We start from the raw sequence: 57,671 nt of genomic DNA on the forward strand, positions 1-57,671 counted from the left end.
TCCAATCTTATGAACTAAACGGCTTAGAAGAACCCATCAACTTAACCATCAAATACCGTGACGGCAAAGAAGCCTTAGTGAGAACCAAAGCCGAACAGGAAGAATTAACCAAAAACTTAACCCCCGAAGAAAAAAGCCAATTATCCTTCATTGACCCCTCCGAAGTAGTCTGCTTTTTCAATAATCCCACCCACCGACCCAACCTTGAAGGAGCCGAAGAAATCTACCTTGAAGACCTTTGGGATATTAAAGAGAAAATTAAGTGAGACCGAGATAAGTCTAAAAAGAAAGTCTTTCTCCATGTGGAAAATGACCCTTCCAAAGAAACTCAAGCCCAAGAAATAGATGCTGCTGAAAAGGATTATCTTTTCTATATTGCTGACCCTTCCACCACCAATGAAATCAAGAAAATGGAAATCTACTCCCCTACCAAAGGCACTGAAGAAAGAAAACAACTCCACGAGGATTATTTAAAAGACTTTTCAGAATTAAGGAGAGTATTCGGTATCCGTCATCTCACCTCCAAAAAAGAAGACCGACAAAACAATCCTGAAATAGAACTCAATGAAGCCCAATTCGTAGCTTTGGAGAGGGATAAGTGAAGAGAAAGAATGAAGAGTATTAAAGAAGCCAAAGACAAACAATTCTGTTCCGGAGAACACAAGCTAACTTACGGAGCCTGACAGGAAAGACAAGAAGCTGAAATAGAGCAAGTTAAGGAAATCCAAGAGAACCAAAAAGAACCTGACCCAGCCCAAGAACTAGAACAAAAACTAGCCCAGTTGGAAAAAGAAAAAGGAGGAGGTAAATAATGAATATCGGTTGTTGCCACATTGCCCTAGCTTTGGTGATAGCTCTCGTTTTTGTGGTGGCTATGCTTACTAATCGAACCCTCAAAGCCGAAGCCAGAGTAACCAAACTAGAAAAGAAAAACGGCAGGGAGCAACGGGAAATTAAAGAATTAAAATTAGAGATTGAGAAAATGAAAGGAGGCAAACATGAATAAAACCAAATTACAAGAAGAATTATTAAAGAATGTGAAACCAGGAATTAAACCCTCTGACCTTAAAAAACAGAAAAAGAACAGCCAAACCAACAACCAATTACTAACTCCCCCACCAACACCACCTTTGAAACCAGTAAAAACTAACAATTCACCCTCCCCTATTGTCCAATATCCAACCCCTCCCGACAGCCCCCTCTTAAAACCAACTCAACCTAGCAAACCAGCCAATAATGTGAAAGATTTACAGCAACAGGTTAGTTATTGGAGTAAAACAGCTCAAAATCACCTTTTAAATCTCTCCAAAACCTCTGCTGAGTTATTCAATGCTGAAGAAAGAATAAAAGAACTAGAATCAAAACCAAAGTCCCAAACCCTCAGCCAAGAAGCCGAAAAAGCTTTGGTGGAAGCAAATCAAAGAATAAGAGAATTAGAGGAGAAGTTAAGTAAAACCACAGCCAGCCAAGAAAAGCCAGTAAAACCCGTCCAAAAACCAGAACAAACCATCTTCACCTGCTCCGACTGTAATCAAACCAAATCTCACCAAGAATTAAGCCGACAATTTGCCAATCATTCTTTCTGTCGTTCCTGCTCTGTAAAAGCCAGAAAAGCAGCCGAAAAACAAATCCAAGAACAACCCATCCAATTCACCTGCCACACCTGCCAAAAAAACCACCACCAAGTCCCTACTAAAATGAAACTAGACCAAACCCTCCAAGAATACTTAATCTGCTCTACTTGTCGTCCCAATGTCAAAGAATTTAATGAAGCCGACTTAATCACTGACGAACTTTGGCAAAAATACCCATATTCCTCAGCTAGTGAAATCCTGGAAAAAGAATTTGACCTAAAAAGGAGGAGTGAATAATGACTGAACCAAGAACAGTCCCTAAACAATCCCTAGCAAGATTATTCCCCAATGGCTTTCCAGAATTCTGAGCCAAAACCGAAATGAAACCAAGACTAGAATCCGTAGTCTATGATTTAGTGCCTGCCACTCTCACAGCTGAAGAAACCCGAAAAACCCTCATGAGTGGTTATGGCATGAATGCTGTTTTTATTGCCAAGCATTATTTTCTGAAATACCAATATCGAACTTTCGAACCCTACGAGGATGACTTTATGGCCCAATTCACAGCTGAACTTACTTTTGTGATTGCTGAAATCAGAAGGACAGAATGATTATGGCAAGATGTTTTTAGGAACATTAAGCAATGACTAAAACCTTTGAAACTAACCACGGACACTCGAACTTCCCAAAACTACGATAAAACCCAAACCCAAGGGGGAAGAACTACCACCCAAGGAAATGAAAACCAAAATTGAAGTGATCAAAAACAGAGTAATCAAAAGAACACTCCTACTTTTAGTAACGTAGATTTATCCTCAGGAACTTACGGAGGATTTAGCCGACAACAACAACTATCCACTCAAACCCAAGAGCAAGGACAAGGTAATCGAAACTCTAACCGAAAAAACACTACTGATAAAATCAACCATGTCAATAAAGAACACCACCGAAGCAAAAAAGATGAGAATGTCTCCACAGTAAAGCAAGATGTTTACGAACTAAACAGCCTGAGCCGACTATTAAACAATTTTGCCTTAACTATCCTGGATTTTAGCAAGTATTACCCAAGATTTAACCGGCTTTTTATTAAAATGTTCGGGGTCTCCGTAGTTCCCGTAATCGACCCAGTCACAGGCAGGAGAAAATACATCACAGAAGCTCAATATGAAGAAGAAATGACCGAAGAAACCGGAACCACTAAACCTCCCGAAGGAAATGAGTGAGATGAAACTATTCCCTACCTAGAAAGATTAAAAATCCTCCACACCAAAACCGAAAAAGAGTGAAAAAAACTCCCTGACACCTCCAACCGTAAGCCCAGAATTGCTTTAAGGCTAAAAAACCTCGAAGGTTGTCTCAAAGCCTATGAACCCGAATACATAGAACTCCCCACTGTCGAAGTCTTCCGCACCAGAATTAGAGGAGAAGAGGAAGGCTACCAGAAAGTAATCGGCTATCAAAATATCATCCAAATAGTGGAAAAATACCTTCGTAGTTATCACTTTGCCAAAAGAAATAACACCCCACCTCCAGCCCAGTTAATGATTATGCTTTTAGGAGAACCAGGACTAGGAAAAACTTATATCAGCCAAGCCATAGCCCGAGCATTAGGCAGAGGATTACATATAATCGGAATGAACGGCAAATTAAATGCTTCTTTAATTACGGGAACTAACATTGAAAACCCTGGAGCCGAACCCGGAGAAGTATTGAAAGCCATCAGCCGTTATGAAGACCGAGCTTGTGTGATTGTTTTTGACGAGATTGAAAAAGCAGCCCGAGAATGTAAAGAAGCAGCAGGTATTCCCACGGATATTACTGGAAACAAAAACTACCGAGACACTTTTTTAGATTTCCCTACTCCGACTAATGAGTGTATTTTCATTAGCACCGTGAACCGTCCGGAAGATGTTCCTTCTTTTGTAGCTGATAGATTTGCTATCAGAGTGGAAGTCTTGCCTCTTGGTTATTTGGAAAGATTAGAGGTGGTGAGAGTGGTTTTACAGTCTGAATTAAAGAAACTCAACAATGCTTTCCAAAGAATTTACGGCAAGAATTGACAAGAGATTTATCACCTTTTCAACCAAGAAGAACTCTTAAAGAAAACTCTCACTTGAACTTTCTCTATCCGAGGAGCCAAGAATAATATTTTACTGAAACTAATCCCTACTCTGATTAGTGATTTCTTGGAGCCTGAAAGCCCTCTAACCGAGGACCCCATAAACTATGATTGAGACTTTTTACAAAGGGAAGGAAAGGATGAGAATTGTCCTTATGCCAAAGATATTAGGAATAATCACAAAGTTAATTGTATGTGTTTTGTAAAAAACTTAAACTTGGCTCCGGGTTGAGCCGAGAATATGGGAGGAGAATATCATGGTTAGTATCGAGCAATCCAATCAAATTCAAGAGATAGATATTAATACCCGAAAGGAATTATGGGACAGTTTATTCTTATTTGTTGATTTCTCACGAATGAAAGACCAGTATCCTAATATGTGGAATAAAGAATACCGACTACTACCCTTACCCAAACCTTACCAAGAAATCAAAACTAAATTCACCCAGTATTGCCAAGAGTTGAATGGAAAGTTAGAAAACTTAATCAACTCTTTTGCTGGTTATTTTAAGGAGAATATTTATCCCGTGTTAGAAAGCAACGAAGGAGACAAAACTCTTTTATTCCGATGTAAAAGACTACTCAACAACAAAATCATTGGAGAAAGTAGCAGTCTTTTCCTAGATTTACTTATTTTTGAAAGAGAATATCTCGGCAAATCCGAAGCCAAGAAAGTTTGAGAAGGATTTAATAATGTAGAATTCTTTGAGAAGGAAAGATTACAAGAATTAATTGAGGCTGATATTGAAAAACTAAAAGAGGGAAGAACTAACCTTAATATCTCTTGGGTGTTTTACCGAAAATGACTTAACCTCATCGAACAAAAAGGCACCGATACAGCCCGAGGCATCTGATTAGCCTTAAAGAAATTTCTTAAAGATTGAGAAGCCGGAAAGTTAGGAACCAGTGAGTGAAAACAATCATTAAAAAATATGGAACAAGCCCGAGATAAATTATTTGATTTAGGCTCCGAGAGTATTAGTGATGGTTTACCTTTTTTACAGTTGGGATTTATTAAGAAAGATACTCATGAAGGCTTGGAGATTGCTTGCCAGAATAGGAAAGGTTTTAATCTGAATAATCCTTATTTATTTGTGGTTAATTTTCACCAAAAAGTATTTAGGGTTTATGTGGTGGACGGTTTTAATTATTTGAACCCTAGAAACCTTTATGTTAGTGTTTATTTGAGAGAAGATTGAGTTTGGAGGGAGTTGCCCTGGATTGTGAATGCTATGGGGAGTTTAGTTAGTGGGAATCATCCTATTTATTGGGGGAGGAATCTTAGTTAAGAAAAATTATAGATAACTACTAAAACATATTATATAGATAAAATTGAATGAATGATAGCAATGAACTTTAAAGGAGTTTATCATTGTGGTCATAAAAAATTAGATTTGAGTAAAGTTTTTACTTTTTCTTATTCCTTAATAAACTGCGAAAAAGATTACCAGTAAATTCCACTTTGCCTAGACTTTGCATTTTCTTTTTGCCTTTCTTTTGCTTTTGTCAAAGTTTCATTTTTCTTGTTCGGTCACCACCATACAAATTTCCGGTAACATGTTTTCGTAAAGCAGGAAGTGTTTCCCGAGCAATTACTTTTTGACCCAAGCAAGCTTGAATTGGAACAGCAAAATTTTGTGGATTAAGGGTTTCTTTTAAACGAAAACAAAGTTCACGACTTCGTTCCTCAACAAATTGTCTATGAACTAAAAAAGAAAGGTCAGGAATTAATTGTTTATTCAATAAAATATCCACTTTCGTAATTTCCGAGGGACGAAAGCCAATAAATTGATAGTCAAAGGAGGCAAACCCGCGAGACAAAGATTTCAATTGATCCGTGAAGTCAGTAATAAATTCTGCAAAAGGTAGTTCATAAGTTATTTGTCATCAAATGTCAGTTTTTAATTGAGTGTTTTGGTAAATTCCTCTTTTGCTTTGGCATAATTCCATAATATTTCCCAAATATTCGTGAGGAGTAATAATTATCAGGTTGATAAATAATTCTTGAATCTCTTTTACTTTATTTCATTCAGGCATTTTTTGCGGATTAGTGGCTTTTACTGTTTCCCCATTTCTCAAAATTAATTGATAACTAACAGTGGGAGCGGTGAGAATTAATTCTAAATTGTATTCTTTTTTAATTCTTTCTTGAATGATTTCTCGGTGAAGCAAGCCTAAAAAGCCACAACAATAACCAGGACCTAAAATATTTGACTCCACATTTTCCAAAGTTAAGGAACTATCTTGTAACTGTAATTCTAAAAGGGCTTTTTTAAATTCATTAAATTCAGAACTATCATGTGGATAAAGATTAGAATAAATATTAGGTTTTAGTCTTTGGTAACCAGGTAAAGGAACTAGATTTTCAGCATTAATATCAGCAATAGTATCACCAACTTGGGTATCTCTAATATCACGAATGTTGGCAGTAAATCAACCAATTTCTCCTGTGATTAAGCAATTTTTTTCTACTTCTTGGGGAGTTTTTACTCCTACTTTTTCTACTTGGTAGATTTTTTGATTGCTTAATAGTTTAATTTTTTGCCTTGGTCTTAATTCTCCTTCAAAAATGCGAACATAAACAATTACTCCTCGGTATTGATTATAAAGAAGGTCAAAAATTAAGGCTTTTAGTGGTTCCATCCCCTTATTGATGAATGAAGGTTTACTTTCTTTTTGCATTTTTCTTTCAATAATAAAAAATAAAGCCCATTAGGCTTAAAATTAATAAGCAGACCCCACCAATTATAAGAATTGTTTTTGTAGTTTTTGGATGTTCCTTTTCAGGTGCGGGTTTGGTAGTTTTGGTTTCTTGCTCTTTGTTGTCTTGGTTTTCTTTTATTTCCTGTTTTTCGCTATTTTTTTGCAGTCAAAAGGAAAAGTTTTCTTTTTCAGAATCAGAAAGAGAATTAGCAATGGCTTCAAAAGTAGTTTTTCCTTGTTGGGAGTCGCCGGTGAATGATTTGTTTAATTTGTCTTTTCAGTCTTCTCTGCTGCCACGTGCTTCGTAAAAACTAGAATACATTTTTTTCATTTCTTCTTCATATTCAGGAGAATTCGGTTCGTATTTATCTTCGCTATTTTCAATTTCTCAGAAAATTTTTCACCCTCCTTCTTTATCTTTTATTACTTCGTGAAATTTAACTAAAATAAGTTTCAATTTTTTTGGCAATTCAGTCAGCTGAATCTTAGTTCCGTCAATTCATTTGTAAAATTCGTTTTTTCTAATTTCTAGATAAGCAGGAGAACGTTTTTCCTTACCTTTTGGAGTTCCAAACTCAATAAACAAGGAAATTCCTAAACTTTCTAGTATACTTTCGTTTGTTCTCTCATGCAAAATTAAAGAAGTGTCAGTCTGCTTTCGCCCTTGTCAATTGTCATAATAATTTTGTTGCTCGATATATTTTTCTACTCATGTTATAGACATGCGAAACAAAGTTAGGTCATTATTTTCACTCATATTTACTCCTTAATTAATTTTTAATTTAAGTTTTATTTTTCTTTCTTTTTAGCAAGTAGATAACCAGTCCAATAATTAAATTAATAGTCAATAATAGAAGAATATTTTTTAGGCACTTTTTCGTCATTAAGAGGATTTTGACAACAAATAAAGAACAAAAAAAGATAACTATGGAAACAACCAATTATCCCAAGAGTTAAAAAAATTACTCGGAAAAAACTAAAAAATAAACAAAAAACTCAAAAAGATGGATAAAGAAAATAAAATAATCATGCGTATCACCGACCTCAAATTTTTCACTGTTGACGCAGTAGAATTAGCCCAAAAATTATTGGGTAAAATACTAGTAAGAAATATTAATGGTAAAATTATCAAAGTTAGAATTGTTGAAACCGAAGCCTATAATGGCAAAATTGACCGAGCCTGCCATGCTCACAAAGAAAACAAACCCACAAGGAGTATTAATTCGTGCTGCTGAACCTCTGGAAAGTCATACTATTCCAGTTAGTTCTCACCAAGATGAAAGAAAAAAATTTATTACCACACATTATAAGGAAAATTTTTTTTTAGTTGTATTTTCTTTTAATAACTGGAAGTAAAGAAGCATTTGCCGAAAATTAGCCAAAAATCTTACTTTTTTTGGGAGCAAATTGGTTAAATTCTGGTTGGATTTTTGGTGAAAATCTTCATAAATAAGATAATTAGAAAATTGCCTTTTAATTTGGATTAGTGCTTGTTGCTCAACCATTTTTGGTTCAATTAAGCATTTTGTTGTTTCACAAACTGCTATGTAATACTTAGTTTTTTTTTGGTCAATACTGATTAAACTAATGGCTTTTTTCTTTCCCACTTGAAAAAGCAAACTATTAAGGTAGTAAATTTTAACCCGAGGATTTAATAGTTGTAAAGTAAGCACAAAGGCCAAACTAATTCGGTATCCAGTTTGGCTGCCTGGTAGGCTGGTAAAATAAACTTCCTCAATTTTCTTCAAAGAGTGATTGGTTTTTGCTAAAATTTTCCTTAAAATAGGAAAAAAATTCTCAGAGTGTTGGCGAAAGTTGATTCTTTGACTACTTTTTAGGCATTTTTCATTCTCCAAAAGAGCGATAAAAAGAAATTGAGAAGTTAAACTAAACAATAAACGCAGCATATTAATTCATTTTAAATTTTTCCCTTTAGAAATTTTTCGTCTTTTTCAGACTAGAATTTTGTTTTTGATTTCTTTTCTTTAATGATTTTCTTCTCTTTTCGCACTACCACATTAGAAATATGAAGAGGAACCAAAGTGTCTTTCAACTGGCTTTTTTTCTTGACGTCAGGAGACTTATTATAGACTTTTCTTGTTGCTTTATTTAAGTAAATTTTTTCTTTTTTAGTTTCTACGTGGTGAATATTATCTACTAGACCACGAAATTTTCCAGTAATTACTTTTACTAAATCACCTGATTTTAATTTTATTTTATTCATGCTAAATTCACACTAAATTGCTTACTTTTTCAAAAAATTTTTCGCTGTAGCCTCATTCTTTGAATTCGCGCAAAACTGGTACTGAAATCACAGTCCCGATCGGCTTAAAAGGCTGTCCTTTATCTTTTTTTCTTCGTTCTTCTTTCTTTATTAAAATAGCATAATTTTTACTAAAATTAATAAAACTACCGTTGGAACGACCAAGTCCTTTTTTGCTGGCAATAATTAGAGCCATGACAATATCTCCTTTTCCTGCATTTCCCAGAGGCTTGGCTTTTTTTACAGTAGCAATTACTCGATCCCCTATTTTACTAAATTTACGATTAGAACCGCCCAGACAACGAATAATCAGCAATTCTTTAGCCCCTGAGTTATCAGCTATTAATAAACGAGATTCATTTTGAAACATATATAGATATTTTAACGAGTTTTTCATATTTTTTAGTAAGTTAATTAAAAAGGGTATTATGACTAATGATTGGAAAAATATAGATAAAGACTTTATTCCTGAGTTGCAAAAAGAATGAGAAGAAAAAGGATTTAATTATGAGCAAACCGGGTGATGAATTGGTGCTGGTTTACAAGTAGGTGATGCTGGATTTGCTAGTTGATTAAGAGACATTGAAGGCAAAAATATTGAGTGATTATCAGATTACTTAAATATATGGAAAGGAGACGAGCAAGAGTTAAGAAAAAAATACAAAAGTTATGTGAATAATAAAGAGACTGAGGAAACAAAACAAGAAGAAATTCAGTATCGAAATATTCTTTTAATTGGAAGAACTGGTAATGGTAAATCGGCTTTGGCTAATGTTTTGGCTAACAAAGAAGGTGAGTTTGAAGAATTTTTTAAGGAAGGTCATGGCATTGCAAGTGAGACGAGAAAAATAAGCGATAAAGTATTTGAAATGAATGGAATAAAATATCGAATAATTGATACTCCTGGACTTGGCGATACGAAATTAACAAAAATTGAAACATTGCAAGAAATAGCCAAAGTGTATGACAAAGTTAAAGACGGATTAAGTCAAATTTTGTTTGTAAATAGCAGCAAACTTACGCCAGAAGAGGTAGATACTTATAATACCTTAAAAGAAATTCTTTTTGATGAAAATATTACTAAATATACTACTATCGTAAGAACTAATTTTGATAATTTTGAGGACAAAGAAGAATGTAAGAAAGGCATTAAGTCATTGCTTGCTGAAAACAATAAAGCAGTTGTCGAAATGATTGAATCTTGTGATAGAAAAATAATTCATGTTGACAATCCGCCATTAAATATTAGTGGCATGAGAGCATTGGAACGAATTGCTATCAACAAAGAAATTCGCAACTATTCAAGAAAATTATTGATGGATCGCTTAAAAAAATGCGATAAAATTTACAAACCAGAAAGCATTGAAATACTTAATAAGATAGAGTTGAAGGAAAGATATAAGCACTTTGGTCTATGTGAAGAATGTAGTCAGACCAACACATGATATCGTTGATGTAAATCGTGCAGTGCCCGCCATTTTGCTGAGGAGTTTGAAAATTGAAGTGGTGGTAATTCAGCAGTCGATAACTTTATTCAGTGATATCAATTAAATGCCATTAATAAATACGGAGTATTAGAATGAATTCCTTATGAGAAATTTCGGGACATTGAATACTTAGCCGAAGGTGGATTTGGCAAGATTTACAAAGTAGCTGAGTGAGTCGACAGACAAATTAGTTATTGAAACATGAAAGAAAATGATTGAGAAAGAGATAAGTTTTATCCGGATGGAGTTATTTTAAAAATTTTAACTAATTCGCAAAATATAACTGATGATTTTTTACGGGAGGTGGCCTACTATAAACTTTTCAAGGATGAGTATGATGGGGTGGTAAAATGTTTTGGAATTTCTCAAGACCCGCAAACTAGTGATTATATTATGGTAATGGATTATATAAAAAATGGGGATTTGCGAAAATATTTAACTAATTATTACAAGAAACTAGACTTTTACAATAAACTCGGTCAGTCATATCATTTAGCGAAAGGGCTAAACAATATTCATCGCCAAGGGTTAGTTCATCGAGATTTTCATCCGGGCAATATATTAATTTCTAATAGTGATGTGTGCTTAATCACTGATTTAGGTTTATGTCGACCGGTTGACGAAAAAGACAAAGAAGAAAAAGTTTATGGTGTTCTTCCTTATGTGGCTCCAGAAGTTCTCCAAAGTAAAGCTCATACGCAAGCCGCAGATATTTATTCCTGAGGGATTGTAGTTTATGAATTATTTGCTGGTCGTGTTCCTTATCATGAACGTGCTGACGAACAATTAGCCTTGAAAATATGCCAAGGGCTTCGTCCTAACTTTGCTAATGTGCGGATGCCAAAATTATTAGAGGATTTAATTAGACAATGCTGAGATGCTGACCCTTCAAAACGTCCTACTGCCAATAAATTATTCAAAATTACCAATGCTTGGCTGAATGAAATAAAGAGTAAAAAGGATACTGAATTTTATCGTCAATATCAAGGCATTGAAGAAATAACTTCCCGACCAAATACGGTTCTTGGTTACCAAGTTGACCCCCAAACTATTTATACCAGCCAACTTTTAGATACTGATAATCTTCCTGAACCCCAAAACAGCCAAGAAATTAACAAGCAATTTTACGAATTATATACTTCACAATACGAATTCAGTTTAGAAAACAAAACTGAAGATTGGGTTGCTATTCATAATGATTTTGATAATGAAGATATCAGAGGTCGTTGAAGTGAACGATTCATACAACAAGAGATTAAAGAATGATTTAGAGCCATTCCTTCGCTTAATCCTGCCCAAGATTATGAGTTTGTTCTCTGGCTTGAAGATACCAAGAAACTAACTCTAAGCAATCCTTTAAATAGCGATGATTTAGAAAGGTTAAGAAATGAATATCAACAAACACAACTAACCGCCCAAATTCTCCAACCCCAACCTTTTGTCATCCCTGGACCAAGCAAAAAATAATCACCAAATCTCTATTCACCCAACTGAATTCCAATAACTAAACATCAACCTCGCATTCTCAATTTAGACTTTACTCATTATGGAATGCTTTCTTAGAAGATGAACGCAGTTTAAGCATACCAACCACTTGATTTAGTAAAATTCAAAAGAATTACATATTTTCCACATAATCCTAAAATTGTTTTAATTAGACTTTTGTTTTTAAATTCAAGAGATAATATTGTTAACTTGCCCCGCAGGAAATTTTAAACATTTTTTTTTATTTCAACGTGGCGAACAGCATAAAAATAAAAGCCACTAAATTATTTAAAAAATGACAAGCAATTGGTCAAATTATATTTTTTTTCGTTTTATAGACATAAGCAAAAGCGAAGCCCATTATTGGATAAATAAGAAACGTCAAAATTCCTGCTGCACTTGTTTCCCCGTGATAATGAGCAAAACCAAAAGTAAGAGCAGAAAAAAAAACACTAAAATAATTATTGCCAAAAGTTTCAAAAAGCAATCAGCGAAAGACTAATTCTTCCAATAAAGGAGCTAAAATCAATAAAGAAAACCCGGTCACGGTTCAATTTCAAAAAGAAGGACTTATTAAAGACTCTAATTGTTGTTGATTTAGGGGTTTTTCTGTTTTCCCGGAAACCAGAGCGGACAGAAACCTTAATAGAAAATTTGTAACTAAAGTAATACATAAGCACACAGAAGCCCAGAGTAAAATTTTGCCTTTTTCTTTTTTTCAAGCGGAAATTATTTTATCTTTTTGCTGACGAAAAGCAAGTGCTGTCAGCCCAATCGCGACCACACCATATAAGCATATAGTACTAATATCTACGCCCATGAAAACTGAACTTACTTGTCCTATCATCGTGATTTATATATATTTTTAATAACTGCTAACCAAACATAAGCCGTATTCTGTTTTAACTGATGATTTATCTTATTCTTGCGAATAGCCAATTAGAATTCATTTCTTCCTTTTGGCTGCTCCTACCAATTAATTTGGATTGCTCGCTGGTGGGGTTTACGTCGTCTCACTTCCTAGATTTCTCTAGTATTCGTCACTATAGCACTTTTATAGACTAATACCTTATAAGTAGAAAGGAGGTAAGGGTGGAGAACATGACAAACTATAAATACCCTATTTAAGAACCTAATTAGGTATTTCGTCAGTCGTCAAGAACTTTCGTTCCTGCCTAGAATTATTAACTCTAGCACCAACACTCCAAGCGTCGCAGCTTGGGCGAGTACGGACTTTCCTCAACTAGTTATTAACTAACTGTCATCAGTGTTTGGTTAGCACTTACTATATGGATTATTTGGTCCATATATTATTATTTTTAATAACAAATTTAAAGTTTTACTGAACGATAAGTCAAACAAGTCGAGCAAATTCAGTGAGGTTTTTTTACCTGTTGACAATTATTACATTTAATTAAAGTTCTTGTTGCTCTTTTTTGAAAATTAAGATTGCTAACCGTATGTCTTAACTTTTTCTTTTTAGAAGAGGTTCGACGAAAAGGAACTGCCATAATAATTATTTTTAGCCAGAAACAAAAAATTTTTCCTACTGCCAACTCTTAAAAATTATTAATAATAAAGAATTCTTAACTTTTTAACTTAATTACGCCCATAGCTCAACGGACAAGAGTATTTGATTGCGGTTCAAAGGGTAGAAGGTTCGACTCCTTCTGGGCGTGCCATTATTTCAATTTAATATTTATGAACAATAAACAAATTATTTTTTTTCAACCTGATAACGATTATGAAAACAATGCTTATCAAAAAAAAGATTTTTTTATCCATGAAGGAAAAAAATTTTTAGTTTTTCATTTAAACAATACAATTCTTTTTTCAGAAAAACCAGTAGACGATTTAATTGTGCCGGACGATAACTCAATTTTCGTTAACCATATCAAGGAAACTATGCGAGGCGTCTTTTATCCAGGACGGAGAATTTTAGACTATTTTACTTTTTCTCTTGACGATTTAAATAATTTTGAATACAAACCAGCTTATTCAGAAAAATGAAGGTGAGGTAAACAACATGGTCTACTAATAAAAGATACCAGTAAAATTAAAGAATTTGGCAAAGTTGAACCAAATTATAAGCAATTAATTTTTAAACTTGCTGGTGAACCAGAAATTAGCGAAGAAACTTGGAGAGGCGAATATCCTAAAAAATATAAGGAAATTACCGGCTATGAATTGAAAATAGAGCCGTTAGATTTTGGAATAGAAGGCTTGTCTATCAACAAAATTAATTTTTCATTTGGAAAAGAAAGAGGAGCCGAAAAGTTTAAAGAAAAATATAACTTTTTATTTTCCCCAGAAAGCATAGGCCAAGAATTTACCATAGAGGTTAACCATTGAGAATTTGGTTCTACTTATCAAACAACTCCCGGATTCCGACAACCATGTGTTTATGACAAATTACTTTTTATTGATGCTGAAGGTTGAAACAATTTTGGTGAAATAAAGAAAATAAGCGAGTACAAAAAAAGTAGCAAAAGTAATGATAGTTCAAATAAGAAAAACACTAACCAAGAACAAGAAAGCATAAATTATCATGAAAATAAAGGAATTAACAACAAGAAAATTTGAATAACAATTTTCGTCTTGGGAATAGTTTCTGCTTTACTTTTAATTTACTGATTATGAAAAAGGAAAAAAAATGAATAAAAATTTAAAAATATTGGCCTTAGGTGGCTTACATGAAGTAGGAAAAAATTGTTATATAATTGAAAAAAATGAAGATTTAATTATTATTGATTGCGGAATTAAATTCTTAAATAATGGTTATAATTTAGCCAACGGGATAATTCCTAATTTTGCCTATTTGAAAGAAAATAAAAAAAAGATCAAAGGATTGTTTATTACTCACGGTCATGAAGATCACATTGGCGGAATACCTTATCTTTTAGAAGAAATTGGTTATGAATTTCCGGTTCATGGCTCGGCTTTTGCTTTGGCTTTGTTAAAAGGAAAACTTGGCAATAAAGAAAATTTGCTTAATGGATCTATTTTCTCAGAAGTTATTCGCACCGCTGAATTTCGGGTTGACTTTTTTCGAGTAACCCATTCAATACCAGGTTCTTTTGGCTTAATTGTGGAAACTTCTCATTCTCGCATAGTTCTCACTGGTGATTTTAAATTTGACTGAACCGAGATTGGAGAAAAAACTGATTTAGTTAAATTGGCAGAAGTAGGCAAAAAAGGAGTTGATTTGCTTTTAAGTGATTCTACCAATGCCGAAGTTCCAGGTACCACTCCTACGGAAAGAAAAATAATTTCACGCTTGGAAATCATTATCTCCCAAGCTCCAGGGAGAGCAGTCATTACTTCTTTTGCTTCCAATGTTTATCGTTTGAAAAAAGTTATTGAAATTGCCAAAAAATATGGCAAAAAAATTCTCCTTTTAGGTTCTTCGTTGGCAAAAATGATGAAAGCCATTCAAAAAGTTAGTTTGTGGAAAATCGATAACTCAATTTTTATTAAATCAGTTCTCGATAAAAAAATTCCTCCGCAAAAATTAATTATCTTTTGTACTGGATCCCAGGGAGAAGCCAAAGCAGTTTTAAGTCGTTTAGCAAACCAAATCCATCCTGACTGAAAAATTATGCGGGGTGATACAGTAATTTTAACTTCTTCACCAATCATGGATAACCGCTATAATTTAGAAGCCATTAATAACAAATTGACAGAATTAGGAGCCACTATTTACGAAAACAGTAAAGAAGAATTAATCCATGCCTCGGGACATGCTTGTCAAGAAGATTTAAAGTTAATGCTAACTTTAACTAAACCCCGCTATTTCATGCCTTTTCATGGTGATTTTCGCATGTTAAAGGTTCATGGTTCTTTGGCCCAAGAAATAGGAGTTCCGGTTGATAACATTTTTGTTTGCCAAAATGGAGAAGTGATTCAAGCCAGAGAAGAAGAAAACAAGCCCACTCAATTCTTTTTCACTAACCAAAAAATTGATACCACTCCCCATTATGTTTTCAATCAAAAAATCATTCAGGGTGATTGGTGAAAGGATTATCTTGACTTGCGCCAACAAATGTCTCATTTTGGTGCGGTAGTTGTTATTGCCTTTTACAATCAAGTTCAACAAAAAATTGAGTTGCCTTATCTTTTCACTTATGGCTTTTTGAATATGGAAAAAAACAAATTATTGATACATAATTGAAAAAAAAGTCTTCATAAACTAGTTAATGACAAGAAAAAATCTCCTATTAGTGAACTAAAAAAGCATATTAAAGAAAAAATGCAAGACTTGATTTCTCAGGATTTACCAAAAGTTAAGCCACTAATTATTTCCTTGGTAGATAAATAAAATTTACAAACAAATTTCAAACAAAAATAACTCTTCCTAATAAATATTATTCAACTTACTTTTCCCTATCAAAAAACCTTACTATAATCCTTATAAAGTTCTTCATGACTATTATGGATATAGTTCGCAGTAGTGTTTATCTGACTATGACCTAATAATTTCTGAATAGTAGTTAAACGAACATTCTTATTATTTAAGAGAGTGGCAAAACTTCTGCGGAAAGTATGCGGACTTATCTTTTTGTTTATTCCGCTTTTTTTAGTTTTGCGATAAATTATCATTCTCGCTTGGGTAGTAGTTAACTTTTTTTCTTTTCTAGTTTTAAATAAATAATCAGAACTACCATTAAAATATTTGGTTAGAAAATCAGGAATAAAGATAAACCTGACTTTATTTCCCTTGCCATGGATTTTTAAACTTCCTTGACAATAATCAGAATGTTTAATATTCACTAGTTCATTTATTCTCAATCCTGTGTAAAATAAGAAATCTAGTAATAAATTATTGCGATTATTTATTTCTTCACTAGTTTTAGTAGGAGATTGTTTTAATAACTCTAATTCTTTTTGATTAATAGTAGTAAAGAATTTAGGTTGAATAGTAGGAATTATTTTTTTAGTTATTTCTCATTCAATATCTATTTTCTGAAACCGAGAAAAAGACTTTAAACCATTTCTTAAATTTCTTAAAGAGGATGGTTGATATTTATTTAAACTTTCTTTTAAAAAATTAATAATTTCATTAGTATTTAACTCTCTTTCTCCATATTTTTTTAAACTTCAAAGATAATTCCTAATAGCGTCAGGTGATAAATGGTTATTTTCTAGGTAGTTTTTAAATTCTTTTAAATAGTGTTCTGTCATATTTATTCTATATTCATTAATCAATTGATACATAAAAAAAATTAAGAGATGGTTTTGTTGTAAACATAAGCGGTAAATATGCGTCTTTTTTTATTATTTTTTACTTCTTCTAAATATTTTCCTTTATCGTTATAATACAAATCTAATAAACAAGAATTACAGATAAATTTATTTTCATGTTTAGGGTTTTCCGTTCAGTAATCTCAATTATTTTTTAAAGAATAACCTTTTTTGGATAAAACATATTTAAGAATTATTTTCTTTTTACATTTAAAACATTTCTTTTCCATATAATTATTTTATGTATTCGTTAATCAATTCATATATATTATTTTTATGGTTAAGGCAAAAAAAGTTGTAAACAAGTTGACAAAATAAAACAAAAATTTAAAAAGTTTGTAAAATATTATTATCTCTTTTTTAGAGGTTTTTTCTCTGACGGGAATAAACACCTTCGGAATAATCGTTAACATAATTATTCCTACGGTTCCCAAACGAGAGAAAGGATGGCGTAGGTATTCCGTCGTTAAGGAAATGTTTATAAATGTTCTTATGTCTTGACAGACAACGAACACCAATACTTTATAAATAAATCGCTTATGTTCTGTCGAACAACACTTACCGACAAAATTGCCGAGAAGTTATGTCTTATCTTGGTGAACCAAGAACGACAACCAACGACAGGAATAATGTCAAGAATAACGACAGGAAAAACCAAACCAAGACGACTACAACTCTCACGAGTTCGAGTTTTCGTCTACCAATTAGCCAGCGGTGTAATCCTCCTTCCTCTTATAATCTCTAACCTTTTATCTTACGAAAGAACTTATATATCGAAGTATAATTCGAGAGAATATTTAGTTTTTTACTTCGTAAAAAACAAATTTAAATATTCGATTAAATAATAGAATAATAAATAGAAACTTTCTTGATTGATAATTCAATTGAAAATATTTTTTATTATTTTATAATAAGTTTAGCGAAAAAGTTGTAAAATAGATAATATAATTTAGAATGAAAGACATAACTTATCAACAATTAAAAGAATTCGTAAATAATTTAGATACCTCTAATTTAAAATTAAATCCCCAAGAAATAAGTTTAAATGAAGTTGCGTGTATTAGTAATTTATTAACTTTACATAGTGAAAGTTTGATTAACCGAGCCAGAGTAATTAAAGGTAAAGGTGATTTAGGACGAGAATTAGAAAAAATTAAAGCATTTAATAGTGGTGATTTTGATAAAGAAGTTCAAGCAGGAGAACATTATGCCATAGAACATATCGTTATACCTCATACTCATAAACAAGCCAGTTTTGGTGTTCAAGGATTTTGACAAGAAACAGTTTTAAATTTCTTAAAAGAAAAATCATTAGAATTTATTATTGGTTGTTTACGAGGATTAGTAAAAAATGCCATTCCCGCCATGGTAGATTTTGCCAATACTATTATTAACCAATTAGAGAAACGAATTATCGACCTCTACAAAAAAGCGAATGAGGATGAAAGACGACTATTTAAAGAGAATATTGCCCGAGTTTTCCCGCAAAGTAAACTATTAGAAAAATTAAATGAATTATAAAGATATGAATAACGAAAATAATAACCAACAAGACAATCAATTGAAAGACCCTCGCCCTGATTTACAGAAAGAAAAAACACCCCTTCAAATGTATAACGAGTTAAAGGTTGACCGAGAAAAGGAACGCAAAGAGTTCGCCCAAAAAGATAAAGATTATCAGATACAATTAATTAAAATAGGCGAGAAATTAGATAGAACTGTTGACGAATTAACCAAAGCCAAGAACGCCGAAGAAATTGCCAAAACTAAATATTGAGCCAGTAAAGAAAGTGATTATCGGGACGCAGTAGAAACCAGACAAAACACCGCCGAAGGAATTATTGTTAATATGTTATATGAAGTGTTAGACGAGGAAATAAAAGACACCGAACACTTAAAGAACAAAAACATATGACATATTTAAAAAATCATGGCACAGGTTTATTCCTAATTTGTTTTACTGTGCCAGAAGTGAAAAAAAATTGAATTAGATGTAAAATTATATAATAAAGCAATTAGGTTAAAACGAATTAGGAAAAATTTTAACTTAACATGGTAGACAAAAACTTATTTCATACAACAATAGACAACAAAATATTAAATGCCAAAATTTTTAATGTTTTGGAAAATAAAGCCCCAATCTGAAAATATTTTTACAATCCTGAAATCAGAATTGAAGCAGGAGAGGCAAAGTATACAACTACTCTCTGAACTGAACCCGTTAAATGAGCCGATGGAATGGATTATAAAGACTTTAAAAAAGGTGAGGAACTACAACATTCTCTAACTTTAAAGGAATATGGGAATTTTGGTGATATTTTTTCGGAAGATTTAAGTTCATTAGCGTTCCAAAGACCCGATGAAACTAAACAACTTCTAAAAGTAAAAATGCGAAATATTATTAATCGCATGAAACACGCTTTTACGCAAACTTTTAAAAAAGATATTGCCGACGATAATAATTATGCGACTAGTGCGATTATCAAAGAAGCCGAAGACTTTTATAAATTAGGTGTAGATGCCACTTCGGGAATAAATAATTCCGTGGCAGTTTGAAACAGTATTGACACCCAAGCCCATAAGTTAATGGAATATTCTAAAAAGTGAAACAAAAGCGGGAAATTAATTTGTAGTTTTGGTATGGACGAACTCATTTTAATTCTTCGCCCCCAAGTTCATAGTATGATTGTGAGCCAATTATACGCCCCTTCTGCCAATATAGGATATGTTGAGTTTAATACCAAGTTTGGCGGAGTAATTATTACCGAACCCGAAGGCGACAAAGATTTTATTTATCTATTTGACAAAAACACTTATCAAATGGCAATAGCGATTGATTATCCAGGCAACGGAATATTTATTGATACTTCCCGCTATGCGATGAGTTTAAAGAATTATTTATTTAAGTGATTATTCTTATTCCAAGGAATGATACCATTTGTGAACGTGGTAAAATGACAAAAAACTTAATTTTCTCTAATTTTCAATTATGACTTACAAAAGAACCATCTATTTTGAGGATGTTGCCCCGTATGGCAAACCTTATTATTTACTAATTGGCAAGAAACCAATAAAAGATAAATTAAAAGATTATGTGGATAATCCCGCTTTATTTAAAAAAGATTGAGAAGATTTTCACCAAGAATTAACCCAATTAGAAAAAGAAAGAGACCAAGCCAAGAAAGAAGTTCAAAAGCAAAAAGACGATAACCAAATATTAGTTAAATTTATCCAAAATGATTTAGGTTTTAATTCTTTTAATGATGCCAAAACATTTTTACAAGGAGAAAAATTAGCGGATGTTGTTGGTAAATTACAAACTGAAACCAAAAGTAGCGAAAAAGATAAAGAAACGTTGAAAAAACACAACACCAAATTAAAAGGAAATATTACTACTATTCAACAATTTTTAACTAAATGAGGAGTAAATAATTTAATTGATTTAAACCGCAAATTGGAAGCCCAAGAAAAAATATTAAATGATTTAGACAAAGAAATTGAAAAGAGAACCGAAAAACTAGAAAAAGAAAACGAAGAATTACAAACTATTTTAAATATTTATCAGAAATCAGATGCGTTAAGTTTTTTTGAAGTTTCCAGCCAAGAAGTAGTTAAAATTCTCAAACAACACCAGCAACATTTATATTATTTCTTTTACAGTGTTAGCGATAAAGAAAAAGAAATTAATTTATCTGAATGTCCGCAAATTTTCGATGATAGTTGTTTATTTTTTGGCACTTTTGACAATAATGAATTAAAAGTTAATTTAAACGATAATCAATTTGCCGTAATTAGTGTAAGAAGTAAGAACAAGCCAACTGATTATATTGGATTAACCAAGAATAAACTATTTATTGGTGATAAAGTAAGATTATTTAAAAATGATGAAGAATATGAAAGTGAGGAAGAGGATAGTAAAAGTTCGGCAAGTGGTTCAACTTCTACCCCAACAAAAAATAAATGGTGAAGAAAAGGAGGAAATAAATAATGACAAAAACAGGCGATTTTGTAGATATTTTTGATTTATCTAATTACACTAATTTAAATAATTGAAGTTGAGAAGGAAAATTAAAAAGAAAATTTTATAACCATTATGTCGGAATTAGCCGACTAGAAGGACAAGGACCATTAAAAGATTTGTGAGCCGATGTTGAATGGCAAATGATAATTCAAGGAGAAATTGCCGTAATTGAATTAGTTGAGAACAGTGGCGAATGATTTTTAGCGGTTGTTGCCCTTAAAGACGAAACAACCAAAGAAAAGAAAATCAAACGAACCCGTGGCGGAATAGAAAGCGTAAGTTTTATTTTACTAGACGATGCCACCAAAGAGGAAATAAACGGAGGCAACGGAGAAAAACCTGAAAATATTGCCGAAAAAAACTGAATTGGAGATAGATTTTTAATTTTTAAGAATGACCGAAGTGGAACCCCCATGTTAGGAAGTGATTTTGCCGAGATGTGTGAGGATTTAGACAATTTTTATCAATTAATTAAATGAGACGCAGGACAAGCCAAAAAGCGTTTTATTTTAATTCTACCGAGTAAACCCGATGACGAAAAATGAGCGGATGTAGTTAATAGTTGAGAAATTGGAATATTAACCTTAATAACTCTACTAAAAGAACCTTCGAGTAAAGATAAAGGAATTAAAATGAGTGATATTAAATATGACACCTATGCCGACCCCGAACAAGGAAAACAACGCGACCAATTATGACGAGATTTATATAATCTATTAAGTTTAATTAAAAGTTTTCATGGGATAAGACATATTAACCAAATGGACGCCCAAGATAAAGAAAGGCAGAGTGTTCCCGAAATTTATTTAAGTTCGGATGAGTTTAATGCGTGAGAATATTTACATTGACACGAAAGAGATAAAGTGTTAAGAGAAGCCCAAAAAAAGATGAAAGGAAGTAAATATCGTTTAAGATACGGACAAATTAGCGAAGGAAATTTTTAAGATGAAAAGTAAAAGATGAAATAAGATTACTTGTGGCAATTGTCATAAATTACACGATGCCGATAATTTAATACCTGACTTAAAAAATAATCGTTATTTATGCGATAGTTGTTATGAGCCAAGAGAAAATATTAACGAAGAAAAAAAAGACTGACAAAATGATGAAGAAAATATAAGTAAAGAAAATAATAAATATCAAAAAGGAGAATTAAGATTTAAACGAGGATTATAATTATGATTAACTGACAAGAACACGGAAATCCATTTTTAGATTTTACCGAAGAGATAACCCAAGCATGAAATAAATTAGGATTTGGCAAAAATTCTTGTAAAGAGTGGTTAGACATCGGATTAAAAGCGTTAGATTATGATTACGCTTATTGATTAGAATTAAAAGGATATAACCCTGAATGAGTTTTAAATTACAATAACCAAAATGGAATTAATTTGAGAAAAGATTACGAAAAGTTTGTTAAAAAACAAGCCAAAAAAAAGAAACCTAAAATAAAAACTGAAACAGAAAAACCAAAAGACCCTTATTCTTGTAAAATTTGTGATAACACTACTTTTCTAAACTTTAAAGATTACTTAAAACTACACGGGAAACATAAATTAAACTGAAAAGACCCTTGAATAGAAAAAATAACTAAACCTTTTCCTAAACAGTTTCCAGGATTTATCCAAAAAACTTATATTTGTCAAGAATGTAAAGGAGAACAACATTTAAAAACTTGTTCTTATTTTAGAGATTACCAAAAAGTAAATGTTGAAAATACGGAGAGAGAGAGAGAGTAAAAAAGACACCATCGAGGAAGAATACTTTACCGCCGAAGAAGATTAACATAACATTTTCTGATTATTGAAACAGTGAATTAACTTACGGTGATTGTTTTGACATTCACCCAATAAACTTAAAAGTTGATGGAAAGTTAATTAATAAAATTGAATTTGATATTAAATGAAAAAAATACATTTGCGAGAATAAAGATAAAGAAGGATTTTTTACTGTTGAAAGTAGTAAATATATAATTAGTGTTTACAGTGATAAATATTGATTACTAGAATTTGAAGAAATTGAGAAAATAACCCACCATAAATAAAAGCCGTTTTATCAGTAAAAATTAATTATATGTGGTTAACTTACCAAAAATAAATTTAAGCGTTTTCTTTTAATGATATTGTTGTTGTTATCAGGAGAAAAAGAAACATATTTAGAAAAGTGGAAAAATACAAAAATAATCATGGTGGAAGAAAAAAAAGATAAATTACAGCAAGAATTAAATAAAAAAATCAAACTAGGTGTCAAACCTAGTGATTTAAAGAAACAAAAGGCAAAAAATAGCCAAACCAACTCTAACCAACTACTAACCCCGCCACTAACACCACCATTAAAACCAGTAAAAGAAATATCCGACCAGAACCCAAAAATTATTCAAACTCAACACGAAGTAATTGTTAATCAACAAAAAAAACTAAACCAAGCCCAAGACAGAATAAAAGAACTTGAAAAATCACAGAAAGAAAAGCAAAAAGAATTGAAAAAGAAACTAAACAAAGAAATTAAAGAAATAGTTAAAGAAGATGACAAACCTAGCGAAGTAAAAAAGAAAGTAGATATTAGAAATAGTGTTGGTTTAGACCGTTCGCAAAAAACTTTTAATATTTTGTGTGATACTTGTGGAAATTATAAACCTAACGAACATTTAAATTTAAAAAAATTAAACAGTGGTTTAGGAATGGATTTAACTAAACTATATCAAATGTGCGATGATTGTGTAAATAGTGGACGGTGAGACTTAAAAACAGAACGAAAAGACGATTGAGACCCGATTAATTGATAACATTTTACTACTTTTAAACTAATTCAATTGAATTATTAATTGAAATATATTTATATATTTCTTTTTTCTCAACGAGTTTAAAATACTTAATAATATGTCAGAGGTAGTAAGTATTTGACAACAATATAATAACTTGTGAGACGAATACCGCACCGAGTTTTTAAGTAAAGAAACTAGTTGAGGAGACAGGAAAGTTCATGTATTAGTAGCCCACACAGTTTACCAATATTATCGTTATTCGGACTTTTTTATGTCGTCCAACAAGTTCAGAGGACATTTTTTAGCCAAAATTAAAGCATGAAGCGTAGAAATAGGAGCCAAGCAGAAAATATACGATAATTTATTAGGTGATTTAAAGTTAAAAGACAAAGACCTTTATAAAGTAGTAGTTAAAGACATTACTAAACTAGATATTGATGTTAAAACCGAACACAGTAAAGTTAATAAGAAAATTACTACTGAACCGCAAACTACCGACTTTACTAATATACCTTATACCCCAGGAGAGGACATGATTGGGGAAACTTATGGAAGAAGCCAGTTAGTTAAGCAACAAAAGAAAGATATTAAAAAGTTAACCACCGAGGAAATTACGGGAAGGAGAGTAAAAGAAGGCGACACTATTGAATATAAGCCGACTTTTGATAAAGAATTTGGAGACCGAGACACCGACCGCACTATTACTACCGAAGGCGATAGGATGTGATTAGGGAGATTAATAAACATTGTGGAAAAATTACAGTGGTCGCCCACCGAAATCATTGACAGTTTTGCGTATTTATTTGTTGGTATTTATGCCCCGCAAGGTAAATTCATCATTACCAAATTAGGACGAAAAAAATGAATACCTTATACGAGAGAAGAAATAGAGGAAGAAGAAGAGGAAGAAGAAGAGGAAGAAGAAGAGGAAGAAACATCAACCAAGAAAAAAATTAAAAAGACTGATGATGCGGATATTACCCTAGCGGAATATAAAAAAATGGTTGAAGAAGGAAAGCCTGTCGCCAAATCTTATTATTTAGAGCGGATAACTAGATACCGAGTGAGAAAAGAACGAGAAAAGGCACCAGTAGGAAGTTTAACAGGTTTAGCGATAGAAAAACAGAAAGAATTAGCGGACGGACTAATAAAAGCGTGAACTGATGACCCTGTAATACCAGATTTGGAGAAATTTGACGAAATAATGAACGGAGTAATGGGATACGAGGAATTTAAGAATGAATTAAAAATTTACATTCTTAACCTTGCCGAGAACCTGGAACAAGGAATATATGAATTACCTGACGAAATGAAAACTGTTTTTGTGTTGTTAGGAAAACCAGGAACAGGAAAAAGTTTTATTAGTGAAATGTTAAGTGAAGCGACAGGATGATATTTAATAAATATTGATTTAGGAGGACGAAAAGACACCGAAATTTTAGAAGGAACTACGCCCGCCGTGAAAGGTGCGTTCACAGGTAGATTATGCCAAGGATTTGCGACAGGAAAACAGAGAATGCCAATTATTCTTTTAGATGAATTTGAAAAAGTGGCAGGAGAAGGTTTAAATATGATGTTAGGTAATGTTTTAGATATTAAGAAAAATAAGAACTGACAAGACCAATTTTTAGGTTTTGAGGTGGATATTTCTAATGCCATATTTTTAGCGACTGCCAATTATGCCGACCAAGTTCCCGATTTCGTTCAAGATAGAGCGAAGTTTATTAATATTCCTCTTTATTCTTACGAACAACGACTAAATTATGCGATGGGAATGTTGAAAAAGAAATTAAGTAAAGACCCATTAACTTCTAAATATGCCGACCAATTGACAGAAGATTTTTGTAGGTTAATCATTACCGAAACATGAGGACTACGACAAACTAATTTAAATATGTCGGAAATGTATAAAAAGTTGAGAGGTTATGCGATATTAGCAAAAAAAGGCAAGGGAACCGCCATTGACGATATAACTGATTATGAAACTATTGAAACTACCCCAACCCGTTTTAATTTGAAGTATGCCAATAATAACCGCATTGATTTAGTAAGAGTAAGAAGCGGAGATGCCGAATATGGACTAGATGGAAAAACAATAACAAGTTATAAATGATTAGGAGATATGGAAGAAGCCGTCTGACCTGATTTTTACACTGATGACTATACTATCTTTACTGTTCCGCCAAAGGTAGTATATACAAAATAATATGAAGAGCCAAGAACCAAAATTAATCAGAGATTTAAGCGATATTCGAGTAAACCCCGAACATTGAATACAAAAATATAATTTAATTGAATTTGTGTACTCCAAAGGACGCCCATGATGAACGAAAGATTATTATTATATCCCTCATTACCAAAGATATAATGAAGGGACAAAATGATATAAAAATACTGAATTTGGAGAATATAATTGTAAAATAGTTAAGAATGAGAATAACGAAATAGAATTAATAACCCGTAATTCTTATGGACCGCCCGCCGATATTTACTGAAAACAATTTGATTTATTAAGACAGATAAAGAAAAAGTTAGGAGCCGAATGGAGAAGAAGCGATGACGAATTATGAAAAGAATTATCAGGAGAAAGAGGATATTATAGCTATAATGAAGAAGAAAGAGATTTAGAATGAGAAGAAGAACCCGACATCATTAATTTTCCTTCTGCCGAATTTATAAAAGAAGGCGAAACCAGTAAAGGTAAAAACAAAGAAACCGAGGAAAGTTTACAGGATGATAAAGAAAAAATATTAAAAGAATATCGCCAAAGTATTCATAATTTAGGAAAAAGTAATGACCCTGATGAATTTATTAAAAGCCAACATAAACATTTATACCAAGAAGAATACGATAAATTAAAAGAATTAAAAACAAAAAAAGATGGATTAGGACCCGAACAAGTTCAAAAAAGTTATGACTTAAACCGCCCTGATTTAGCGATATTGTGAAGAAAACAACTTTATTTTATTATTGATTTTCAGTATGTTAATAATTATCAGTTATGAGTTTGAATTAGAGCGAGAAAATGCCCGTTATCTTTATATTACTGAAATTGACAAAGAAGCCAAGGAAGAGGAATATTAGAACAAGGACCAATAATTAAAGAAGGAATTTTAGAAGAAGACGGAACACCCAAGAATTTAATGCAAAGTGCCAGAATGCATTATGAATTTTGCGGAGAATTAGGAATTAAGCGGACTTATCAGAGTGAATTTAAAACTTATCAACCAAGATTTAGTTTATTTAGAGCGTTCCCCGTAGGAAAGAAAAATGTTGCCAATAATCCTGATATCAACAATAATCCATTTTGAGCGGTTAAAAAACAAAGAGGCGACCAAAGCGAAGGTTTATGTATTCCTACTGATATTTATTTAAATCAACTTGCCGACCGTAATGCGATAATGGATGCCCTAAAATCAAATCCAATAACAGGTATCTTTAAACTTCTTATTAAATTCATCAGAGGTAAGAAAATTACCAAAGAAACTACGGTAAAAACAGGCGGAGAAGGTGGCGGTGGTGAAGGAACCATTACTGAAACTGAAACCTATGATGAAACAATGGACCCACAAGCGGAAATCCAACAACTTCTTAATGATGTTCTAGGAGGAAAAGTATTTTTAACAGTTGGACCACAAGAACATAATGACGGCAAGGCATTTTTTTCGAAGATGGAAGACCACGAGGAAGTTATTTTTAAAGAGACCGAAGAACAATATGTTAGTAAGAATGAAGCCGAAGTCGCCAAATCTTATAAAAGGTGATTTAAAGAACAACCGCATTTATGAGACCATACCACTTTTCAATTTTATCTATTCAATAATATCACTATGACCGCCAACGGTCAGTTTATAGGTATTAGATATGATAAAGAAAAAGACCAATTTATTTTACCCTACAAACTCTTTATCAACCATGCCCCAGGCGTTTTAGTTTATCGTTGAGAATTCCAAAATATAATTGTCAAATGTGAGATAAAATGTATTGGTGCGTTTCAGGATAATTTTGCCCCTTTAAAAATTATCACTTCTTTTCAAATTTTAGGAACAGGTTTAGGAATTAACCCCGCGGGAATTGTAATGGATAGTTTAAGGCAAGAAGAAAACCAATTAAAAGAAAATCCTACCAAAGAAGCCCAAACCGAAAGAATGTTTAAATCAACTTTATTCGATACTTTAAATAAATCAGTAGAACCGAAAATGTTTCACGGAAACACCATTGATTTTCACTATTCATTAAACGAATTTTTTACCCGTTTAAGCGAACCAGTATTTTTCTATCGAGTGGAAATGTCCGAACTTTTATTTAATAATCTTTGTTGAGCGAATAATAAATGTAAAATACTTTATTTACCTTTTCAATGAAACAGTTTAGCCAGTTGAACCCAAGGCAAAAAGGATGAGGAAAAAGGAACCGACACCCGCAAATTAGGTTATTGAAAATGGCGAGGAGTGATATTAAGGAATGATTATGACGGATTTTTTAGCGATATTATGAATAGAGGTTATTGGTTAGATGGTGGCGAGGACATAGAAAACCCGAAACTTGATTATCAACGACAAGAAGATTATGTAAAATCAGGAGGTAATGAATGAGATACTTATGAAGCGGAAGAAGAATATATTGAAAAAACTATAACTGAAACCAAAGAAGTTCAAAAAACCGACCATGCCGACAGTTTTGACAATATAACTAAACATGATAATCGAGTATTGTTTACTAATTCACCATATATTAAAGATAGTAATGGAAATGATGTATTATTAGGATTATTACAACAAACTCCAAACTGACAAGGAGGAAGTGGATATAGTGGATGAAATTATGGCGGAGGATGAACCAAAGACTTTACTATTCCCGCAGGAGTTTATAAATACTTTTGGAAAGTATGAACGGGACCAGAAAAAAGCGGAGAATTAAACAGTAAAAATCCTATCAAAGTTAAAATCAGTATGCGTGGTGGAGGGGGTAAAGGTGTTGGTGATGGCACAGTAGATATTGATTTTGAATGAACCCAAACCGAAACTATTACTAAAACAATTAGAGAAAGTGTATTTAAAGAGAAAAAAACTACAACGCAAGAAATAGATGCCGACAAATTAGAACGAGACGAAGAATTAGAAGAGGAAATTATTGAAGAGGAAGTGGAAAATGAAGAAGAAATGGAAAAAGAGGACGAAACGGAAAGCGGTATTGGCGTAATTGAAAAAGACAAAGAAAAAGAAGCGGAACGAGAACAAGAAAAGGAACAGGAAGAGGAAAAGGAGAAGGAAAACGAACAAGAGAAAGAAGATGAAACCGAAAAGGAAGACGAGACCGAAAAAGAGAAAGAAAAGGAAAAGGAACCAGAGAAGGAAAAAGAAAAAGAGGACGAGAAAGAAAGTGAAAGCGAAGAAGAAAGCGAAAACGAAGATGAAGAAGAAGTGGAGGAGGAAAATTAATATGGACGCAGGATGCACAGTGGCAATAACTACTTTAACTATGGCAATTTTAGGAATAGTTGCCATGTTCTTGAACTATAAAGCCAAAATAGATAAAAAAAGTATAACATTAGAGAAACATGACAAACAACACGAAATAAAACATCAACAAAACGAACAAAAAATAAAAGTTTTAGAAGAAAAAAACGGCAGCGAACAAAAACAGATAAACGAATTAAAAGAGGAAATAAGAGAATTAAAAGAAATTATTAGAAAATATGACAAATAACCTAATCTTCCCCGAAGGATATGCCGAAATCTATCAAAAATTCAGTGATTTATTAGATGAATTAGTAAATTATCTAACTTTAATTATCATTACTTCTCGCGGAACAGGCAAAAGCCATAATGTCAAAGTAAAAATACTAGAATGAATAACCAAAACTGACCGCGAATTAATTTGATTAAGGCGTAATTTTGATAATATTCGTAAATCTTCATTAGAACCTTGACGAAAAATATTGGATAAATATTGTTTTGAATATTCGGAAAATAAATATAAGCGTAAAGACTTTGAGGAAATATGAGAAGCCATAACCAGAGGCATTAAATATAAAAAAGTAATGCGTTTACATTTTATCGAACTTTATAAAAGTGAAGATGCCCGTGAACTACTAGACAAAAACACCGATATCTTTATGGATGAAGCGATACCTAATCCAAAAGGAAAGGACAAAACCAATTTAAAATATTTGGATGATGAAGATATTTTATACGATGAACTTTATGGAAGTGCGTGAAGAGAACGACCAAATTTAAAGAAAAGACTACCCAGAAAAATATTTGTTGCCAATCCTTACGATAGATTTGGACCTTTTATGAAACCTTTTAATAGTTATCTAAATAAAAACCTAAAAGAATTAAAAGAAAGATTATGAAAAGAAAAGTTAATTAGAATAGAAGTTGAGGAAGAAAATTTAAGAGGAGAAACAGAGAAATCTTTATTATTCCTTTTCGCTACCGAACACAAAAGAGAATTATTTGATAAAGAGTGAAACAATTTTTTCTTACCTAATGAAAAGTTAGGCATTATTGATTTGCCGAACAATTATGAGATACTTTATAAATTACAAGGATTTTATTATTGTCGCCAATTAAGAACAGGTAAATATTTTTTTGTCAGTGAGGGAAATAATAAATTATCTGCGCCAAGATGAACCGAAGAGATTTGTTTAACTAATGAGGATTTTAGAAGAAGTGAAAGAAAAAATAAAAGATTGTTAGATAATCAAGGTTTAAAAGAATTAGTGCGAGAATATTTAGAGGATTTAGACAGTAATATATTAAGATTTGCCGACTTCGAAAGTAGGCAACATGTCCTATTTAATGTTATTGATAAGGTGAAGTTAAATGTTAATTTATAATTTGATTGATTTTCAATTGAAACAAAAAATATAAAAAGTTGTAAAATATTATATTATGAAAACGAGTTTAAATAATTCGTTTGATTTGGAAGTTGTTGCGTTATCATTAAAATATATAATAATGAAAAATCTTTGTTTTGTTTGCATTTTTAAGTCTACGCCTATAGTTCAGCGGAAAGAATATCTGACTTCGGATCAGAGGGTCGGGGGTTCGAATCCTCCTAGGCGTACCAAGTTTAAAATAAAACTTATTTATAATGAACAGTAACAACACCACTTATCAACTAATCAAAAGTTTGGCGGAAAGAGAAAAAATTGCAGAAAGCCAAGTTATTGAATTGTTTATTTACGCCATCCAAGAAACTTATCGACAAAAAGCCAATGATCCAAAAGAATTACGGGTAACTTTTGATGAAAAAGAAAAACAATTTTTGGCTTATCAAGTTTATCGAATTGTGGAGAAAATTAATGACCCAAGCCAAGAAATCACTTCTGAAAATGAATTGTTTCAAGAAAAAAAAGCCCAAATTCAAGAAGATTGCTTGCTTTTACCATTAGATTTGAAAAAAATAACTACTTATGAAGAAATCTTGCCACAATTTCGCCTTTCCTTACAAAAAAGCCAGCAAAAAAGATGATATGAAGAATTTTTGCCTTTACAAGGAAAAATTCTGGAAGGAATAGTTCAAGAAGTTTATCCTCATTATTGTTTAGTAAGTTTACTAGAAGGAAAAGGAATTGGTTGTTGAAATAAAGATGAATGATTATCCCAAAAAGCCCCTAACGTAGGACAACAAAGAAGATTTTTAATTAAAGAAGTAAAAAAAGAAGGTGAATACGCTGTTAATCTTGCTTGTCGTGATGAAGAGTTTTTACGAAAACTATTAGAAATTGAAATTTTCGAAATCAAGAAAAGGGAAGTAATTGTTCGAGACATTTTGCGCCAACCAGGAGTAATTAGTAAAATAATTGTGTCCAGCAAAGACCCACGCATTAATGCGAAAGGTACTTGCATTGGAAAAGGAGGAGAACGAGTTAGAATCATTAAGCAGGAAATGGAGAAAGAAAGAGTTGAATTTGCGGAGTGAAAAGAAAACAGAAACGAGTTAATTGCCGAACTTCTTTTACCAACTACTGTCCTTTATCTTTGCAAATTACAGGGCAAAAAAGAACTGATAGTGGTTGTTTCACCAGAACAAAAGAGTTTAAGTTTAGCCTCAGAAGGCAAAATAATTCAATTAATTGAAGATTACCTGAAAACCAAAATTATCGTCCAAACTCCCGAAGAAATAAAGGAACAAAATGTCGTCATTCTTTGAACACCTGATAAAATAGGCTGGCAAGAAAGAACTAAAACTTATTCTGAAAAATGCCAATATGACCCAAGACAATAATCAACTATTGTTGGAATTACTTGAAAATAAATTATTTGCCAAAAATTGGCAAGAAATAAGAGATAAAATTTTTTTTTATGCTGGCAATTTGAAATTAACTGATTTAAGCCAGGCTTTTCAAGTTCCCGCTAAACAAATTATCACTTTCTTTTGGGACAAAGGAGTAATCGTTAATCAGGAACAAAATCTCTCACTGCCACTAATCAAAAGTTATTGTCAAAGTCACGGGGTAAAAGTTATAAAGCAAAAAAATTCTTCTTTTAATTCAATTATCGAAGAGTATCTTCACCAAATTGACCAGCAAGAAAATTTAGTTTCTCGTCCGCCAGTAGTCAGCATAATGGGGCATATTGACCACGGTAAAACTACTCTTTTAGATACTATTCGAGGCAGCCAAGTTCAAAAAGAAGAAAAAGGTGGCATTACCCAAAAAATCAGCATCTATCAAGTAATTTTTCAAGGAAAGAAAATAACTTTTTGTGACACTCCTGGACATAGCGACTTTATTAAAATGCGTCAACGAGGGATTTCCTTAACTGACTTAGTGGTACTAATAATTGATGCCAAAAGTGGCATAATGACTCAAACTAAAGAAATTATTAATTATCTCCATGAATATCAATTACCAGTAATCGTTTTTTTTAATCATAAAAGACCTGCCGAAACAGATAATGAAGTTAATTTAATTAAGTTAAAATCACAATTACAAGGGCAAGGCTTGACTCCCATGGAAATCATTTCTGGCAGTGCTCGAAAAAAAGAAGACGTCAACCAACTTTGTGAAAATATTCTCTTAACGAATGAAATTTATCAATGAAAAGCCAATCTGCAGTTACCGGCTTGTGGTTTGGTTGTTGACAGCAAATTAAGTTCAAAACTAGGAAAAATTGCTCTTCTTTTGGTTCAAAATGGTACTTTACGAGAAAAAGATTTACTTCTCACTAATGGAAAAATAGGAAAAATTAAAAGAATGACTGATTTTCAAAAAAAAATCCTTAACCAAGCTTTTCCTGGCGACCCAGTGCAAGTAATTGGCTTAGATTTTCTTGCCGAGGTTGGAGAAAAATTTTTAACTATTTCTGATGACAAAGTGGGCAAAAAAATCAGTAAATTATTAAGTGATTATCAAAAAGAAAGAAGCGAGATTGATTTTTCTAACCAGCCAACTATTTGGTTAAATCCCGAAATCGAAAAACAAAAAGTCATCAATTTATTAGTAATTGCTGATACCCAAGCCGCTTTGGAAGTGCTTACTGACCTAGTTGAAAACAAGACCATTAATGATTTATCTTTTCAAATCATTGCCAGTTCCGTCAGTAACATTCCCGACCAATTAATTAATTTAGCAAAAATCACTCGGAGTTATTTGCTCATCTTTAACTTAAAATTAAGTAAAGAAACTCATCAAAGATTCAAAGAGAACCAACTCAGATGATTTCAGAGCGACATCATTTATGAAGTAGAAGAAAAACTTGAGAAATTAATCCAACGAACCAAAGAAAAAAAGCAAGTAGAAAAGATATTAGGAACTGCCGAAGTCATAAAAATAATTTATTTCTCCAAAATCGGAAACATTGCTGGCTGCAAAGTAATCGACGAAAAGATCGAACGTAATAGTTTAGTGCATGTTTTTCGTAAAAGTCAAAAAATTTTTTCGGGAAAGATTAAAAGTTTACAAGTGGAAAAAGAAAAAGCAAGTGAAGCAAAGAAAGGTCAAGAATGTGGAATAGTGTTAGAAGGCTTTGATGATTTTCAAGAAAAAGACCAAATTATTAGTTATTGTTGGGAGGAAGAAGATGTTAGTTAAAACTAATTTTCACCACGCTAGGTTAGAAAGTTTATACACCAGGGAAATTGCTCTCATTTTTCAAAAATTAATTCAGCAAAAAGAGTTACCGCTTTTTTCCATTAGTTATTGTTCTTTAAGCACCAAGGCTGAAAACTTAAAAGTTTACTTAGTTTTCACCAATGAAAAAGACCAAAAATATCTTAATTTTATTAGCAAAAATTATTTACCTGTCGTTAAAAAACATCTTGCAAAGTCAAAAAAATTTGCCCGCTTGCCTAAAATAATTCTCTTGCTGGACCAAGAATTAAAGAAAATTAGTGATTTAGAAAAAATCATCCAAAAAATCCAATAATGTCTCAAACTCAATTCCTCGCAGAAAAACAAGGAGAAGTATTAAATATCTTCGCAAATATTATAATGATTTTTTTATTGTTATTTATTACTGGATTCTTAAACTTTATTTCCTCCCTGTATTCTGATATTGATATTTCCAAAGTTGATTTATCGAAAGTTAACCGAAGAAGAAAAAAAGTCAAAAAACTTATTTATATTATTAAAAATAATTACTTCCTTTTTGTAGGAACTTCAATCTTATCAGTGGTTTTGAATGTTGTCATTTCGCGAATTATCTTTGGCGGCTTTTTTGGACAGACTCTTATTACTCTTCCTAGCCAGGAAGCATGGAGTTGAGTTATTGAAATATTAACTATTCTTTTGTTAGTTGTTTTCACTGAAATCTTTGTGCGTTATCTCGCTGAAAGGGAATTTGCTAAGCGTCGAATACTTAATTCCTTTTTTCTTAATTCGGCTCATTTAATTACTCGAATGATGGCTTGACCTTTACGTTGGGTAATCAAAGAAAAAAAACTTTCTCCTTATCGGGAACAGGATCTTATTCGTTTAATAGGTAATTTAGAAGCGGAAAATGTTCTTGAAGCCCAAGAAGTCCGTTTATTAAAAGCAGCCTTTAATTTTGATGAAGAGAGTATTGCAAAGCACTTTAGACCCCGTAAAAAAGTAATTTTACTTTCCACAAAAATGACTTTTAAGGAAATTCAACAAATTTATTATAAATATCATTATACCCGCTACCCTGTCCTTTCCGAAGAACGAGAATTGGTCGGCATCTTAAATTTTAAAACACTTGGTTTAGAAATGAAAGATAAGCACGATGATTGACAAAAATTTATTGAAAAAAAAATTAATTATCTGGAAGTAAATGCTAAATTAAACACTGCTTTTGAAACTTGTCAAAAAACTTGTCAACATTTAATTATTGTGGTTGATAAACAAAAGAGGTTCATCGGTATTATTACTTTGGAAGATATTTTAGAAAACTTGGTAGGCAAAATTACAGATGAGAATGAAATCTCACAAAAAAGGGCTTCAGAAAGTTAACAACAAAATGATTTTAAAATTTTTTAATTATGATAATTCTTGCTGTTGAAACTAGTTGTGATGAAACTAGTATTGCCGTTTTGGAAAACAAAAAAGTTTTAAGCAACATTACCATTTCTCAAATTTGGGAACAGCAAAAATACGGAGGGATAGTTCCTGACCTAGCCGCAAAATTGCATTTAGAAAACATGCAAGAAGTTTTAAAAAAGGCTTTAGCAAAGGCTCAAATCGAGCAAGAAAAAATTGATTATATTGCTTATACGGAAAAACCAGGATTAGTTATTTGTTTACAAATTGGCAAAGTAATTGCCGAAACTCTTGCTCTTTATTTAAATAAACCGCTTATTCCTTGTAATCATTTGGAAGGACACATTTATGCCAGTTTGTTAGAAAACACAGAAGAGTGAAAATTTCCGGTTTTAGCCTTAGTAATTAGTGGTGGGCATACTCAACTTTATTATTTAAAAAAGCATTTAGATTTTGAACTGCTAGGGCAAACTTTAGATGATGCGGTTGGTGAATGCTTAGACAAAGTTTCTTTGCTTTTAGGTTATACTTATCCCGGAGGACCGGTTATCGAAAAATTGGCTTTAAGGGGAAAAAATACTTATCCTTTACCTTTAACTAAATTAGATGATACTTTTGATTTTAGTTTTAGTGGTTTAAAAACTGCTGTGCGACGAATAATTGAGCGAAAAAAGTTTGAAAATAATCTAACACAACTAAACATTAATGACTTGGCTTATTCTTTACAACATACTTTAGCAAAAATCTTGACTTTTAAAATTAAAAAGTTCCTTAATGAAAATAAAATTAATACTGTTGTTCTCGGCGGAGGGGTAATAGCAAATAAATACTTAACTGACTACATTCAGAAGTTTCTCCAAGATAAAAATATTAAACTATTTCTTCCGCAAAGAAAATATTGCACTGACAATGCTGCTATGATCGGGATTTTGGCTTATTATAAATTAATGAAAACGAGCAAAAATTTTTCTTTTTAGTTAAGATCAATTAGTCGATGAGGAACATAATCAAGCAAAATTTTTTCTACAATGGCTCTTTTTTCTTTTAAAGTATAAGTGTCTTTCTTTTTTACCAAATCAATTAGGAGATCAAGAATTTTAAATAAACTTGGAGAAGCCTGAAAGCGGTGAAAAATTACTCCATCACCAGTGCTCCAAAGTAAATAAACTTCTTTTTTGGTGCATAAATGCTGAATTAATAACTGAATTTGAAATGCTAAAAGAGTTAAGGGACTTTCATGCATTTTAATGTTATTAGTTTTCAATTCTACTATACAGTCATCAAATTCTAAATCAACGTAAGTAGCAATTAAAACTTCTTTGTAAAAAGTATGGTGTAATTTCTCACTTCTAAGAAAGCGTTTACTACCCAAATTTTTCTTATTTTGCTCTAAAAAACAAATTGTCTCTTTAAGTTTTTTTTGGACACTGAGACTAATAACTTTTTGGGTAGGACTATTGCCGGTTTGAACAAACTTTTGAATGATTTGGTGAAAAAGTTTGCCGTTATCAGCTGCTTTTCGCAAAACATATTCTGGTATTTGTTTATCTCCATACTCAATTAATTTTAAAATTTCTATCAAAGAACTTGGGCTTCAAGCTTTTTTTCCTTGATAATAAGGTCATAAAAGACCATTCTCTTTAACTTCATAAGTTATTTTTTTGGTTTCTGGCTCGCCAAAAGAAATTGCTTGCTTTTCTAGTTCATTTTTTGGTTCCATTACTATATATTATTTTTATTCATAACATTTGTCTAAATGTCTCAAAAGCGAAAAGTTATTCTTTCGACTGTGTTCATTTTCCAACTTGATTTAATTGTTTAATTTACACAAATGAAAGGTTATAAAATGTAAGTATCTGTATCCTAATTATAAAAACGATCTGCCTAAATTTATTAGGAATTTTTTAAAATGAACTACCCCTACTTGACTCTTACGAGTTTGAAGTAGGAGTTTCGTAGAGGTTAACTGTGAATTAATTACACAATTAACATGCCCGAGGCTAATCCCTAGCCCGTTTTAATTAAGCCTAATTTCTTTTGGGCTTTTCAGAGGATATTTTTGGCAGCATTAACATCTCTATCCTCTTTATAGCCACAACTAGGACAAAGAAAAGTTTCTTCGTCTTTTAACTCTTTATTGATTTTGCCACAATTGGCATTGGAACATCTTTTACTTGTATTGCTTGGACTTACAAACATGTATCATTTACCAGCACCCTTCGCCTTGTAAACGATAAAGAACGCCAATTTACCTCAACAGGCTTTCAACATTCCATCTCGGGTTCATTTGCCGACCTTTTTGTTTTCTTTGCTAACCATTTTGCTAGTTTCTAGTTTTTCAAGAGCCAGCAAATCAGATTTATCCACTAGTTCCCTTGAAGTTTTGTGGCACAAATCTTTCATTCGATTACTAGTTTTCTTTCCCATGCTTGACATCTTTGATTTTACTTTTTTTCAGTTACTACTACCTTTAACTTTTCGGTCTAATGACCTTTGGAATTCAATATATTTCTTTTCTATTTTGTTCCAGTATTCAGGATTAAAGAGTTTTCATCCTTCCGAAATAGCCAGTATTTTTCTAACTCCTCTATCTATGCCAAGCATTTTCTTAATTTCACTTAAAGGCATTTGAGGAGGGATTTCAATATCGCAAGCAATATTTAGAGTTCACTGGTTCTTTTTTCACGAAACGTTGATTATTTTTGTCTCGCCTTTTAGAGGATTGGTTAATTCAAATGGAATAATTATTTTGGGTTGTCTTTTACCCTCATGGTTTCCTTGGGATAGAATTAACTGGTTATCTTTAATTTGATAGCCTGATTGTTGGATCGAAAAACTGTCATGTCAGCCATTTTCAGTTTTTTCTCTTGGATAACCTGCTTTTTTTCCTCATATTTTTTTCAGGAGTTGAGAACTCTATTTGCTACTACTTCTCGGAGAGTTCAAGCAGGTATCTTATTTAATCAATTACAATTTGGCTGTTTTTTTAAGTCGGTTAAGTCTTTGGCTTGTTGATATTTACTAGGTTGCTTTAATCCTTGTTTATCACACTTAATTCTCTTGGTTAAAGCTCAATTATAGACAAAATTACAGCCTTTGGAAATGAATTGAAGTTGTTTTTTAGTTTCTTGGTTAGCTTTAATTTTTGCTTGATAAGTAATGGTTAGAATATTTTTCTTTTCTTGTTTAGATTTTTTCATAACTTTTTTGACCTTGATTTTGAATGTATTTTTTAATCACTTCTACTGAAACTCCTCCTGTTGTTAGTAAGCAAAAACTTCAACTCCAAAAATATTCTTTTCATAATTTCTCCCTAATGTCTGGGTATTCTTTTTTAATCAATCGTGAGGAAGCAGCTTTGTAAGCATTAATGAACTTGCTTAATTGAGAGTTAGGGTGAGCCTTGAATAAGCAGTGAATATGGTCTCCGTCATGGTTTCATTCTTGGAAAGTGATAGTTAGGGGCAATGTATTCAAAGATTTCTTTAAGCCTTTGAGAAATGGTTTTATTAATGACTTTTCTCCGATATTTAACTACGAATACAGAATGTATCAGAGTAAGAAAACTGAATGATTATTGCTATCGAGTTCCATATATTATATTTTAAGACTGAATGGAGTTTAGTAGTTAGCAATTCATCCCCTACCTGATTACGAGGTAGGTTCTTGCTGGATTAGGCTAAAAATTAAATATGAATGAAACCAGTCATCAAAAAGAAAAAACTTTTATTATGATTAAACCTGATGGAATAAAAAGGAAACTAGTTGGAGAAATTATTCAACGTTTAGAAAAAAAAGGATTTCAAATGCTGGCTCTAAAAATGCTTCAAGCAAATCGGAAAATTCTTGTAGAGCATTATACAGAATTAAAAGCAAAATTTTTCTTTGAAGAACTAATTGATTTTATGCTTTCAGGACCAGTTATTGCAATGATTTGACAAGGAGAAAACATTATTAATACTGCTCGTCAGATGCTTGGAGCAACTAATCCGGCTGAAGCCGCACCTGGAACTATCCGGGGAGATTTTTATCTTGGTCCACAACAAAAAATTAATGAAAATATTTGTCATGCTTCAGACAGCCTTGAAAGTGCTAAAAAAGAAACTGCTCTTTGATTTCCCAAAAAAAATTATACTTGATAAGATTTAATTCCCAGCAACATTAGGGTTATAGTCTACTTGTTATTATTGATCAACAGCAAAAAAAAGAACAAGGGTTTTATTGATTAAGTTTGACCATGCGAATACTATTTTCCAATTTTAATTTTTCTAATAATTCATTTTCTGTTAGTTCAATTTCCTTTTTTGGCGATGAATAGGTGTAAGTTAACTTTAACTTTTCATTTTTTATTTCCTCTTTTCCAACTACTAAATAATAAGGAATTTTTTTTATATAAGTTTGTTTAATTTGGTATTTTATTTGTTTTTCTGGTAGCCAAATTTCGGTGCGAAAATTATTCGTTAATAACTTTTTTTGTAAATTTTCACTGTATTCCTTTACTTCTTCTTGATCGTTTATAGGCAAGATAACTAATTGAATTGGTGCTAATCAAAAGGGCAATTTACCGTTAGTTTGTTCTAATAATAAAGCAATAAATCGCTGATAAGAACCAATGGGCGACTGGTGAATAATGGCAGGAATTTTTAAGTTTTGTTCTTGGTCTATATATTTTAAACCGAATTTTTGGGGTAAAATAAAATCTAATTGAATAGTAGCAATAGTAATATTTTTGCCGTCTGTTGCGGTTATTTCCAGGTCTAATTTGGGACCATAAAAGGCCGCTTCACCTTCAAGAACAACATAATTTAATTTCAATTCATTTAAAGCATCAACTAAAACGCTTTCTGAATATTTTCATAATTCCTTATCTGAATGATATTTTTCTGAATTATTAGGGTCATGAAGGGCACAAACTAGTCGCGAGATTGGGAAATTGAACGCGGCTAAAATATCCGCAATATAACGATAATTTTTTTTTAATTCTTCTTTTAATTGCTCGTGAGAAACAAAAATGTGATGTTCAGATAATTCAAATCAACGAATCCGTTCTAAGCCTTTCATTGCTCCCGAAGCCTCATAACGAAATAAAAGAGAATTTTCACACAAACGGAAAGGTAATTCTCGATAAGAGCGGGGTTTTTGTTGATAAATTAAGCAATGATGAGGACAGGTCATAGGGCGTAAATAGTAAGTTTCATTATTACGGCTGATTTCGGGAAACATGTAATCCTGGTAGTGAGATAAATGCCCGCTAGTTTTGTATAATGCTTTACTTCCTAAAATAGGAGTAATTGCTTCTTGAAAATTATATTCAATTCACTTTTGGTGAATAAATTGTTGAATTTGGTTGCGAATAATTACTCAGTTAGGCAAAAGAATTGGTAATCCTTGACCAGCCTTTTCATCAAAAATATATAAATCCAAATTTTCGGCAATCGTGCGGTGGTCTTGATTTTTTACTTCCATTTATTATTATAACAATTTTTAACTTCACAAAAAGAAAATTGAGAGAATTCCATAATATAAAAAATAAATAAGCATTAAAAATAATATATTATGACAAAAGATGATAATGAAAACAATAAATTCTGTGCATCAGCAGAAGAAGCAAGCGAAGACGATAACACACATAATACTGCTACTGCCAAAAAAGAAGAAAATAACACTGCTAGCAGTAGTGAAACAAATAATGCAGGTACAACAAAAGAGGAAAAAGGTGATGCCGAAGTTAAAAATGATAGCAAAACAACACAAGCAGCAGGTGATAAGAATTTAGCCGCTCAAAAAGAGGAAAATTCTCTTGAAAAAATTGTAGATAATGCTATCAAAGAAGTAGAAAAAGCCTGAAAAGAGGCTAATCTCGCTTCCTCTGAAACTGACATATTAGGTAAAGATTGAAAAAAAGAATTTGAAAATAAAGACCAAAAGGCTGTTGACGAATATAAAAAAGAGTTAATTAAAAAAATTACTGAAGCAAAGCCGAAAAAACAAGAAAAATCTTCTTCTTCATCCCAAGAAAGCACGCCATCGGAAAAAAGTGAGAAAGTAAAATCTTCTTCACCTACTGTGCCATTAAATGAAAATCCAGCATCAACAAGTCAACCAAATAAGCAGCCCGAGAATAATGAAAAATCGTCCACTGATAACCAAAACCCTCAACCAGTTAGCAATTGGTCAAATTTAAATAGCGATAGTAAAGAATGAACTCCTGAATTTAAAAAAGAAGTTGAAAAAATTGATTCATCACAAGTAAAATCAGTAGAAGAAACCAAAAAAGTTCAAAATGCTTTAACCATAGCGGAAAAAACTCTAAATAGTCAAACTTTTCAACCAAATTTGGTTACTAAATTACACGCAATTAAGGATAGCGAGCCAGATACTTACCGAATAACCAAAACTCAGGTAGATAAGGCCATTCAACACTCACAAAAGCTACAACAAAGCCAAATTGCTAACAAACAAAACACGAATACTAGCCAAGAAAATAAAAATAATAAAGAAAATGGTTTCACCACTGGTCAAAAAGTGGCTATTGGTCTCGCAATTGTGGCAGGAGTGGTTGTTTTAGGACTAATTATTAGCCGATTAGTAGAATCCAAGAAAAAAAGTGAATAGGAAAATTTTAGATTCCTAAAAACGAAAAAATCTTATAAAAAAAGCATTAAATTATAAATTTTTCTTTATCTAATAATATAAAGTTTTTCTGCCTTTTTAGTTCAGTATTTATCCCAACAAATCACAAAAGAATATTTTTTAGTTATTTCATTTTACTTTAACTAATCTTAATTCTTTTTCTTGGGAAAATTGAAGTTTAAAAATTAAGCAAATATGTTTTTTGTTCTGTCAAAATTGGGGATTTCTTTCAGGTCATTCAATAACATTTAAATTATTAGCAGTTAATTCCTCAAAAACAGAAAGATTATCCTTTGAAGTTAAACGAAAAAAATCAAAGTGATTTAAGTAATAATTATTCCTTATTTTATATTGCTGTAAAATAGTAAAAGTAGGTGAATTTATTGTTTGCTTAATTCCTAGTTTTTTAGCAATTATTTGGGTGAAAGTAGTTTTTCCTGCTCCTAAATTTCCTTGTAAAAGTAAAAAGATATTAGGTTGAAGGTAAGGCAAAATAAAGTTTGTCAGTTTTTCCAAATCAGTTAAGTTTTTTATGACAAATTGATTTAAGGACATGAAAGAAATTAGTAAGTTATAAGTTAAAATTATTTCTTTTTCTTAAATAACTTGACTAATAAAAACACCAGACCAGAAAGAATTAAGGTCATACTAATTCCTACGCAAAATTCTCGTCATTTTCATTGATTTTTTTCTAAAATAAGTTTACTTCTTTCTATGTCTATAAGTTGCGTTTCACAATTTCGGCAAAAGTTATCGCCTGGCTGAACTCTGTATTGGCCTTTGTCTAAACAATTAGGACAAACTTTTTTTTTATATTCAGTTTGGTTTCTGCTAACTTTATTATTTTCTGATAAGGATTTTTTACCAAATTTTTCAGCCAGTTTTTTGGTGTATTCTGCCATTTTTCGATGGTATTCCTGCATTCTTTGACCATATTCTTTCATTCTTTCCGCATAAGTTTTCATTTTTTCTTGGTATTGTTTCATTTTTTCGTCGTATTCTTTTCATTTCTCGTTATTTTTGCGTTTGCCAATTGGTCTTATAGGCTTTATGGGTTCAATCGGTTCTATCGGCTTGATGGGCTCAATTGGACTAATAGGCTCCAACTTAGGAATTTTGGGTATTTCAGCCATCTCTATTTCAATTTCATTCTCTTCGTTTGTAATTTCCCACAATTTTTTCTTTAATTCTTGGTTGTGAATAGTATATTTTTCACATTCTCCATCCATTCATTTTTCTATTTTGCCACTCGGAGTATAAGAATAATCTTTACCAGATTTAAATTTATGAATTTCTTCCTTGATTTCTTTAGTTTCTTCTGAATTACCTTTATAGGCAAATCAATCAATTTTCCCTTTTTCTTCTCAACCTCAACCAATCTCAATGCCTTCTTTATAAGTTCAATGTATGCCATTCATAACTTTTTATATATATAATATAATTTTAATTAAAATTGCGAGAAATTAAAAATTACCTCTTTGTTTTTTCAATTTTTTCAAGATTGCAATTCTTTCCTCTAATGGCGGATGGGTGCGAAAAAGTTCTAAAAGTCAATCACTTCTTTTCTTGCCAGTGCTAATTTTTAAGAGAGAAATAGAATTAGGCTCTTTTTCGTAATCATTAGTTTTTTTTTTAGTTTCTTCAAAATCCAAATCGTCTTCTGGGGTTTTTTCTTCCGGCAAAAAGTCATCCAAGGATTCTTCTTGCTTTTCTAATGACAACAATTTTTTCAGAGTAGCAATCATGCGGTCCGTGCCAATAATTTCGGTTCCCTTGCGGTCGGCTTTTAATTCTCTTTTGCGGGTAACTCAGCAAACAATTATCAAGGCTATAATTCGCAAAATAGTAGCAACTATATAATAAAGAACAACAGCAAAAATAAGCCGGACAATTTGGCTGCCGAAACTTTCCTCTTCATCCCTTCGTGGAGCCGCTGCCATAACAAAAACAAGCGAACTTAAAACAATAACCACTAAATCACAGATTCCTTGAACTAACAAAATAAATCTTAAATCTTTGTGAATTAAATGGGAAATTTCATGAGCCAAAACTCCTTTAATTTCCTCATCAGTAAAATTTTTGATTAAACCGGTAGAAATAGCAATTAAACTATCTCCTGGCCGACCAGTGGCAAAGGCATTAATTTCACGAGAAGGATAAATTCCTACTTCGGGCATTGGCACTTCATAATGGCGGCAAATTGCTTTAATAGTGCGAACTATTTCTGCCAATTTCGGGTATCTCGCCAAGTCCTTCCGATTGTCAATTCTTTTTACTCCTTTAAATCAAATGGCAATGCTTTTAGCCCAAAAATAAGTAATTAAAGGACCAAGCAAAAGGAGAAAAATTAATAAAAAAATAATAAGAGTTATTAATAAAGGATGCATATCTATAAATAAATTTTATATGACAAACACTAAAATTCTTGTTTTTAATTGGACCGAACTCACTTTTTCCTAATGTTATCAAAAACTAGTGAAGGCTTATTAGTCAAGATGCCACCATCAACAATCCCTCCAATTAAGTTATTGATTTTCCCTTCTAGGGGAGAAGTAAAAGGAGGATGACCCGAAATATTTCAACTAGTCATTAATAAAGGACCAACCGAATTGATAATTTTTTTTAATCATTCGTCAGCAGTAATACGAATACCAATGTTTTCTAATTTTTGTAGATAAGAAAGATGGGAATTTTTGGGAACAATTAAGGTAATTTTTCCTGCCGGATGTTTTTCAAGAAGAAAAAGGGCATTTTGGTCGAATTTACCAAGGGTTTTAGCCATTTTTAAGTCAGAAACCACCACTGCTAACGGCTTTTCTTCGTTCCTTTGTTTGATTTGGTAAATGAGGTTGGCTTTTTCACTTTTTTTTAAACTTAGTGCTAAACCATAAACTGTATCAGTAGGAAGAACTAAAATTTCTCCTTTTTGCAGTAAATAAATGATTTTAGCGATTTCATTCTTTTGAATAATAACCGAACAAGTCATAATTATTTTTTGTTAGTTCTGTTTAGTAGGAAAATTTTGCTTTTTATCTCTTCTCTTGGCTTATCTTTTATTTTTTTTCTGTTTATTTCATTCATCATCTTTTCTACTTTGCCTTATTCACCAAAAACAGAATTAAAATTTAGAATATGAACAAGAAAATTTGCTTTGATTGTAATCGACAAATTCCTGAAGGCAGAGAAATAAAAATAAGGGAAAATCGTGGTTCGGGACTTGGTGTTTTTGGTGGTCGCTGAGGTTGAGGTGGCTGAGGAGGCGGTGGTGGTTGAGGCAGCGGCGGTTCTGATACGGCTTCGCTTTGGCTTTGCTATCCTTGTTATCGGTGAAGGAAAACAAAAAGGTTAATTATTACTCTGCTGATTGTAGGTTTTTTTGTCGCTATATTTTTAGGATTTTTCATTTGAACATGGGTTAAGATAGGGAAACATTTTTAAAATTAATTCTTTGAAAATTAATCACTTTATTGCTATTATCATCAACTTCTAAAACTAAACCATTAAATTGGGTCTGTCCTTTTTCGCAAGGACGCATAGGAGAAAAAATTTTATGTTTGCTTCTCTGGATAATTCCCTCGGGTTCAGCCCCAATAATTCCTTCATTTGGACCAGTCATTCCTACATCGCTTAAAAAAAAAGTTCCTTTTGGTAGTATTCTTTCGTCGGCCGTTTGGACGTGAGTATGAGTTCCCCAAAGAGCAGTAATTTGTCCGTCATAATGTCAAGCCAAGGCATTTTTTTCGGCTGTAGTTTCAGCATGAAAATCAACTAAATGCAAGTCGCAATCCTGTAATTTTATCATTTTTTCTAGAGCAAAGTAAGGATTTTGTGCCCCTAGTGCTATAAAATTAGTTCCTAAAAGATTAGTAATTCTAACTTTTTTAACCCTTTTGTCTTTAGTTTCAACATTTATTAAAACCGAACCACGACCAGGATGGTAAGGTTTAAGATTAAGGGGACGTAATAAATCAGAAACGCTATTAAGAAGTTCTGTGGTTTCCTCTAAATGAAAAATGTGATTACCCGAAGTCATAATAGTAATTCCTGTTTTTTTTAATTCTTGATAATGTTTATCAGAAATTCCCTTACCGTGAGTAGCATTTTCTACATTAGCAATTACTAGATCAAACTCTTGCTTATGTTGGCTTAAATAATCTTTAACAATTTTTCTTCCTAATTTACCAAAGATGTCGCCAATTGCCAAAATTTTCATTAATTATAGTTTTTATCTGTGTTTCTGATAGCAATCCACTTGTTTATAACTCTTTAATAAAAGTATTAAAAATAACTAATATGGTGAAAAAAAGCAAGTCAAGAAAATATATTACTTTTGGAATTGTTTTATTAATTCTCTTTTTAATTGCTAGCGGAATTGCTTTTTTTATTCATAATCAAAATAAAAAAGAAGCAGAAACTAAAACAAGAAATTTTGAAGTTGAAAAACGTGAGCGAGAAAATTTAAAAACCGAAATTGCTCAATTGAAAGAACAAGAAAAAGAACTGAAAAAACAATTTGCTAATACTCAAACGCTTTCCGAAAAAAAATTGACAAAAGAAAAACTAACTTCATTACAAAACACGCTTTTTGACAAAAAAGAACATTGAAAAAATTCGGCTCCTACTTCGGCTTCTAGTGTCCTAAAAGACGAAAAAAATCTAGATAAAAAGAAGTTGGCTAATTCATTAAAGAGAGATATTAAAAAACAACTAGAAGATTTAAAAAATGGCACCTGAGAAGAAGGGGATATTCAATCTGACCCTGCTTTTAAATTTCTTTTTGTTCGTCACTATTTAGACGAAAAAGACTGTCAAGAAATAGCCGATTTATTAGCACAGGTCCAAGAACTACATGGAATTAAAAGAGAGCAAGAAAGAGCAGAAATAGACGAAAAGTTATCAAATAATCCTAAATTATTTTATCGTTCGCCATCTCCTGGTGGTGTATCAATAGAATGAAAGGATATGAAAGAATTTTACTGCTTTCAAGGAAAACAAAACGGGCTAGATTTTAGCCTTATGATTCCTAAAAATCACCCTGCTTTAAATAACGTGCTTTTTAATAATGGTTGAGGTGTTAATTCCGAAATTGGAAATTTTTATTTAATTGAAGGTGTGGATAATATACCCATGGAGTCAATTCCTCCTGCTTATCATGGTTCAAGCCCCAAATATAATTCTAGTAAAGATAAATTTGTTGGTTTAAAAGACGAAATTTCGGTTAATTATTTTCAAGAGAGAGAGAGAGAGAGAACACTAATTTAAATGACTTTTCTCGCCTTTGGTAATCATACTGTTCGCAGTTTAATAAATTCTCCTTATTTTCAGTTAAAAAAAATTTTGCTTTTGGAGGAAAAATACAAAAATGATAAAGTACTTCTTAAACTGCTAGAAACCAAAAATCTCTCTTATCAATTACTAGACAAAAATGACTTTTCTCGTTACAGTTTCGACAAAAAAAATCAAGGCATCATTGCTTTTATTAAAGAATATAACTATGTTTCGCTTAATTCCTTGCTAAAACAAAAATCAAATCGTCAGTTTCCTTTATTGGTTATGCTAGATGGCATTGAAGACCCCCATAATTTTGGAGCAATCTTACGAACTTGTGCGGCTTTAAAAATAGATGGAGTGATTATTGCTGCCAAAAATCAAGTGCCAGTAAACAGCACGGTAATCAAAGTTTCTATGGGTGGTGTGGCTTATGTCCCTGTTTGTCAAGTTAATAACTTACTAGAAGCCATTAATGAATTAAAAAAAAATAATTATCAAATCATTTCCACGGTTTGCCAGCCAGGAAGCCAAGAATATAATCAAATAGAGTTTAATTTTCCTACTTGTATAGTTTTTGGCAATGAGCACCAAGGTATTAAACAAAAAATCATTCAAAAGAGCAATAGTGCTATTTATATCTCAATGAGCAATAATATTAGTTCTTTAAATGTTTCTGTCAGTTGCGGGATTGTTTTGGCACAAGTGGTTAGTCAGTGAGAAAATTACAAAAGTTAATAATAACTACGAACTAGTGTGTTCTGCACTTTCTTTTTTTCTTGTTGCAAACTATTTAAAAAAAAGATAAAAAATTTTCATTATTCTTCAACCGGAACAGCAGAATTTTCAAGACTAATTTGCTTTTTAAAATCATTGATTTTGTGGTTAATTTTGCTTTTCTTTCGTGCAGCATTTTTTTTATGAATAATTCTTTTTTGAGCGGCTTTATCAAGGATTTTTTGTGTTTGGCTAAGTAATTTTTTTAAGTTAGTAAAATCAGCATCTTTTTTTTGCAAACTGCTTTGCTTACATTCATTCTCAATTATTTTGCTCTGATTTTTAATTAAAGTTTTATATTTTCTTTTTTCTGCTTGACGCTTTTTATTTTTGAGAACTTTTGCTTGGTTCAATTGGTTTCTTTTAGGTTTAAGGATTTTTTTTCTTTTTTGTTTTCTTTCTTTTCTTTTTATTTTCATATATTAGTAATTTTTAAAACGTCACCGCAAATTGCTAGAGCATATAGACAAAGTTGAACAGGGAAGTCAAAAGTAAAATTTCTAATATGAAATTCATTGACGAAATTTATTTGACAGTCAAGGCTGGTGATGGCGGAAATGGTGTTGTCTCCTTTCGTCATGATTATCGCAATCCCAAGGCTGGTCCTGACGGAGGCAATGGCGGAAGTGGTGGTCATGTTTATTTTCAAGGAGATGAGCAAACAAACTCTTTTTTTTCTTTAAGTAGCAAAAAACTTTGGGCAGCCGGTAGTGGAACCAACGGACAAAATCAGTTGAAAACCGGCAAAAGTGGAGAAAGCACTTATATCAAAGTTCCCTTAGGCACAATTATTAAATTAAATGAAGAAAAACCTGCTTTTGCCCAAAATTACAAAGAAATAATCCTGGGAGAAATCTTGTTTCCTCAACAAACTTTATTAATTGCTAAAGGAGGAAAAGGTGGATTAGGAAATGCTGCCTTTGCTTCTTCGGTTAATCGAGCCCCTCATTATGCCCAAAAGGGTCGTTTAGGAGAAAAATTTCAATTAAAATTAGAATTAAAGATTTTAGCTGATGTTGGCTTATTAGGTTTGCCTAACGTTGGCAAAAGCACTTTAATCAATGCCCTAACCAATACCAAAGTAAAAACTGCGAATTTTCCTTTCACTACTCTCAATCCTCAATTAGGAGTTTTAACCAAAGGAGAGCAAAAAATAACTATTGCCGATTTGCCAGGAATTATGGAAGGAGCAGCCCAAGGAAAAGGATTAGGTTTACAATTTTTACGACACATTGTACGCTGTTCTCTGATTATTTATGTTTTAGATGCCAGCAGAGACAACCCTTGGCAAGATTTAAGTGTTTTAGAAAAAGAATTAAAAGATAGTGGGTTTATTGAGCCCCAAAACAAGCAAAAAATAATCATTTGAAATAAAATTGATTTGCTTTCCTTAGCGAAAAAAAAAGAGTTACAAAAAAAAAGCCAACTTGAATTAAGTAACGAAAAACATCTTTTTATCTCAGCAACTCAAAGAATTAATTTAGATTTATTGACCCAAGAATTATTTGAGTCAATCAAAAAAAGCCAAGAAACAAATATTATCTCTCTTTCTCCTTTACATAAAATTTATGATTTTACAGTTCTCGTTGACTGGCAAATAGTTTCTTTAAAGCCTCATTATTGAAAACTAACTGGTTCTTTTATTGAGAACTTAAGCCAGAAATATCCTCAACCAGAAAAATTAATTCAGCATTTAAAAAAAACTAATTTAAGTGAATATTTGCAACAGAAAGGGGTAAAAAGTAATGATGTAATAGTTATTAGTAATCAGGAATTTTTTTGACAATACGAGGAGCACAATTAAAAGAAATATCTTGCTCAGAGTTTTTGGATTTTTTTGGTATTAAAATTAATATAAAAAAAATAATAATTCTTAAAAATATTAAAAATTAAACTTTTCCATATCCTTCAATATTTCTAAATTTTTAGGCTTTTGGAAGTAATGCGTAATTTCTTTTTGAGTTTCGGTTCCCAAGAGTTTGCCAATTGGTTCTAATTCATTCTTTTCAACGGCTTGAAGAAGGCTACCTAGATTAGGATAATTGCTAACCAGTTTGCGGGATTTTACTCCCCCTAATAAAGGAATACCTAAAGCAGTTATTAAACAAAAAAAAGGCTTTTTTTTCGACTGTTCAATACTGTTTAAAAGATTGTTAACTGATTTTTTTTGTAGACCTTCAATTTTTAACAATTCTGATTTTTTTTGCTCTAAACGATAAAAATCAGTTGGAGTTTTTAACAAATTAACTTGGTACAATTTACGGATAATTGCTTCACTTACTCCTTTGATATCCATGCCTTGTTTAGAAGCAAAAAGAGCCAAGGACTTAATGTTTCTTTCCGGACAATCTTCATTAGGGCAGTGTTGATAAATTTGCTCTTGGTTTCATGCAAGTAAAGCAGAACAAGAGGGACAATTAGTAGGCGGAATTCAGCAAGTGTTTTGCCCATTCATTTTAATTACTTGTACTACTTGAGGAATAATATCACCAGCTTTTTTTATCACTACTCGGTCACCAATAGCAAGATTTAATTGCTGAATGAAGCCATAATTGTGAAGGGTGGCTTTGCTAATTTGGCTTCCCAGCAAAGAAACAGGAATAATTTGGGCTACATAAGAAACTCGGCCGCTACGGGTAATTTCTACTTGAATATCTTTAACTTCGCTCAGTACAATAGAAGCCGGAAATTTGTAAGCAAAGGCCCAACGAGGAAAACGATTAGTATTACCCAATTTTTCGTAATATTCATAATTATTAACTTTAATTACAATTCCATCAATTTCAAATTCTAAATTATCCCGTTTTTCTTTAACTTCTTGAAAATACTTTTGAATTTCTTCTAAACTATGGCAAATCCGATAATAAGGACTAGGTTCAAAACCTCAGTTGGCTAACTTTTCCAAGCAGTTTAATTGATTACTGGTTTCATTGACTTTATCGTTGTCATGTCTCAAAATTTGGTAAGCAAAAAAGTTTAAGTTTCTTTGTTGGGTGGGAATCAAAGTTCGCAAAGTTCCGGCTGCTGCGTTTCGGGGATTAGCTAAAAGAGACAGTTTTCTTTTTTTTAATTCATTATTTAAGCGTTGAAATTCTTCCTTTTTCATGTAAATTTCTCCACGGATTTCAATTATCTTAGTTTTTTCCGGTAAATTTTTTGGTAAGTTTTGAATTAAAGGAAGGTTAACACTAACATCTTCCCCTGTCCATCCGTCTCCACGAGTAACTATCTTGCTTAATTTGCCATTTTGATAATGTAAACTAGCTGACAAGCCGTCAATTTTTAATTCGCAAAGATAATCTATTTCGTTAAGCCCAAGTTTTTTTTTTACTTTTTCATCAAATCGCACTAGTTCTTCATAATTATCAGTACTTTCCAAACTAAGCATTGGAATTTGGTGGGCAACTGGATGAAATTTTTTTTTAATTTTGCTTCCCACCTTTTGCGTGGGTGAATTAGGCAAAACCAAATTATATTTTTCTTCCAAATCTTTTAATTCTTGAAAAGTCTGGTCATAAATTTTATCGTCAACTGTTGGTTGGTTTAAAAAATTGTATTCATAATTCCACTTTTCCAACAACTGAATTAATTTCTGCATTTGTTGGCTAATTTCTTTTGCCACTACGGTCATATAAAATTTTTAAATTACATTACTTAGAGTTTGCAAAATACGTGAAAATATATAATTATTTCCCTAAACAAAATTCACTAAAAATGATATCTAACAATTTTCCATTGTACTCTTTACCACTCAATTCTTTTAATAAGTGAAAAACTATCTGGAAATCACCGCTTATTATATCTAACGGAATTTCTTGTTGCAAAGCCTGGGTGATTTCGTCAATTTGCTTAATTAACTCTTGAAGTTTGCTTTGTTGCCAACTTTGACTTAAAAAAGGATAAGGAGAATGAATATTTCCTAAATCTTTGACTAATAATTGTTCCACTCTTGTTTCTAAATCTTTAATCTCTCCGTTTTTAGCATTAATTGATATGGGATTTTTGGCTAAAATTTCATTAGGTAATTTCAATTTTTTTTTTAAGTCAATTTTATTAATAATAATCACTGTTTTTTTATTTTTTACTAGTTTCCAAACTTTGATGTCTTCTTTGCTTCAAATTTGTGAATTATCAAGCAAAAAAAAGATTAATTCAGCCTTTTCAAGAACTTCTTGACTGCGAGACACACCAATTTTTTCCACAATATTTTTGGCTCCACGAATGCCAGCGGTATCAGAAAGGATTAGTGGAATTCCTTTTAAATTGTATTTTCCCTCAACTACATCACGAGTAGTTCCGGCCAAAGGTGATACAATGGCTTTTTCTTCTTGAAGAAGAGAATTTAAAAGGGTAGATTTTCCGACATTAGGTTTTCCTACAATAGCAACTTTAACTCCTTCTTGATAAACTTTAACTTGCCTACTTAAAGAAAGTAATTTTCCTAGTTCCTGCTTTATTTCTTGCAAACGGTTTAATGCTTTTTTTGATGTTAAAAGTTCTACCCCATCATATTCAGGGTAATCAATATTAACTTCAATTGTGGCAATAATTTTTAGTAATTTGTCAGTAATTTTTTCTATTAATTTGTCAAATTTTTTTTGAGTTTGGGGACTTAAATTATGCAAAGCCAATTTGCTAGCCGAAAGAGTAGGAGCCCGAATTAAATCATTAATGGCTTGAGCCTGAATTAAATTTAATTTACCATTGAAAAAGGCTTGTTTGGTGAATTCGCCTTCTCTGGCTAATTCAGCCCCATTTTCTAAAATTAATTGCAATATTTGATTGACAATAAATAAATTTCCATGACAACTAATTTCTATTACGTCTTCTCCGGTAAAAGAGTGGGGTTTGTAAAAGCACAAAAGTAAAACTTGGTCAATAATTTCTTTATTGTGATTAATGATATTACCAAAAACTAATTGAGATTTTTTTTGCGGGTATTTGGGTAAAGAATGGTCAAAAAATTTGCTAATTAAGTTATAAGTTTTCGGTCCCGATATTCTAATTAAGGCAACATTTTGGGTAATTGGAATAGTAACTAAAGCAGTAATAGTTTTTTCACTAAACATAGATTAAATTTTGACAACAAATTATTTTTTCAGCAGTTAAGTTTAATTTCTTTTCCCTCTCGTGTATGTTTTTTTCTAATTATCCTTATAGTTTCCCATTTACTAAAATTTTATCAATATGTCTCATTCTCTTATTAAAAACAATAAAAAAGTCGTGATTGGTTTAAGCGGAGGGGTAGATTCAGCAGTTTCTGCTTATCTCTTGAAAGAACAAGGCTATCAATTAACTGCGATTTTTATGCAGAATTGAGATGATTATTTAAATGCTAGTCTTAGCCAAGCAACAATTTGTTCCCAAGGTCAAGACTGGCAAGATGCTCAGCAAGTGGCCCAGCAATTAAACATTCCTATTTATAAAGTTAGTTTTTTACAAGAATATTGAAATGAAGTTTTTTTGAGTTTCTTAAAAGGTTTAAAGCAAGGGTTAACCCCTAATCCTGATATTTTGTGCAATAGTTCGATTAAATTTCATTATTTTATTGAGTATGTAAAAAAAAACTTCACTGCTGATTTTATTGCTACTGGTCATTATGCTAAAATTGTTAAAGAAAAATGTGAATGTGTTTCTCCTGGTTGTAGTCATTCAGGCTATTATTTAAGTAAACCAAAAGACCAAAACAAAGACCAAACTTATTTTTTGTGCCAAATTGACCGTAATTTATTAAGTAAAATAATTTTTCCTTTGGCTGATTTAACTAAAACAGAAGTTCGCCAAATAGCTGAAAAAATGAAACTAATTAATGCCAAAAAAAAAGACTCAACAGGTATTTGCTTTATCGGTGAACGAAATTTTGCTGGTTTTCTTGCTAATTACTTGCCTAAAAAAGAAGGAAACATAGTTGACATTGACAAAGAAGAAATTAAGGGCAAGCATCAAGGAATTTATTATTTTACCATCGGGCAAAGACACGGCATTGGTTTAAAGGGTGAAAAAGAACCTTATTATGTGGTTGGTAAAGAAGTGAAAAAAAATCTAATTTACGTAGCAAAAAATTGAAAAAATCCTTGATTATACAGTGATCATTGTTGAGTGAAAGAAGTTAATTGATTAGTAGAAGAAAAAGAATTAATTAATTATCTTAATAGTCAAAAAATAACTGCTAAATTTCGTTACCGGCAGCCAGAAATTTTAGTAAAATTATTTTCTGCTGAGGAAAGTGAAATAAAAGTAGAATTTGGAGAAAAACAAAGGGCTATTACCCCTGGGCAATATGCCGTTTTTTATTGCCAAGATATTTGTTTAGGTGGAGGAGTGATTTGAGCCACTGAAAAACTAGACAATCATAGCAAACCAATTAAATTCAGAAGAAATTAATATTATGAAAAAACAGAGATTAAAACAAAATTTTAAATATTTTTACCCTATTTTTTATATATCAACCTTAATTTTTCTTTATATAACATAAGCAAAATCATTAAAAAAAAGCCAGAGAGAGAGAGAGAGTTAAAACTATATATATTATGACAATAATAATAAAATTTAATAAACCAGAAGATGGAAATTTCTGACTCACAAATTTTTACAAAAGAGAGCCAATTAATTCGCTTCTGCCAACTAAAATTGACAATAACGGAAAAATAGCAGAAGACTCGGACTATTTTATTATTGATATTGATGAAAGAGAAAAGGGACGCAAAGGTGATGAACCATTCAGATTTGCCAGTGCTGAGCATCTTTTTCAAGCCTTAAAATTTGCCTGACAAGATCCTAATTGAGTTTATGTGAAGCAAAGGATAAAACAGCGAAAGAGAGTTAAAGTTTTTTTAAAACCAGGACATTCAGGAGAAAATGCGAGATATTTCGCTGAAACAGATCCGACCAAAATAGGTGGAGAAATAAGAAGAGATTGAGACACCTATAAATTAAATGCCATGAAATATGTCATAAGACAAAAATTCACTCAAAATCCAGAACTAAAACAACGATTAATGGATACTGGCTACGAAATGTTAATAGTGGATAACAACCTTCTTCTTGATGAAACAGAAGATGATAAATTTTGAGGTGTTACTCATTATATTGATGAAAGAAACCATGTTGGACAAAACCATTTGGGCAAAATTTTAATGGAAATAAGAGAAGAACTTCAAAAAAAGGAAGGATGAACAGAACGAGAAGAAAGCGGAGATTCATCTGGTTCTTCAGAAAGACCAACCACTTTTTTTATAGATGAAGAATCAGCCCATGAATATTCCCGAGACCTTCTCAGAAAAGGATTAATTTACTCAACCCAGCGAAACAGATTAACCCAAATAAATTCTACTTCTAATTGGTTAATTTTTCATGCTAGTTCGCTTGAAAGAGAGGGAAGAACTAATGAAAATAGCGAACTATATAGAAGCGATAGTTATAAAATAAAATCAAAAGCATTGAAAGAAATATTTAAATGTCTGGCTGAGGAAGCGGGTCATAACAATTTTGATTTTGAAAACTTTAAATTGAATTTTAATGGAGACACTGCCTATAATCCTGATGTAGACAGTGAAAGAGAAAGGGAATATACAAAATGAAGTTATGAAGACTTAAAAGATTGATACTTAACAAAGGGCAGAAAATTAAAAAAAAAACTTGTAGGGAATAATTTGAGTATTTATTTAAGAGGTGTGAAGTTTGATTTACATGAAAGCAGAGAAGGTCATTGACAAGCCCCCTTAGCTGGTGGTCCTCATGGTCCACTAACTATTGCTATTAGAAAAGACAGAGAAGGAAAACTTAGATACGCAATTGACGAGACTGACGCACACGGAAATGTTATACACAGAACCGGAGACGAAATTAAAGATACAAGGTCTACTAAACTATGAAGATGACTATGAACTGAAGAAAATGAAGAAAGAGATTGTTGAATTGCTATTAATAAATCTCATTTTATAGCCCAATGTGATGAATCGGGAGTCTTATCTACTATATTTGGAGGTGAACTTAATCAACTTGAAGATGGAAGCATAATTGATAGCAGTCTGAGAAACCGAAAAAAAACCAAAAATCTTGATGAACTATTAGATAGTGTTATAACTGCCGAAAGAGAAAGCAATTTAGAAAAATTTGTCAATGAAAACAAAGAAAAAATAATTATTAATATTGCCAGGAAGAAAAAAGAAAAAGAAAAAGAAAAAGAAAATATTACTTTTGTCATTAAAAATGCTGAGATTGATAAATCTTCTGCTACTAGTTGGGGCAAGAAAAGTATGTTAGACAGAAACTGTGGAGAAATGGGTGGATGTCACAAAGGAAATACCGATTCTTGAGTTGTCGCTTGTTCTTTATGTAGTCTTGGAGTAAAAGGAGAAGATTGAAAAGAGTTGACTACAAGTGTCTCAGACTGCAAAGAAGAAATTAAAAAACAAAATGCAGAAAAAAGAGCAAGAGGAGAAAAAGAATTAGTAGAAAATGTAGATTGGCGAATAAAAGCAAATGGGAATTTAGAATACTTTGATCCATCTGATAGAACAAGAGGAAGGTGAAAATGAGTAGAATACGGAAAATATGAAAAATTTACAATAGGGAACACAATTAACCTAGAACTAGATTATCCGATTACTATTCAAGGCAATAAAATTGAAAGAATTGAGATAAGTCGTTTTGTCCTTGAAAAAGAATTGTTACTTGATAAAAGAAATAGAAATATTACTATTGAAGACGTTGAAATAAGCAAAGGGGAAGCCGAATTTCGCATTGAAGGTGATAAATACGGGGACACAAGAAAAGAATGAGTTAAAAAAAACACGCTAATTATTGGCTTATCTTGTGGTAATATTAGAAAAGCCACAAAAGAAGAAGTAAGAAATTCAAAAGGAGACGAATACAAAAAAGGAGAAATTATTGAAAAAATTACTAATACCATTAATGCTATCAATAACATTGAAAGCATTGAAGAAAGATTTAAAATTACTGATGAAACCAGAGGATTTGAAGGATGGGAAAGACGAATTACTGATGCTCCCAACTTTGATGAAGCAGAAAGGATAAAAAATGAGATTCACGAAGCAATTCTAACTCATATACGAGACGTATTAAGAAATTTAAGAGCAGATTCATATGTAGAAACAGGTGATTTAGAGCCAGAAAATCGTTTTTACCGAGCAGAAGACCCAGAAGGCAGAAGTAGGAATGATGCCTTATCAATTACCAAAAACCCGGAATTAGAAAATGTGGCAGCCACTACTCAAAGGATTGTGACTGATATTTTGGCTAAAAAACTAGATGAAGAAGCAGCAGAATTTATTAATAAATTCAAAGACGCACAAGGCGGACGAGAAGCCATGGAAACAATTACTAACCAAGAAATTTTAGCCTATAAAGAAAAAGGTTGAGATGCTGAAACGGCTCGGCGAATTTGAGATTTTGAGTGAGAAGCCAGAGACCTAAAAGAAAAAGAAGCAAGCGACGCCAATCCAATTGCTATTCTTGAAGGAACTAACATTGATATTTTTAGAGAGAGAGGTGTTGGTAAAAAGAAATCTGCTTTGTATATGGAAGTTATAGCAAGTTTACCAGATGAAAACGAAATGAAAATAAGATTTAGGGGGCTTAATTTTGACCAAAAAAGAGAATTAATAAAATCTTGGATGAGAAAGCACTTTACTCCTAAACAATTCTTAACTGCTGCTGAAAACGATTGGGTTGCTAATGATGTAAAAGTAAAAGACAGGTTAGATAAAAATAGAGAAATTGCTGGCAAAGCTTCATTAAACGGTGAAGAAGGAAGTTATATCTTTGACCCTTTAATAGTAAAAAAAGAGAGAGTTGTCGCCCAAGATGAAGAATGAAGAGAACTTTTTCCTGATGCTGCTGAAAGATATAAATGACAAAGT

55 protein-coding genes, 2 tRNA genes, 1 other RNA gene and 1 pseudogene (1 of these 59 cut by a window edge) are annotated in these 57,671 nt (G+C 31.9%); 36 read left to right on the top strand and 23 right to left on the bottom strand.

All coding sequences use genetic code 4. The features are described 5' to 3' along the window. Positions 1-811 precede the first annotated feature (811 nt). The 4 genes from GvMRE_RS00070 to GvMRE_RS00085 are packed head-to-tail and all read left to right on the top strand — an operon-like array spanning position 812 to position 4,982. On the top strand, positions 812-1,006 hold the full coding sequence (locus tag GvMRE_RS00070; protein ID WP_147409201.1) for a hypothetical protein: 195 nt from the start codon (positions 812-814) through the stop codon (positions 1,004-1,006). Further along, complete coding sequence (locus tag GvMRE_RS00075) at positions 999-1,871, top strand: hypothetical protein (protein ID WP_147409203.1); 873 nt, start codon at positions 999-1,001, stop codon at positions 1,869-1,871. Before GvMRE_RS00070 ends, GvMRE_RS00075 begins: the two co-directional genes overlap by 8 nt. Next, positions 1,871-3,958, top strand: coding sequence for an AAA family ATPase (locus tag GvMRE_RS00080; protein WP_147409204.1), 2,088 nt, complete (start codon positions 1,871-1,873; stop codon positions 3,956-3,958). Before GvMRE_RS00075 ends, GvMRE_RS00080 begins: the two co-directional genes overlap by 1 nt. Then, complete coding sequence (locus tag GvMRE_RS00085; protein WP_147409206.1) at positions 3,951-4,982, top strand: hypothetical protein; 1,032 nt, start codon at positions 3,951-3,953, stop codon at positions 4,980-4,982. Before GvMRE_RS00080 ends, GvMRE_RS00085 begins: the two co-directional genes overlap by 8 nt. A gap of 118 nt (positions 4,983-5,100) precedes the next feature. Here GvMRE_RS00085 and GvMRE_RS00090 read toward each other — a convergent pair whose 3' ends face one another. Both GvMRE_RS00090 and GvMRE_RS00095 read right to left on the bottom strand, forming a co-directional pair. Continuing rightward, positions 5,101-6,336, bottom strand: a complete 1,236-nt coding sequence (locus tag GvMRE_RS00090) for an EF-Tu/IF-2/RF-3 family GTPase (RefSeq protein ID WP_172575185.1) — start codon at positions 6,334-6,336, stop codon at positions 5,101-5,103. Positions 6,337-6,358: 22 nt separating this feature from the next. Further along, positions 6,359-7,153, bottom strand: coding sequence for a hypothetical protein (locus GvMRE_RS00095; RefSeq protein ID WP_147409210.1), 795 nt, complete (start codon positions 7,151-7,153; stop codon positions 6,359-6,361). Between the two features lie 247 nt (positions 7,154-7,400). Between GvMRE_RS00095 and GvMRE_RS00100 the strand changes: the two genes are divergently transcribed. Beyond that, positions 7,401-7,661, top strand: coding sequence for a DNA-3-methyladenine glycosylase (locus tag GvMRE_RS00100; protein ID WP_147409212.1), 261 nt, complete (start codon positions 7,401-7,403; stop codon positions 7,659-7,661). Between the two features lie 39 nt (positions 7,662-7,700). Here the strand turns inward: GvMRE_RS00100 and GvMRE_RS00105 are convergent, their stop codons facing one another. From GvMRE_RS00105 to GvMRE_RS00115, 3 genes are read right to left on the bottom strand one after another with little or no spacing between them, the layout of a single operon-like run. Beyond that, positions 7,701-8,303, bottom strand: coding sequence for a hypothetical protein (locus GvMRE_RS00105; protein WP_147409214.1), 603 nt, complete (start codon positions 8,301-8,303; stop codon positions 7,701-7,703). A gap of 50 nt (positions 8,304-8,353) precedes the next feature. Further along, complete coding sequence (locus GvMRE_RS00110) at positions 8,354-8,620, bottom strand: KOW domain-containing RNA-binding protein (RefSeq protein WP_147409216.1); 267 nt, start codon at positions 8,618-8,620, stop codon at positions 8,354-8,356. 1 nt (position 8,621) lies between these two features. Next, entirely contained in the window at positions 8,622-9,029 is a 408-nt protein-coding gene (locus tag GvMRE_RS00115) for an uL14 family ribosomal protein (RefSeq protein WP_147409218.1), read from the bottom strand. A 58-nt stretch (positions 9,030-9,087) separates the two neighbouring features. On the opposite strand from GvMRE_RS00115, the gene GvMRE_RS00120 reads away from it, so the two are divergent. Further along, positions 9,088-11,613, top strand: coding sequence for a protein kinase (locus tag GvMRE_RS00120; RefSeq protein WP_147409220.1), 2,526 nt, complete (start codon positions 9,088-9,090; stop codon positions 11,611-11,613). Between the two features lie 259 nt (positions 11,614-11,872). Here GvMRE_RS00120 and GvMRE_RS00125 read toward each other — a convergent pair whose 3' ends face one another. From GvMRE_RS00125 to rpmF, 3 genes are all read right to left on the bottom strand, one after another. Beyond that, positions 11,873-12,478 carry a CPBP family intramembrane glutamic endopeptidase gene (locus GvMRE_RS00125; RefSeq protein WP_147409222.1) on the bottom strand — a complete coding sequence of 202 codons (606 nt, stop codon included), beginning with the start codon at positions 12,476-12,478 and terminating at the stop codon, positions 11,873-11,875. Between the two features lie 34 nt (positions 12,479-12,512). Further along, an RNA gene (rnpB, locus tag GvMRE_RS00130) (RNase P RNA component class B) lies at positions 12,513-12,907 on the bottom strand. A 55-nt stretch (positions 12,908-12,962) separates the two neighbouring features. Next, positions 12,963-13,142, bottom strand: a complete 180-nt coding sequence (gene rpmF / locus GvMRE_RS00135) for a 50S ribosomal protein L32 (RefSeq protein WP_147409224.1) — start codon at positions 13,140-13,142, stop codon at positions 12,963-12,965. A 94-nt stretch (positions 13,143-13,236) separates the two neighbouring features. Between rpmF and GvMRE_RS00140 the strand changes: the two genes are divergently transcribed. From GvMRE_RS00140 to GvMRE_RS00150, 3 genes are all read left to right on the top strand, one after another. Continuing rightward, positions 13,237-13,313, top strand: a tRNA-Arg gene (locus GvMRE_RS00140). 19 nt (positions 13,314-13,332) lie between these two features. Next, positions 13,333-14,292, top strand: coding sequence for a hypothetical protein (locus GvMRE_RS00145; RefSeq protein ID WP_147409226.1), 960 nt, complete (start codon positions 13,333-13,335; stop codon positions 14,290-14,292). Continuing rightward, the gene (locus GvMRE_RS00150; protein WP_147409228.1) at positions 14,285-15,949 is read left to right on the top strand and encodes a ribonuclease J; all 1,665 of its coding nucleotides are present in this window, start codon (positions 14,285-14,287) and stop codon (positions 15,947-15,949) included. The genes GvMRE_RS00145 and GvMRE_RS00150 overlap by 8 nt, the downstream gene beginning before the upstream one ends. 65 nt (positions 15,950-16,014) lie before the next feature. On the opposite strand, the gene GvMRE_RS00155 is transcribed toward GvMRE_RS00150, so the two are convergent. Beyond that, on the bottom strand, positions 16,015-16,812 hold the full coding sequence (locus tag GvMRE_RS00155) for a tyrosine-type recombinase/integrase (RefSeq protein ID WP_172575186.1): 798 nt from the start codon (positions 16,810-16,812) through the stop codon (positions 16,015-16,017). Positions 16,813-16,853: 41 nt separating this feature from the next. Then, entirely contained in the window at positions 16,854-17,102 is a 249-nt protein-coding gene (locus GvMRE_RS00160; RefSeq protein ID WP_147409232.1) for a hypothetical protein, read from the bottom strand. 353 nt (positions 17,103-17,455) lie between these two features. Here GvMRE_RS00160 and GvMRE_RS13315 point away from each other — a divergent pair, with 353 nt between their 5' ends. The 19 genes from GvMRE_RS13315 to tsaD all read left to right on the top strand — a co-directional run bounded on the left by GvMRE_RS13315 (position 17,456) and on the right by tsaD (position 36,086). Further along, complete coding sequence (locus tag GvMRE_RS13315) at positions 17,456-17,617, top strand: hypothetical protein (protein ID WP_172575187.1); 162 nt, start codon at positions 17,456-17,458, stop codon at positions 17,615-17,617. A gap of 209 nt (positions 17,618-17,826) precedes the next feature. Continuing rightward, the gene (locus GvMRE_RS00165; RefSeq protein WP_147409233.1) at positions 17,827-18,393 is read left to right on the top strand and encodes a hypothetical protein; all 567 of its coding nucleotides are present in this window, start codon (positions 17,827-17,829) and stop codon (positions 18,391-18,393) included. Positions 18,394-18,397: 4 nt separating this feature from the next. Next, entirely contained in the window at positions 18,398-18,796 is a 399-nt protein-coding gene (locus GvMRE_RS00170; RefSeq protein ID WP_147409236.1) for a hypothetical protein, read from the top strand. Between the two features lie 128 nt (positions 18,797-18,924). After that, the gene (locus tag GvMRE_RS00175; RefSeq protein WP_147409238.1) at positions 18,925-19,842 is read left to right on the top strand and encodes a hypothetical protein; all 918 of its coding nucleotides are present in this window, start codon (positions 18,925-18,927) and stop codon (positions 19,840-19,842) included. Between the two features lie 19 nt (positions 19,843-19,861). Beyond that, positions 19,862-20,860, top strand: a complete 999-nt coding sequence (locus tag GvMRE_RS00180; RefSeq protein WP_147409240.1) for a hypothetical protein — start codon at positions 19,862-19,864, stop codon at positions 20,858-20,860. Continuing rightward, positions 20,860-21,837, top strand: a complete 978-nt coding sequence (locus GvMRE_RS00185; RefSeq protein ID WP_147409242.1) for a hypothetical protein — start codon at positions 20,860-20,862, stop codon at positions 21,835-21,837. Before GvMRE_RS00180 ends, GvMRE_RS00185 begins: the two co-directional genes overlap by 1 nt. 1 nt (position 21,838) lies before the next feature. Further along, positions 21,839-22,069 (top strand): hypothetical protein, encoded by a 231-nt coding sequence (locus GvMRE_RS00190; protein WP_147409243.1) that lies wholly within the window; start codon positions 21,839-21,841, stop codon positions 22,067-22,069. A 2-nt stretch (positions 22,070-22,071) separates the two neighbouring features. Then, positions 22,072-22,632, top strand: a complete 561-nt coding sequence (locus GvMRE_RS00195) for a hypothetical protein (protein WP_147409245.1) — start codon at positions 22,072-22,074, stop codon at positions 22,630-22,632. A gap of 446 nt (positions 22,633-23,078) precedes the next feature. Next, positions 23,079-23,678 (top strand): hypothetical protein, encoded by a 600-nt coding sequence (locus GvMRE_RS00200; RefSeq protein ID WP_147409247.1) that lies wholly within the window; start codon positions 23,079-23,081, stop codon positions 23,676-23,678. Between the two features lie 94 nt (positions 23,679-23,772). Continuing rightward, positions 23,773-25,863 carry an AAA family ATPase gene (locus GvMRE_RS00205; RefSeq protein WP_147409249.1) on the top strand — a complete coding sequence of 697 codons (2,091 nt, stop codon included), beginning with the start codon at positions 23,773-23,775 and terminating at the stop codon, positions 25,861-25,863. A gap of 1 nt (position 25,864) precedes the next feature. Further along, on the top strand, positions 25,865-29,098 hold the full coding sequence (locus GvMRE_RS13320; RefSeq protein ID WP_172575188.1) for a hypothetical protein: 3,234 nt from the start codon (positions 25,865-25,867) through the stop codon (positions 29,096-29,098). Position 29,099: 1 nt separating this feature from the next. After that, positions 29,100-29,366 carry a hypothetical protein gene (locus GvMRE_RS00215; RefSeq protein WP_147409251.1) on the top strand — a complete coding sequence of 89 codons (267 nt, stop codon included), beginning with the start codon at positions 29,100-29,102 and terminating at the stop codon, positions 29,364-29,366. Continuing rightward, positions 29,356-30,501, top strand: a complete 1,146-nt coding sequence (locus GvMRE_RS00220) for a phage DNA encapsidation protein (protein WP_147409253.1) — start codon at positions 29,356-29,358, stop codon at positions 30,499-30,501. Before GvMRE_RS00215 ends, GvMRE_RS00220 begins: the two co-directional genes overlap by 11 nt. Before the next feature lie 157 nt (positions 30,502-30,658). Continuing rightward, positions 30,659-30,734: transfer RNA gene (locus GvMRE_RS00225), tRNA-Arg, on the top strand. Positions 30,735-30,758: 24 nt separating this feature from the next. Next, on the top strand, positions 30,759-31,895 hold the full coding sequence (locus GvMRE_RS00230) for a NusA N-terminal domain-containing protein (RefSeq protein WP_147409255.1): 1,137 nt from the start codon (positions 30,759-30,761) through the stop codon (positions 31,893-31,895). Further along, positions 31,879-33,702 (top strand): translation initiation factor IF-2, encoded by a 1,824-nt coding sequence (locus GvMRE_RS00235; protein WP_147409256.1) that lies wholly within the window; start codon positions 31,879-31,881, stop codon positions 33,700-33,702. The genes GvMRE_RS00230 and GvMRE_RS00235 overlap by 17 nt, the downstream gene beginning before the upstream one ends. After that, entirely contained in the window at positions 33,692-34,036 is a 345-nt protein-coding gene (locus GvMRE_RS00240) for a ribosome-binding factor A (protein WP_147409258.1), read from the top strand. Before GvMRE_RS00235 ends, GvMRE_RS00240 begins: the two co-directional genes overlap by 11 nt. Further along, positions 34,036-35,082: a CBS domain-containing protein gene (locus GvMRE_RS00245; protein ID WP_147409260.1), complete on the top strand. Its 1,047-nt coding sequence runs from the start codon at positions 34,036-34,038 to the stop codon at positions 35,080-35,082. The genes GvMRE_RS00240 and GvMRE_RS00245 overlap by 1 nt, the downstream gene beginning before the upstream one ends. A 29-nt stretch (positions 35,083-35,111) precedes the next feature. Beyond that, entirely contained in the window at positions 35,112-36,086 is a 975-nt protein-coding gene (gene tsaD / locus GvMRE_RS00250; protein WP_147409262.1) for a tRNA (adenosine(37)-N6)-threonylcarbamoyltransferase complex transferase subunit TsaD, read from the top strand. On the opposite strand, the gene GvMRE_RS00255 is transcribed toward tsaD, so the two are convergent. The 4 genes and pseudogenes from GvMRE_RS00255 to tnpA form a co-directional block, all read right to left on the bottom strand. Next, positions 36,083-36,829 carry a hypothetical protein gene (locus GvMRE_RS00255; protein WP_147409264.1) on the bottom strand — a complete coding sequence of 249 codons (747 nt, stop codon included), beginning with the start codon at positions 36,827-36,829 and terminating at the stop codon, positions 36,083-36,085. The genes tsaD and GvMRE_RS00255 overlap by 4 nt on opposite strands. A gap of 287 nt (positions 36,830-37,116) precedes the next feature. Beyond that, positions 37,117-38,013, bottom strand: coding sequence for an RNA-guided endonuclease InsQ/TnpB family protein (locus GvMRE_RS14070; RefSeq protein ID WP_342766876.1), 897 nt, complete (start codon positions 38,011-38,013; stop codon positions 37,117-37,119). Then, a complete protein-coding gene (locus GvMRE_RS00265; RefSeq protein WP_147409266.1) occupies positions 37,899-38,309 on the bottom strand; it encodes a hypothetical protein in 411 nt (136 codons plus the stop codon). The genes GvMRE_RS14070 and GvMRE_RS00265 overlap by 115 nt, the downstream gene beginning before the upstream one ends. After that, positions 38,296-38,703: pseudogene (gene tnpA, locus GvMRE_RS00270) on the bottom strand (IS200/IS605 family transposase). Before tnpA ends, GvMRE_RS00265 begins: the two are co-directional and overlap by 14 nt. Positions 38,704-38,801: 98 nt before the next feature. Here tnpA and ndk point away from each other — a divergent pair. After that, positions 38,802-39,251 (top strand): nucleoside-diphosphate kinase, encoded by a 450-nt coding sequence (gene ndk, locus GvMRE_RS00275; RefSeq protein WP_147409268.1) that lies wholly within the window; start codon positions 38,802-38,804, stop codon positions 39,249-39,251. 76 nt (positions 39,252-39,327) lie between these two features. Here ndk and thrS read toward each other — a convergent pair whose 3' ends face one another. Next, positions 39,328-40,575 carry a threonine--tRNA ligase gene (gene thrS / locus GvMRE_RS00280; protein WP_147409270.1) on the bottom strand — a complete coding sequence of 416 codons (1,248 nt, stop codon included), beginning with the start codon at positions 40,573-40,575 and terminating at the stop codon, positions 39,328-39,330. 90 nt (positions 40,576-40,665) lie between these two features. Between thrS and GvMRE_RS00285 the strand changes: the two genes are divergently transcribed. Then, positions 40,666-41,724: a hypothetical protein gene (locus tag GvMRE_RS00285; protein WP_147409272.1), complete on the top strand. Its 1,059-nt coding sequence runs from the start codon at positions 40,666-40,668 to the stop codon at positions 41,722-41,724. Positions 41,725-41,862: 138 nt separating this feature from the next. Here GvMRE_RS00285 and tsaE read toward each other — a convergent pair whose 3' ends face one another. Genes tsaE through GvMRE_RS00305 form a run of 4 tightly spaced genes read right to left on the bottom strand, consistent with a single transcriptional unit; the run spans position 41,863 to position 44,728 of the window. Beyond that, positions 41,863-42,297, bottom strand: coding sequence for a tRNA (adenosine(37)-N6)-threonylcarbamoyltransferase complex ATPase subunit type 1 TsaE (gene tsaE / locus GvMRE_RS00290; protein WP_147409274.1), 435 nt, complete (start codon positions 42,295-42,297; stop codon positions 41,863-41,865). A 29-nt stretch (positions 42,298-42,326) separates the two neighbouring features. After that, complete coding sequence (locus GvMRE_RS00295; protein ID WP_147409276.1) at positions 42,327-43,160, bottom strand: hypothetical protein; 834 nt, start codon at positions 43,158-43,160, stop codon at positions 42,327-42,329. Positions 43,161-43,205: 45 nt separating this feature from the next. Beyond that, positions 43,206-44,129: a M48 family metalloprotease gene (locus GvMRE_RS00300; RefSeq protein WP_147409278.1), complete on the bottom strand. Its 924-nt coding sequence runs from the start codon at positions 44,127-44,129 to the stop codon at positions 43,206-43,208. 44 nt (positions 44,130-44,173) lie between these two features. Beyond that, positions 44,174-44,728 carry an L-threonylcarbamoyladenylate synthase gene (locus tag GvMRE_RS00305; protein WP_147409279.1) on the bottom strand — a complete coding sequence of 185 codons (555 nt, stop codon included), beginning with the start codon at positions 44,726-44,728 and terminating at the stop codon, positions 44,174-44,176. 146 nt (positions 44,729-44,874) lie between these two features. On the opposite strand from GvMRE_RS00305, the gene GvMRE_RS00310 reads away from it, so the two are divergent. After that, positions 44,875-45,180, top strand: coding sequence for a hypothetical protein (locus GvMRE_RS00310; protein WP_147409281.1), 306 nt, complete (start codon positions 44,875-44,877; stop codon positions 45,178-45,180). Here the strand turns inward: GvMRE_RS00310 and GvMRE_RS00315 are convergent. Then, a complete protein-coding gene (locus GvMRE_RS00315) occupies positions 45,158-45,955 on the bottom strand; it encodes a TIGR00282 family metallophosphoesterase (RefSeq protein WP_147409282.1) in 798 nt (265 codons plus the stop codon). The two genes, GvMRE_RS00310 and GvMRE_RS00315, sit on opposite strands and share 23 nt — an antisense overlap. Before the next feature lie 80 nt (positions 45,956-46,035). On the opposite strand from GvMRE_RS00315, the gene GvMRE_RS00320 reads away from it, so the two are divergent. Continuing rightward, the gene (locus tag GvMRE_RS00320) at positions 46,036-47,004 is read left to right on the top strand and encodes a hypothetical protein (RefSeq protein WP_147409283.1); all 969 of its coding nucleotides are present in this window, start codon (positions 46,036-46,038) and stop codon (positions 47,002-47,004) included. Beyond that, positions 47,005-47,748: a 23S rRNA (guanosine(2251)-2'-O)-methyltransferase RlmB gene (gene rlmB / locus GvMRE_RS00325; RefSeq protein WP_147409284.1), complete on the top strand. Its 744-nt coding sequence runs from the start codon at positions 47,005-47,007 to the stop codon at positions 47,746-47,748. It begins immediately after the preceding gene. 80 nt (positions 47,749-47,828) lie between these two features. Here rlmB and rpsT read toward each other — a convergent pair whose 3' ends face one another. After that, positions 47,829-48,206: a 30S ribosomal protein S20 gene (gene rpsT / locus GvMRE_RS00330; protein ID WP_147409285.1), complete on the bottom strand. Its 378-nt coding sequence runs from the start codon at positions 48,204-48,206 to the stop codon at positions 47,829-47,831. An 86-nt stretch (positions 48,207-48,292) separates the two neighbouring features. Between rpsT and cgtA the strand changes: the two genes are divergently transcribed. Next, positions 48,293-49,591, top strand: coding sequence for an Obg family GTPase CgtA (cgtA, locus tag GvMRE_RS00335; RefSeq protein WP_147409286.1), 1,299 nt, complete (start codon positions 48,293-48,295; stop codon positions 49,589-49,591). 78 nt (positions 49,592-49,669) lie between these two features. On the opposite strand, the gene ligA is transcribed toward cgtA, so the two are convergent. Then, positions 49,670-51,418 (bottom strand): NAD-dependent DNA ligase LigA, encoded by a 1,749-nt coding sequence (ligA, locus tag GvMRE_RS00340; RefSeq protein WP_147409287.1) that lies wholly within the window; start codon positions 51,416-51,418, stop codon positions 49,670-49,672. 55 nt (positions 51,419-51,473) lie between these two features. Beyond that, positions 51,474-52,856, bottom strand: a complete 1,383-nt coding sequence (mnmE, locus tag GvMRE_RS00345; RefSeq protein WP_147409288.1) for a tRNA uridine-5-carboxymethylaminomethyl(34) synthesis GTPase MnmE — start codon at positions 52,854-52,856, stop codon at positions 51,474-51,476. A 118-nt stretch (positions 52,857-52,974) separates the two neighbouring features. On the opposite strand from mnmE, the gene mnmA reads away from it, so the two are divergent. Both mnmA and GvMRE_RS00355 read left to right on the top strand, forming a co-directional pair. After that, positions 52,975-54,171: a tRNA 2-thiouridine(34) synthase MnmA gene (gene mnmA, locus GvMRE_RS00350; RefSeq protein ID WP_147409289.1), complete on the top strand. Its 1,197-nt coding sequence runs from the start codon at positions 52,975-52,977 to the stop codon at positions 54,169-54,171. Between the two features lie 146 nt (positions 54,172-54,317). Beyond that, positions 54,318-57,671, top strand: partial view of an NADAR family protein gene (locus GvMRE_RS00355; RefSeq protein WP_147409290.1) — the start only. It continues 4,644 nt past the right edge of the window; only the first 3,354 of its 7,998 coding nucleotides appear in the window; it begins with the start codon at positions 54,318-54,320; its stop codon lies off the right edge, out of view.

It is taken from the genome of endosymbiont GvMRE of Glomus versiforme, assembly GCF_003546845.1.